Source organism: Paenibacillus sp. NPDC057967, assembly GCF_042887015.1.
Taxonomy (GTDB): domain Bacteria; phylum Bacillota; class Bacilli; order Paenibacillales; family Paenibacillaceae; genus Pristimantibacillus.
The window spans coordinates 1-57671 of the sequence record NZ_JBHVQB010000006.1; the positions used below are offsets into that span (position 1 = coordinate 1).

Annotated in this window: 51 protein-coding genes, 7 tRNA genes and 1 riboswitch (1 of these 59 running past the window's edge); of the genes, 47 read left to right on the top strand and 11 right to left on the bottom strand. The window is 52.3% G+C overall.

The window, feature by feature from the left end; genetic code table 11:
* Window positions 1-203: 203 nt before the first annotated feature.
* The 7 genes from ACFVSO_RS16250 to ACFVSO_RS16280 all read left to right on the top strand — a co-directional run bounded on the left by ACFVSO_RS16250 (window position 204) and on the right by ACFVSO_RS16280 (window position 838).
* Window positions 204-279 (top strand) — tRNA-Asn (locus ACFVSO_RS16250).
* A 6-nt stretch (window positions 280-285) separates the two neighbouring features.
* Window positions 286-373 (top strand) — tRNA-Ser (locus ACFVSO_RS16255).
* A 24-nt stretch (window positions 374-397) separates the two neighbouring features.
* Window positions 398-472 (top strand) — tRNA-Glu (locus ACFVSO_RS16260).
* A gap of 14 nt (window positions 473-486) precedes the next feature.
* Window positions 487-563, top strand: a tRNA-Met gene (locus tag ACFVSO_RS16265).
* Between the two features lie 34 nt (window positions 564-597).
* A tRNA-Thr gene (locus tag ACFVSO_RS16270) sits at window positions 598-673 on the top strand.
* Between the two features lie 7 nt (window positions 674-680).
* Window positions 681-755 (top strand) — tRNA-Gly (locus ACFVSO_RS16275).
* Between the two features lie 6 nt (window positions 756-761).
* A tRNA-Pro gene (locus ACFVSO_RS16280) sits at window positions 762-838 on the top strand.
* Between the two features lie 255 nt (window positions 839-1093).
* Here the strand turns inward: ACFVSO_RS16280 and ACFVSO_RS16285 are convergent.
* Window positions 1094-1555, bottom strand: coding sequence for a GreA/GreB family elongation factor (locus ACFVSO_RS16285; protein WP_387475366.1), 462 nt, complete (start codon window positions 1553-1555; stop codon window positions 1094-1096).
* A 272-nt stretch (window positions 1556-1827) separates the two neighbouring features.
* Between ACFVSO_RS16285 and pdaA the strand changes: the two genes are divergently transcribed.
* Window positions 1828-2646 (top strand): delta-lactam-biosynthetic de-N-acetylase, encoded by an 819-nt coding sequence (gene pdaA / locus ACFVSO_RS16290; protein ID WP_387475368.1) that lies wholly within the window; start codon window positions 1828-1830, stop codon window positions 2644-2646.
* Window positions 2647-2723: 77 nt separating this feature from the next.
* Here the strand turns inward: pdaA and yhbH are convergent, their stop codons facing one another.
* Window positions 2724-3887, bottom strand: a complete 1164-nt coding sequence (yhbH, locus tag ACFVSO_RS16295; RefSeq protein ID WP_387475370.1) for a sporulation protein YhbH — start codon at window positions 3885-3887, stop codon at window positions 2724-2726.
* Between the two features lie 206 nt (window positions 3888-4093).
* On the opposite strand from yhbH, the gene ACFVSO_RS16300 reads away from it, so the two are divergent.
* Window positions 4094-5269, top strand: a complete 1176-nt coding sequence (locus ACFVSO_RS16300; RefSeq protein ID WP_387475372.1) for an exonuclease SbcCD subunit D — start codon at window positions 4094-4096, stop codon at window positions 5267-5269.
* Complete coding sequence (locus ACFVSO_RS16305; protein WP_387475373.1) at window positions 5266-8394, top strand: AAA family ATPase; 3129 nt, start codon at window positions 5266-5268, stop codon at window positions 8392-8394. The genes ACFVSO_RS16300 and ACFVSO_RS16305 overlap by 4 nt, the downstream gene beginning before the upstream one ends.
* Window positions 8395-8465: 71 nt before the next feature.
* Here the strand turns inward: ACFVSO_RS16305 and ACFVSO_RS16310 are convergent, their stop codons facing one another.
* Window positions 8466-8945, bottom strand: a complete 480-nt coding sequence (locus ACFVSO_RS16310) for a hypothetical protein (protein ID WP_387475375.1) — start codon at window positions 8943-8945, stop codon at window positions 8466-8468.
* Window positions 8946-9010: 65 nt separating this feature from the next.
* Here ACFVSO_RS16310 and ACFVSO_RS16315 point away from each other — a divergent pair, with 65 nt between their 5' ends.
* Both ACFVSO_RS16315 and ACFVSO_RS16320 read left to right on the top strand, forming a co-directional pair.
* A complete protein-coding gene (locus tag ACFVSO_RS16315) occupies window positions 9011-9391 on the top strand; it encodes a DUF423 domain-containing protein (RefSeq protein WP_387475377.1) in 381 nt (126 codons plus the stop codon).
* Window positions 9392-9549: 158 nt separating this feature from the next.
* Window positions 9550-11448 (top strand): putative bifunctional diguanylate cyclase/phosphodiesterase, encoded by a 1899-nt coding sequence (locus tag ACFVSO_RS16320; RefSeq protein ID WP_387475379.1) that lies wholly within the window; start codon window positions 9550-9552, stop codon window positions 11446-11448.
* 151 nt (window positions 11449-11599) lie between these two features.
* On the opposite strand, the gene ACFVSO_RS16325 is transcribed toward ACFVSO_RS16320, so the two are convergent.
* Window positions 11600-12073: a hypothetical protein gene (locus tag ACFVSO_RS16325; protein WP_387475381.1), complete on the bottom strand. Its 474-nt coding sequence runs from the start codon at window positions 12071-12073 to the stop codon at window positions 11600-11602.
* Between the two features lie 165 nt (window positions 12074-12238).
* On the opposite strand from ACFVSO_RS16325, the gene ACFVSO_RS16330 reads away from it, so the two are divergent.
* On the top strand, window positions 12239-12544 hold the full coding sequence (locus tag ACFVSO_RS16330; protein WP_387475383.1) for a YunC family protein: 306 nt from the start codon (window positions 12239-12241) through the stop codon (window positions 12542-12544).
* A 51-nt stretch (window positions 12545-12595) separates the two neighbouring features.
* Here ACFVSO_RS16330 and mtnA read toward each other — a convergent pair whose 3' ends face one another.
* A complete protein-coding gene (mtnA, locus tag ACFVSO_RS16335) occupies window positions 12596-13651 on the bottom strand; it encodes an S-methyl-5-thioribose-1-phosphate isomerase (RefSeq protein ID WP_387475385.1) in 1056 nt (351 codons plus the stop codon).
* Window positions 13652-13692: 41 nt separating this feature from the next.
* On the bottom strand, window positions 13693-14904 hold the full coding sequence (gene mtnK / locus ACFVSO_RS16340; RefSeq protein WP_387476205.1) for an S-methyl-5-thioribose kinase: 1212 nt from the start codon (window positions 14902-14904) through the stop codon (window positions 13693-13695).
* Window positions 14905-15084: 180 nt separating this feature from the next.
* On the opposite strand from mtnK, the gene ACFVSO_RS16345 reads away from it, so the two are divergent.
* From ACFVSO_RS16345 to sufB, 6 genes are all read left to right on the top strand, one after another.
* A complete protein-coding gene (locus ACFVSO_RS16345; RefSeq protein WP_387475387.1) occupies window positions 15085-15669 on the top strand; it encodes a DUF1802 family protein in 585 nt (194 codons plus the stop codon).
* A gap of 144 nt (window positions 15670-15813) precedes the next feature.
* On the top strand, window positions 15814-16593 hold the full coding sequence (sufC, locus tag ACFVSO_RS16350; RefSeq protein ID WP_387475389.1) for a Fe-S cluster assembly ATPase SufC: 780 nt from the start codon (window positions 15814-15816) through the stop codon (window positions 16591-16593).
* A gap of 27 nt (window positions 16594-16620) precedes the next feature.
* Complete coding sequence (gene sufD / locus ACFVSO_RS16355; protein ID WP_387475391.1) at window positions 16621-17928, top strand: Fe-S cluster assembly protein SufD; 1308 nt, start codon at window positions 16621-16623, stop codon at window positions 17926-17928.
* Window positions 17925-19151 (top strand): cysteine desulfurase, encoded by a 1227-nt coding sequence (locus ACFVSO_RS16360; RefSeq protein WP_387475393.1) that lies wholly within the window; start codon window positions 17925-17927, stop codon window positions 19149-19151. Before sufD ends, ACFVSO_RS16360 begins: the two co-directional genes overlap by 4 nt.
* Window positions 19138-19566, top strand: coding sequence for a Fe-S cluster assembly sulfur transfer protein SufU (gene sufU / locus ACFVSO_RS16365; protein ID WP_387475395.1), 429 nt, complete (start codon window positions 19138-19140; stop codon window positions 19564-19566). Before ACFVSO_RS16360 ends, sufU begins: the two co-directional genes overlap by 14 nt.
* 5 nt (window positions 19567-19571) lie before the next feature.
* Window positions 19572-20969 carry a Fe-S cluster assembly protein SufB gene (sufB, locus tag ACFVSO_RS16370; RefSeq protein ID WP_387475397.1) on the top strand — a complete coding sequence of 466 codons (1398 nt, stop codon included), beginning with the start codon at window positions 19572-19574 and terminating at the stop codon, window positions 20967-20969.
* Window positions 20970-21079: 110 nt separating this feature from the next.
* On the opposite strand, the gene ACFVSO_RS16375 is transcribed toward sufB, so the two are convergent.
* The 3 genes from ACFVSO_RS16375 to ACFVSO_RS16385 all read right to left on the bottom strand — a co-directional run bounded on the left by ACFVSO_RS16375 (window position 21080) and on the right by ACFVSO_RS16385 (window position 24125).
* Window positions 21080-22162 (bottom strand): HD-GYP domain-containing protein, encoded by a 1083-nt coding sequence (locus ACFVSO_RS16375; protein ID WP_387475399.1) that lies wholly within the window; start codon window positions 22160-22162, stop codon window positions 21080-21082.
* 121 nt (window positions 22163-22283) lie between these two features.
* Complete coding sequence (locus tag ACFVSO_RS16380) at window positions 22284-23375, bottom strand: ThiF family adenylyltransferase (RefSeq protein WP_387475401.1); 1092 nt, start codon at window positions 23373-23375, stop codon at window positions 22284-22286.
* A 12-nt stretch (window positions 23376-23387) separates the two neighbouring features.
* On the bottom strand, window positions 23388-24125 hold the full coding sequence (locus ACFVSO_RS16385) for a molybdenum cofactor biosynthesis protein (RefSeq protein WP_387475403.1): 738 nt from the start codon (window positions 24123-24125) through the stop codon (window positions 23388-23390).
* A gap of 102 nt (window positions 24126-24227) precedes the next feature.
* Between ACFVSO_RS16385 and moaA the strand changes: the two genes are divergently transcribed.
* The 11 genes from moaA to ACFVSO_RS16440 all read left to right on the top strand — a co-directional run bounded on the left by moaA (window position 24228) and on the right by ACFVSO_RS16440 (window position 37342).
* A complete protein-coding gene (gene moaA / locus ACFVSO_RS16390; protein ID WP_387475405.1) occupies window positions 24228-25226 on the top strand; it encodes a GTP 3',8-cyclase MoaA in 999 nt (332 codons plus the stop codon).
* 95 nt (window positions 25227-25321) lie between these two features.
* Entirely contained in the window at window positions 25322-26761 is a 1440-nt protein-coding gene (locus ACFVSO_RS16395) for a bifunctional metallophosphatase/5'-nucleotidase (protein WP_387475407.1), read from the top strand.
* 152 nt (window positions 26762-26913) lie between these two features.
* Window positions 26914-28032, top strand: a complete 1119-nt coding sequence (locus tag ACFVSO_RS16400; protein ID WP_387475409.1) for an HD-GYP domain-containing protein — start codon at window positions 26914-26916, stop codon at window positions 28030-28032.
* 203 nt (window positions 28033-28235) lie between these two features.
* On the top strand, window positions 28236-29393 hold the full coding sequence (gene yfkAB, locus ACFVSO_RS16405) for a radical SAM/CxCxxxxC motif protein YfkAB (protein ID WP_387475411.1): 1158 nt from the start codon (window positions 28236-28238) through the stop codon (window positions 29391-29393).
* A 25-nt stretch (window positions 29394-29418) separates the two neighbouring features.
* Entirely contained in the window at window positions 29419-30450 is a 1032-nt protein-coding gene (gene ytvI, locus ACFVSO_RS16410) for a sporulation integral membrane protein YtvI (protein ID WP_387475413.1), read from the top strand.
* Window positions 30451-30495: 45 nt separating this feature from the next.
* Window positions 30496-30598, top strand: a riboswitch (TPP riboswitch).
* A gap of 191 nt (window positions 30599-30789) precedes the next feature.
* Window positions 30790-32547: a phosphomethylpyrimidine synthase ThiC gene (gene thiC, locus ACFVSO_RS16415; RefSeq protein WP_387475415.1), complete on the top strand. Its 1758-nt coding sequence runs from the start codon at window positions 30790-30792 to the stop codon at window positions 32545-32547.
* Window positions 32540-33694: a ThiF family adenylyltransferase gene (locus tag ACFVSO_RS16420; RefSeq protein WP_387475417.1), complete on the top strand. Its 1155-nt coding sequence runs from the start codon at window positions 32540-32542 to the stop codon at window positions 33692-33694. Before thiC ends, ACFVSO_RS16420 begins: the two co-directional genes overlap by 8 nt.
* On the top strand, window positions 33691-34542 hold the full coding sequence (gene thiE, locus ACFVSO_RS16425) for a thiamine phosphate synthase (protein WP_387475419.1): 852 nt from the start codon (window positions 33691-33693) through the stop codon (window positions 34540-34542). The genes ACFVSO_RS16420 and thiE overlap by 4 nt, the downstream gene beginning before the upstream one ends.
* A gap of 4 nt (window positions 34543-34546) precedes the next feature.
* Window positions 34547-35371 carry a thiazole synthase gene (locus tag ACFVSO_RS16430; RefSeq protein ID WP_387475421.1) on the top strand — a complete coding sequence of 275 codons (825 nt, stop codon included), beginning with the start codon at window positions 34547-34549 and terminating at the stop codon, window positions 35369-35371.
* Window positions 35371-36498: a glycine oxidase ThiO gene (gene thiO / locus ACFVSO_RS16435; protein WP_387475423.1), complete on the top strand. Its 1128-nt coding sequence runs from the start codon at window positions 35371-35373 to the stop codon at window positions 36496-36498. Before ACFVSO_RS16430 ends, thiO begins: the two co-directional genes overlap by 1 nt.
* 115 nt (window positions 36499-36613) lie before the next feature.
* A complete protein-coding gene (locus tag ACFVSO_RS16440) occupies window positions 36614-37342 on the top strand; it encodes a GT-D fold domain-containing glycosyltransferase (RefSeq protein WP_387475425.1) in 729 nt (242 codons plus the stop codon).
* A gap of 48 nt (window positions 37343-37390) precedes the next feature.
* On the opposite strand, the gene ACFVSO_RS16445 is transcribed toward ACFVSO_RS16440, so the two are convergent.
* On the bottom strand, window positions 37391-38410 hold the full coding sequence (locus ACFVSO_RS16445) for a ketoacyl-ACP synthase III (RefSeq protein ID WP_387475427.1): 1020 nt from the start codon (window positions 38408-38410) through the stop codon (window positions 37391-37393).
* Window positions 38411-38577: 167 nt separating this feature from the next.
* Here ACFVSO_RS16445 and ACFVSO_RS16450 point away from each other — a divergent pair, with 167 nt between their 5' ends.
* From ACFVSO_RS16450 to ACFVSO_RS16490, 9 genes are all read left to right on the top strand, one after another.
* Window positions 38578-39324, top strand: a complete 747-nt coding sequence (locus ACFVSO_RS16450) for a YhcN/YlaJ family sporulation lipoprotein (protein WP_387475429.1) — start codon at window positions 38578-38580, stop codon at window positions 39322-39324.
* Between the two features lie 149 nt (window positions 39325-39473).
* Window positions 39474-40784 (top strand): nucleotide sugar dehydrogenase, encoded by a 1311-nt coding sequence (locus ACFVSO_RS16455; protein WP_387475431.1) that lies wholly within the window; start codon window positions 39474-39476, stop codon window positions 40782-40784.
* 54 nt (window positions 40785-40838) lie between these two features.
* Entirely contained in the window at window positions 40839-41822 is a 984-nt protein-coding gene (locus tag ACFVSO_RS16460) for a polysaccharide biosynthesis protein (RefSeq protein WP_387475433.1), read from the top strand.
* A 2-nt stretch (window positions 41823-41824) separates the two neighbouring features.
* Complete coding sequence (locus tag ACFVSO_RS16465; RefSeq protein WP_387475435.1) at window positions 41825-42511, top strand: glycosyltransferase; 687 nt, start codon at window positions 41825-41827, stop codon at window positions 42509-42511.
* A gap of 26 nt (window positions 42512-42537) precedes the next feature.
* Window positions 42538-43407 carry a sugar nucleotide-binding protein gene (locus ACFVSO_RS16470; protein WP_387475437.1) on the top strand — a complete coding sequence of 290 codons (870 nt, stop codon included), beginning with the start codon at window positions 42538-42540 and terminating at the stop codon, window positions 43405-43407.
* A gap of 105 nt (window positions 43408-43512) precedes the next feature.
* Entirely contained in the window at window positions 43513-44589 is a 1077-nt protein-coding gene (locus tag ACFVSO_RS16475; RefSeq protein WP_387475439.1) for a Gfo/Idh/MocA family protein, read from the top strand.
* On the top strand, window positions 44586-45689 hold the full coding sequence (locus tag ACFVSO_RS16480; RefSeq protein ID WP_387475441.1) for a DegT/DnrJ/EryC1/StrS family aminotransferase: 1104 nt from the start codon (window positions 44586-44588) through the stop codon (window positions 45687-45689). Before ACFVSO_RS16475 ends, ACFVSO_RS16480 begins: the two co-directional genes overlap by 4 nt.
* 7 nt (window positions 45690-45696) lie before the next feature.
* Window positions 45697-46410 carry a DapH/DapD/GlmU-related protein gene (locus tag ACFVSO_RS16485; RefSeq protein WP_387475443.1) on the top strand — a complete coding sequence of 238 codons (714 nt, stop codon included), beginning with the start codon at window positions 45697-45699 and terminating at the stop codon, window positions 46408-46410.
* A 19-nt stretch (window positions 46411-46429) separates the two neighbouring features.
* Window positions 46430-47359, top strand: coding sequence for a glycosyltransferase family protein (locus ACFVSO_RS16490; protein ID WP_387475445.1), 930 nt, complete (start codon window positions 46430-46432; stop codon window positions 47357-47359).
* A gap of 70 nt (window positions 47360-47429) precedes the next feature.
* On the opposite strand, the gene ACFVSO_RS16495 is transcribed toward ACFVSO_RS16490, so the two are convergent.
* The gene (locus ACFVSO_RS16495) at window positions 47430-48230 is read right to left on the bottom strand and encodes an FkbM family methyltransferase (RefSeq protein WP_387475447.1); all 801 of its coding nucleotides are present in this window, start codon (window positions 48228-48230) and stop codon (window positions 47430-47432) included.
* Window positions 48231-48447: 217 nt separating this feature from the next.
* Between ACFVSO_RS16495 and ACFVSO_RS16500 the strand changes: the two genes are divergently transcribed.
* From ACFVSO_RS16500 to ACFVSO_RS16535, 8 genes are all read left to right on the top strand, one after another.
* Window positions 48448-52254, top strand: a complete 3807-nt coding sequence (locus ACFVSO_RS16500) for a phospholipid carrier-dependent glycosyltransferase (protein ID WP_387475449.1) — start codon at window positions 48448-48450, stop codon at window positions 52252-52254.
* A 27-nt stretch (window positions 52255-52281) separates the two neighbouring features.
* Entirely contained in the window at window positions 52282-53280 is a 999-nt protein-coding gene (locus ACFVSO_RS16505) for a glycosyltransferase family 2 protein (protein ID WP_387475451.1), read from the top strand.
* On the top strand, window positions 53261-53713 hold the full coding sequence (locus tag ACFVSO_RS16510; RefSeq protein ID WP_387475453.1) for a GtrA family protein: 453 nt from the start codon (window positions 53261-53263) through the stop codon (window positions 53711-53713). Before ACFVSO_RS16505 ends, ACFVSO_RS16510 begins: the two co-directional genes overlap by 20 nt.
* Window positions 53710-54384, top strand: coding sequence for a class D sortase (locus ACFVSO_RS16515; protein WP_387475455.1), 675 nt, complete (start codon window positions 53710-53712; stop codon window positions 54382-54384). The genes ACFVSO_RS16510 and ACFVSO_RS16515 overlap by 4 nt, the downstream gene beginning before the upstream one ends.
* Window positions 54385-54514: 130 nt before the next feature.
* Entirely contained in the window at window positions 54515-54739 is a 225-nt protein-coding gene (locus ACFVSO_RS16520; RefSeq protein ID WP_006040330.1) for a helix-turn-helix domain-containing protein, read from the top strand.
* Window positions 54740-55165: 426 nt separating this feature from the next.
* Complete coding sequence (locus tag ACFVSO_RS16525; protein ID WP_387476207.1) at window positions 55166-56080, top strand: ABC transporter permease; 915 nt, start codon at window positions 55166-55168, stop codon at window positions 56078-56080.
* Window positions 56081-56126: 46 nt separating this feature from the next.
* Window positions 56127-57017: a carbohydrate ABC transporter permease gene (locus ACFVSO_RS16530; RefSeq protein WP_387476209.1), complete on the top strand. Its 891-nt coding sequence runs from the start codon at window positions 56127-56129 to the stop codon at window positions 57015-57017.
* 71 nt (window positions 57018-57088) lie between these two features.
* Window positions 57089-57671: the beginning of an extracellular solute-binding protein gene (locus ACFVSO_RS16535; protein WP_387475458.1), read on the top strand. 1109 nt of this gene lie beyond the right edge of the window; the window shows 583 of its 1692 coding nt (coding positions 1-583); the start codon lies at window positions 57089-57091; its stop codon lies beyond the right edge, outside the window.

The window sequence follows — 57671 nt, forward strand, 5'->3', positions numbered from 1 at the left end:
CGACGAGGTTGATAGGTTCGGGGTGGAAGCACAGCAATGTGTGGAGCTGACGAATACTAATCGGTCGAGGGCTTATCCTACGGCTAAGGATGATTGAACAGTTACTTTCGTATCCAGTTTTCAAGGTGCAAAACGTCTTGAAATGCATGGTTGCGTCTTTACTGAAGCGATTCAGGAAGCGTATCCAGCGAAGAACGCTATATTCCCTGATAGCTCAGTTGGTAGAGCACTCGACTGTTAATCGAGTTGTCACAGGTTCGAGTCCTGTTCGGGGAGCCATTTCTTGGAGAAGTACCCAAGTGGCTCAAGGGGACCCTCTGCTAAGGGGTTAGACTGCGTAAGTGGTGCGAGGGTTCGAATCCCTCCTTCTCCGTACGAACTTTTTCTACATAACTAAGGCCCGTTGGTCAAGGGGTTAAGACACCTCCCTTTCACGGAGGTAACAGGGGTTCGAATCCCCTACGGGTCACCATTTTCTTTTAACGACGCGGGGTGGAGCAGCCCGGTAGCTCGTCGGGCTCATAACCCGAAGGCCGCAGGTTCAAATCCTGCCCCCGCAACCAATCCATATTTGATGGATATTATGTAAACCTACGTGCCGTTGTAGCTCAACTGGTAGAGCAACTGACTTGTAATCAGTAGGTTGGGGGTTCAAGTCCTCTCGACGGCACCATTTTTTTGCGGAAGTGGCTCAGCGGTAGAGCATCGCCTTGCCAAGGCGAGGGTCGCGGGTTCGATTCCCGTCTTCCGCTCCATTATCACGGGATGTAGCTCAGCTTGGTAGAGCACCTGGTTTGGGACCAGGGGGTCGCATGTTCAAATCGTGTCATCCCGACCATCTTATTAATAAAGTAAACCGAACTCCATATGAGTGTCGGTTTTTTTTGTTGTCTCATGAAATCTATAAAAGGAAACACGCAGAATAGTGGCGGTTAGCCAATTTCCTGCGTGTTTTTTCACTTGTGGATAATTGGATTGATAATGGTCAACTGGCTCGAGACTGAATGCATTTGTCTATTTGCCTTCGGAACAAGCTGCTGCCGTGCCTAACATATATTTGACGCCAATGCCGGGCAATTCGCTTTTCTAAGATTCAAGGAGCAGCTCGCCTTTCTTCCTCTATGTTATCTACGCCGGACCATATACGGTCGATTCGTACCTGGTACGTGTCCATGCTCGTATTCATCGATACGAGATCGCCGCATGAGCGCATGAGCAGCTGTTCCGCAATTGGCGAATAGAAAGAAATGCGATTACTGTCGGGCTGTGCTTCTTCAGGAAATACGATCGTAAAGGATTCGGTCATGCCGTCATCCATATACGTGACTGTCACCCCGCATCCGATCAGCACAATATCGCGCCATTCGTCAGTCGGGCGCTCCAGCAGCTTCTCCAGCATGCTGGTATAGGAAGAGAGCAGCTTCTCCACTTGGGTTCTTCTGCTTCCAAATTCGGGGAAATACGCGCCAAGAAAAAGATCCTTCTCATCGCGCAGCGAAATAAGCTGTTGAAGGTACGTCTCCTTCAGCGCTATATATTCAGGCCTATGGTTCATAGTAGATATCACCTCCTATATGTTTGGCACGTGCATGGAAGGTCAAGCGATTTATCTTTCTCATGTCCAATTCCTCCTTGGATAGTAATAAAGGCCACCTGCGAGGGCAGAGGCCTTGTAACCAGTGTAGCAAATTAGCACAGGAATACAACCCTTCCGGCCGAATCCTTCGGAATAGCGCAGGGCAATAAAGGAAATAGTAAACGCATGTCGATTGAACCGCAAAAACCGATTGTCTAACGTGAAAATAGGATATGAGAGGAGAGTACATTTTGTACAGAAAGATTAAGAAACTTATCGCAGCAACTCTGCTGATCGCAGCTGTTGTTGGAGGCCCTATCGCTGTACAGGCACAACCTGGAGTCTTCCATTTCGGATTCAAAAAGAGCGTAGACGGTAGGCTGCCTTCCATTGACGAGGAAGGATTCAAGCCCATTATTACGAAGCATGGAGCGTTATTTTTAGGCGATACAACGCGCAAAGAACTGTTCCTGACGTTCGATAACGGCTACGAAAACGGACTAACCGCCAAAATCCTGGATGTTCTGAAGGACAAACAGGTACCGGCTACGTTTTTTGTCACTGGACATTACATTAAGGACCAGCCGGAACTTCTGAAACGTATGGCGGCAGAGGGGCATATTATCGGCAACCATTCTTGGAGCCATCCCGATATGTCCCAGCTGTCAGAAGAAGCGATTCGTACCGAGCTGGAGAAGGTGAAGGAACAGGTTCACGCAGTGACCGGACAGCAGGGAATGGCTTATTTGAGACCGCCGAGAGGCATTTTTAACGAAAGAGTGCTGTCTGCGAGCAAAAGCTCAGGCTATACCAGCGTCTTCTGGTCGATCGCCTACAAGGACTGGGATGTCAGAGCGCAGAAGGGCGCGTCATACGCCTTCCAGCAAGTGACGAAGCAGTTGCACCCGGGCGCAATCCTGCTGCTGCATTCCGTATCGCAGGATAATGCGGATGCGCTTGGGAGTATCATAGACGAAGCGAGACGGCAAGGCTATGAGTTTAAAAGCTTGCCCGAGCTGACGCAGGCTGCCGAGCCGGCACCTGCACCAGCTCCTCAGACTGCACCATAGCTCGATAGAAAGCCTCAAGCCCCCGGACCTAACGGTACCGGGGGCTTGGTTGTATATGGACGCCGCACGTTCGCTTATTAGCCCGGAATGCCTTCGCGCTTACGGAAAAATGATTTCAGCGCGTTGTACACCTCGCCTTTTTCTTTAATGACATAATACATAAAATGCTGAAGATTAATATGTTTGTACGCGGACATGAGCGTACTGGAGCGATTATACTGATTGACCTCGCCATAGCCGAACAAATTCGATCGCTTGAGCAGCTCACCGATCAGCTTGACGCAGCGTTCGTTGTCACTGGTCAGATTGTCGCCGTCGGAGAAGTGGAAGGGGTAAATATTGTATAGGCTCGGACTGAATCGGCTGTCGATGATCTCCAACGCTTTCATATACGCCGAGGAGCAGATCGTGCCGCCGCTCTCACCTCGTGTGAAAAATTCTTCCTCGCTCACTTCCTTCGCCTCTGTGTGGTGGGCAATGAACACAATATCCACTTTCTCGTATTGATGGCGCAGAAAGCGCGTCATCCAGAAGAAGAAGCTGCGGGCTACATACTTCTCGAACGAACCCATCGAGCCCGATGTGTCCATCATGGCCAGAATGACCGCATTGGATTGCGGCTTGACGATTTCCTCCCATGTCTTGTAGCGCAGATCATCCGGGCTAATGCCATGGATGCCGGGCTGTCCTGATGTGGCATTGCGCCGCAGGTTTTCGATTATTGTGCGCTTCTTGTCGATATTGGACATGATGCCTTTCTTGCGGATATCGTTGAACCGGATTTCTTTCGTTTCGAGCTGATCCTTGTCCTTCTGCTTCAGGAATGGAAGCTCCAATTCCTCGAAGAGCATCGTCTCCAGCTCCGCCAAGGAAATCTCCGCCTCAATGACATCTTCGCCAGGCTGGTCCCCGGCGCCTTCCCCTTTGCCGCCCTTTTTGGCCGCCTGCGGATCTACTCCGAGTACATCGCCAACCTGGCTGTCTCCGTCGCCTTGGCCGACATGCTTGTTTTTATTGTAATTATAAACAAAGCGGTATTCATCCAGGCTCCGAATCGGCACCTTAATTACTTGCTTGCCGTCAGACATGACAATGCTTTCTTCAGATACGAGATCGGGCAAGTTTTGCTTGATAGCCTCGCGTACTTTTTGCTGATGGCGGGCTTGGTCCTGATACCCCTTGCGGTGCAGCGACCAATCCTCGTGCGAAACAATGAACATGCCGTTGTCAGCTGGACTCATTTTCGGAGCACCTCCCTCGCTTATTTGTTTGTTGTTAATCAATATATTCAAGTGGCGAGCGGTTATGTGAACGAATTGAGTCCAATTCTATTAATCTGTTAGACAAGCCGGGACTGCCGCCGCGAAAACCTAGCTACGCAGCGCGTCGTGGTGATAGAATAATAGGAAGGACTGCGGCGGCATGCCGCGGGAGGGGAAGTGAAGGAATGAAGCTGTTACATACGGCGGATTGGCATCTGGGCAAGCTGATCCACGGTGTTTATATGACGGAGGACCAGAGGCATGTGCTGGAGCAAATGATGGACGCGATTCGGATCGAGAAGCCGGATGCGGTGATCATCGCTGGCGATCTGTACGATAGAGCTGTGCCGCCTACGGAGGCGGTCGAACTGCTGGATGACGCGCTTCGGCGGATTGTGATTGATCTGGAGACACCAGTGCTAGCTATCTCGGGCAATCACGACAGCCCTGACCGGATCAGCTTCGGCACAAGCATGATGGAAAGCCGCGGGTTGTACTTGGCGGGCCAGCTGCGGGAAGACGGGCAGCCTGTCGTGCTTCGCGATGAGTATGGCGAGGTTCACTTCCATCTGGTCCCCTATGCGGACCCTGCGCAGATCAGGCATCGCCTTGGCGATGAAGCGATTCGGTCGCATGATGACGCTATGCACGCGATTGTAAGCCGACTGGAGCAGACGATGGACCCTTCAGCCAGACATGTGCTGATCGGACATGCGTTCATTACGCCTACCGGCGAATCCGCCGATAATACGAGCGAATCGGAACGACCGCTCGCGATTGGCGGCGCGGAGCATGTGAGCGCAGCTCATTTTCGTCCGTTTCACTATGTGGCGTTAGGCCATCTGCATCAGGCGCACTATGTAAGGTATGAACATATACGTTACGCGGGTTCCCCGCTGAAATATTCGATTTCGGAAGAGAAGCATAACAAGGGTTATCTCATGGTGGATCTGGACAAGGACGGACAAGCGACGGTGGAGAAAAGAGAGCTGCGCCCCCTGCGCGATATGAGACGGGTGGAGGCGACCTTGGAGGAGTTGGAGCAGCATGAGGTATGCGACGATTACGTCTTTGTCACGCTGCTAAGCGATCATCCTGTCCTGTTCCCGATGGAGAAGGTGAGGGCCGTCTATCCGAATGCAATGCATGTGGAGAGAAGAACAAGGACGGCGGCTGTGGAGCACGCCGCATCGGGGTCGGCCGGTTCGGATGCTGCGCCGAGGCGCAGCGAGAGCGACCCGGCAGAGCTGTTTGCCGCTTTTTATGAAGAAGTGAAGGGCATTCCGCTGACAAAAGAGAAACGGATGCTGTTTGAGCGGGAATTCGGCGCGCTTCAGCAAGCGAGCGGAGGTGAAGCATGAGACCGCTGCGCTTAATGATGAGAGCTTTTGGCCCTTATCGGGACGAGGAAATAATCGACTTTACGAAGCTTGGCGATCGCAGGCTGTTTGTCATCTCGGGTAATACAGGAGCGGGGAAAACCTCAATCTTTGATGCGATATGCTATGCCCTGTACGGGACGGCCAGCGGCGAGGACAGATCTGATCCCCGTATGTTGCGCAGCCACTTTGCCGATGATGAGACGCACACGGCTGTTGAGCTGGACTTTTCAGCAGGCGCCAAACAATATCGCGTTCATCGTCAAATGAAGCATCGTAAAGGCGGCAACCGGAGCGAAACAGGCGAGAAGACCGAGCTCTACGAGCTGAAGGATGGCACTGCCATTCCGGCGGTCGACCGGTTCATTACAACGGAAGTGAACGCGAGGCTGCTTGCTATCGTCGGCTTGACCAAGGATCAGTTCAGCCAGATCGTCATGCTGCCGCAAGGCGAATTCCGCAAGCTGCTTACGTCCGATACGGACAATAAGGAAGAGATATTGCGCCGAATATTTCGAACGGAATTGTACGAGAAGCTGGAGGCCAGATTCCAACAGCGCAACCGCGAGCTGCAGGATCGGTTGAAGGAGGCGCGGTCCGCATCTTCCGCGATGATGCGGCAAGCGCAGGAGACGTTCCCAGTCCGGGCGGACAGCAAGCTTGCAGATACATTCTCTCAGGAGGTATATAGCACAGCGCAAGTATGGGAAGGTTTGACTGGCGAGGCCGGCTATTACCGGGACCAGGCCGAGCAAGCCCGCGAGAGCAAGCTGAAGCTGTCGGCAGAGATGGACGCGAAGCAAGAGGAGCTGAGGAGAGCTCAAGACATCAACGCCAAGCATGACGAGCTGGGGGCGAAGCGTTCGCAATTGGCCGGGCTTGTGGAGCAGGAGCCGGCGTTCAAGCAGCAAGAGCAAAGACTGGAGCTTGCAAAGAAAGCGGCGTCGCTGCTTCCTTACCAGGAGCAAGCCGATCAGGCGTTGCAGGCTAAGCGGAGCAAGCAAGAGGCATTAGAGAGCCGAGAAGCTGCGCTGCGCACCGCCGAAGCCGAGTGGGCGGGTTCGCAAGCGGCTCATCGCGAGGAAGCGGACAGAGAGCCTCTGCGCAGAAGCACCGAACGCGAGCTTGTACAATTGCAGGAGCTTAAGCCTATTGTAGCTTCTTTAAGCGAGCAACAGAAACAAGTCGGCGAATTGACCCGGCTGGAGACGCAAGCGAGAGAGAAGTTAACCCTTAACGAACAATCCATGGTGAAGCTGCGTGAACAGAGAGCACACATGCAGTCGGAGCTTAAGGCGATGGATGTATCTGCCGTCAAGCTTCCGGGCGAGCTGGAGAAGCTGAGAACGGTGGAACAGCAGGGGAAAGCGGTCAAACGCCTGATGGATGTGACTGAAGAGCGCGTGCGCTGGGTTCAGCTAGAGCAAGAAGGCATGCGTGCGCTGGAGCTTGCGGCAGCCGAGCATGAACGGGCGGAGCAGCTGTGGCTGGAGGGGCAAGCAAGCTTGTTGGCCATACATTTAACGACAGGTGCGCCATGTCCGGTATGCGGAAGCACGGAGCATCCTTCCAAAGCCCATGCAGAAGGCGGCGAGCTTCCTTCGAAGGAAAAGCTGAAGCATACCAAAGATACATTAAACGCGATTCAGAATGAGCTGATCTCAGCGAAAGCTCAGGCTGCCTCAGCAGCTGCATCCCATTTGGCCTTGCTTGAGGAGCTGGAAGAGCTGGGCATCGATCTGGAAAAAGAGAGCTCCGCCGAGCGGTTGCTGGACGTCTTGCGTGAACGCCAAGGGGAACTGCGGGTTTTGTGGCGCCAGTATAAGGATGCAGCGGATCAGCTTCAAGCAGACGCTAAGCGGGCCGAGGAATGGCGAGCTTCACTGGGGAAAGCAGAAGAGGAGCTGGCCCGCCTTGAGCCGGAGCGGGAGGGATTGCAAACGGAGCTGCAGCGGCTTGCTGTGGAGCGGTCTGCAGGGCAGGCTTCCCTAGCGAAGGAACTGGAGCGAATTCCGGACAGTCTGAGAAGCCCGGAAGCGCTGGAAGTCCGGACAATGGAACAGAATGCTCTGTTCCGCGGGATGGAGCAAGCCTGGGCGACTGTCCAGACTCGGCTTCAGCGGGCTGCCTCCAGCGTATCGGAGTGCAAGGCACATGCCGAACAGGCTGCAAGCGCGCTGGCGGAAGCGTTGGAGCGGGGGGCCAGCGCCGCCAAGCGGCTAGAGCAGGAATGGCAGGAAGCGGGCTTCTCCTCGCACGATGCGTATCGCTCGGCGCTCATGAACGATGCAGAGAGCAGACGCGTCCGGGAAGCAATCGAAGCCTATCGTTCTGCAATTGCAGCGGTGAGAGAGCGGCTGCTGACGCTGGAGCAAGAGCTTGTGAGCCAGCCAAGATACGATACAAATGAGCTCTTGTCCGCCATTGCAGCCACTAAGGAAAGTTACGAAGCCTCCGTTGGACAAGAGAGCCGCTCCCGTCGGTATGAAGAAGAGGCGACCCGGCTTGCCGAGTCGATCCGGCGTGCAGGCGAGCAGATGGCAGGGCTTGAGCAGGAGATGGAAGGCGTTCTGGACCTCTATTCCATGCTGAAGGGGGACAATGCGCTGAAAATGTCCTTTGAGCGCTACATTCTGATCGAATATCTGGATCAGATTCTGAATATGGCGAATGTGCGGTTGAAGGAGCTGTCAGGTGGACAGTATGAGCTTCAGCGCAGCGACAGGCTGGAGACAAGGGGCAAGCAGAGCGGACTGGGCCTGGATGTCTACGATGCGTATACGGGCCAGCTCCGCGATGTGAAGTCATTGTCGGGCGGCGAGAAGTTCAATGCGTCCTTATGCCTTGCGCTTGGCATGACGGATGTCATTCAGGCGCATCAGGGAGGCATCTCTATCGAGATGATGCTGATTGACGAGGGCTTTGGTTCACTTGACGAAGAGTCGCTGCACAAGGCGGTGGCGGCGCTAGTCGATCTGCAGAAGGCAGGCCGGATGATCGGTGTGATCTCCCACGTCGCGGAATTAAAAGAAGCGTTCCCCGCATGTCTGGAAGTAAGCAAGTCCAGGGAAGGCTACAGCCGCACTTCGATTTTGCTGAAGCATTAAGCGAGAATAGAAAAGACCCGCCTTACCTGCCCTCTGGCAAGGTAAAGCGGGTCTATCATGCGGGATCGTGATTAAACGGCATTCGCTACGCCGAGAATGAGCATAAAGCCAGAGCCGAAAGTGATCAGGCCGTTCAGCACGATACCGATGATGCTGAATACCTTCTTGCGGTTTCTCATGCAAGCGCCGATAATGCCAAGCACTAATCCGATAAAGGCAATGCCGATAGCGAGAAATATGACAAGGCTGCCGAAAACCAAACCTTCGAAGCCTTCTCCGTTGCTGTCCATAATCCGTTGTTGAAGCTCTTCTTGCGAAGTCATGTTCATAAATTCAGGCAAGCTGGATGCGATCAGGATAATAGCTAATATAAAAGTAAGCAGCGCAACCAAAGCTAATACAAAGGACGAGATGCCGAGTCCTGAATGCTTCTTGACGATAGGCCCTTGTCCGTAAGGAGGTCCGCCTGCCGGCGAAAACCCGGTGAAAGGCTGCCCCTGATCTGATTGCTGCCCCTGCTGCTGATTGTGCTGGTTTGGATTGTCGTTCATGCTTATGTAGTCCCCTTCCAGTAGTTTGGTAAAATTATACACAATAAAGAGAGGATTGAAAACCGATGTTCCAAAAATATTTTATAATCGGCGCTGTGAATGCGGCGCTTGCTATTGCGCTTGGCGCTTTTGGCGCACATGGATTGGAAGGCAAGGTAACCGATCATTATTTGGATGTATTCGAAACTGGCGTGAGATACCATATGTACAGCGCGCTTGGCCTTATGCAGATCGCTCTGCTTGACAAGGCGCTTGGCGGCAGCCGCAAAGTGCTGATAGGAGGAAGGCTGATCTTTGCAGGCACGGTTATTTTTAGCGGCAGCCTTTATATTTTGACATTGACGGGCTTCTCGAAGCTGGGCATGATTACGCCTATTGGCGGAGTTGCCATGATTGCGGGATGGGTCTTTGTAATCGCAGGAGCAGCCAAACAAGCTTCGAAGTGAGGATTATTGTCTTATAATCGAACAGTTTTCGACAGAAACCGATCATTTTTGGATATTTTTTATAAAATGTTAGCAAATATTTCTATGCCAATTCGTCCATTTCGTTTATAATGTACCTAGCTATCACTTGACCGACTTAAGAGGAAGGAAGTTTGTGTGTGGCGAAACAAATGGAAGATTGGGCTGAAACGAAGAAGCAGCCGCGCACGCTGCTGATGCTGAGCGAATCATGGGCGATAAGCTCATGGATAGCGGCCATCGCAGCGATATGGATTATAGTATCCTTTCTGGTTATTTCCAATGCAATGTACAGATGGGCTTCACTTGCTGTAGCGGTCTCACTGCTGGCCACAGCTGTTATCGTCTTCTTCAAACGCAATTCCATGGGCAACTTCCATAAATACCATACCGCCATCGTTGAGACGCTTCTTCGTTCCGAGGCCGTTCCTCTCGCTGTTTTGAATCGCGCGGGCGAGCTGGTGGAGATGAATGAAGCTTCAAGCCGCATGCTGGGCTACCAACGGTCCGAGATGATCGGGGAGCCCATGATACGTATGGTCGATCCAGCCAGCAGAGTATTGCTTCAAGAATCGATTGACAGGGCGCTTAACGGAGAGACGAACCAAAACAATATCCACATTACGCATCGTTCGGGTTTTCCGCTTGAACTGCAGGTGGTCTACGCACCAATGCTGCAGGAGGGTGAAGTAATCGGGACCGTAATGATCAGCCAGGATTTAAGTGACCGGAAGCGCAACGTCGAGCGTATTCGTTACATGGCGTATTATGACGATATGACGGGTTTGCCTAATCGTACGCTGTTCCAGATGAAGCTGACAGAGAGCTTGTCCAGAGCCAAGGAAGACGAACGGATTGTTGGAATCTGCTATTTGGATCTTGACCGCTTTAAGCTTGTGAATGCGTCTTTCGGTCGGGAATTCGGAGATATGCTGCTAATGCAAGTCGCCGAGCGGCTGAACAGAGGATTGTCGGAGCAAGACTTCGTAGCCAGAATGGAAGGCGACGAATTCGCCTTGCTTATTACTTCCATTCAGTCCGAGGATGAGCTGTTGGAGTATTCCAAACACATATTGAAATCGATTGAGGAGCCTTATGAGCTAAAGGGCTTCCCCCTACATATTACGGCCAGCATCGGCCTGGTTACAAGCCTGAACAATCAGGATGACGGGTATACGCTGTTCAAGAAAGCGGATATGGCGCTCGTCAAAGCGAAGGAGAGCGGCAAAAACGATTGCCTGCTCTATTCCGACAGCTGGAGCAATTCCTCCTTCGAGCGTCTCAAGCTGCAGCATGAGATGTATCGTGCCATTCAGCGAAGTGAATTCGTGCTTCATTATCAGCCGCAATATGATTTGACCAGCGGGCGCATGGTTGGCGTCGAGGCGCTGGTTCGTTGGAAGCATCCCGTCCGAGGACTGCTTTCGCCCGGGACCTTCATTCCGCTTGCGGAAGAAAGCGGTATGATCGTCCAGATCGGCGATTGGGTGCTGGAGGAAGCTTGCCGCCAGAACAAAGCGTGGCAGGATGCGGGATTGCAGCCAATGCCGGTTGCGGTCAATCTGTCCATTCGTCAATTCCTGCAGCATGATCTGGCAAGCCGCATTGCGGAAGTGCTGGAGAAGACAGGACTTGAACCGAAGTATCTGGACCTGGAAATTACAGAGTCGATGACGATCGATGTTGGACTGGTGTCACGCTGCTTGCTCGCCATTACGGACCTCGGCGTAGGCATTAGCGTAGACGACTTCGGGACGGGCTACAGCTCGTTCCACTACTTGAAGAACTTCCCGATTGACCGTCTGAAGATCGACCGCTCCTTCGTCAGAGACATTCAGCAAGATCCTAGCGATGCGGAGATTGTGGCCGCTATCATCGCGATGGCGCATAACTTGAACATTCAAGTTATAGCGGAAGGCGTGGAGACAGAGGAGCAGATGGAATTTCTGAAGAGGCATCAATGTGATGAAATGCAGGGATTCTATTGGAGCCCTCCGGTCTCCAGTGATAATATCGAAGAAATGCTTAAAGCAGGGTAATCGAGAACTGTTTCGCTGGCAGAGCGCTGCCGGCGGGCAGTTTTTTTATTGTCGGACAGTTGCCACGCTAATTGGCTATAAAAAGCAGCAAACCCGCTAACCGGGGAGATGACGGGTCATCCTCCCAAGGCAGCGGGTTTTTTTTTGATAATCAGGCTATGAAATCTTCAATTTCATTCATTCTGAACGTATAGACTTGCTTCTCGTCGACATGGTACACCGTGATCAAATTTTCCCGCTCATCGATATTAATGATTCGGCATGGAATGTTCAGCTTGATTCCAAGACCTCTATTGACAATTAAGCGGATCAGAGTGTTCGATTTCATAAACGTGCGAATGGGTCCAAAACCGTCAGATTCAGCCGAAATAGGGACTGTTGATTCCTTAGTATCAGGCTCTTGGGGGGGAAGGGGAACCGGGGTTGATCCGGATGCTTCCGCAAGCCTTTGGTCGATCAGGCTTCCTAATTGAATGCCGGAGGTGATACGGTAATCCGCCCATTCGGATCGATTCAAGCCTTGAATCAGCTTCTCCAGTGCGTCGGCGTGGTGTCCATCCTCCACCATAATTTCAACATTGAAGATGAAGGTTTGTTGCTGCTTGTTTAATTGCTTTTTTGTCATTTGCTTGCCTCCGCACTTGTGGTGATAGTCTAACTATACCATTATTTTGAGTAGTGATATAGACCTATATCTGACGTTTGACCACACTGGGTAAGATTCCCTGCATATACTGGTTATGCGGCAGAAAAGTCGCATAATTTGGGGGATAAAGGAGGTGGATGCGAGTTGATCAGAATGGTTCCATTCGTGCTCGAAAGCGGAGAGACCGTTCTTGGAGTGGAGGTGAAACTGCCGAAAACAACTCTCCTCTCCCTATCGACAGACCGGGGTTATATTATGTGCGGAGCATTGGACGTGTCGCTGCTGAATGATAAGCTGCGAGACCGCGAGATTATAGCAGGCCGCGCCGTCGGTGTAAGAACGTTGGAGGAATTGATCGGAGCGCCTTTGGAATCGGTTACGCATAAAGCGGAATCGCTTGGCATCGTTGCCGGTATGAAGGGTGCGGACGCTCTTCGTCTGATGCTATAGACGTTAAGAATGAATAAAGCCCCAAGCTGCGGCAGCTTGGGGCTTCGAATATTAATTGTGGAACAGCTTGCGCAGGTTCTCTTCGAAAGGCGCTGTTACGATGCCCTTCTCCGTAATGATAGCTGTCACGTATTCATGTGGCGTCACGTCGAAGGCAGGGTTATATACCTTAACTCCTTGCGGAGCGGTACGCTTCCCGAAGCCTTCCGTAATCTCTTCAGCATTCCGTTCTTCAATCGGAATCTCCGCTCCCGTAGGCGTAGAGAGATCGATTGTGGAGAGCGGACAAGCCACATAGAATGGAATGCCGTGCGCTTTGGCAAGAACGGCTACGCTGTAGGTGCCGATTTTGTTCGCCACATCGCCGTTAGCCGCTACGCGGTCTGTTCCGACGATAACCGCGTCTATCCAGCCCTTGAACATCACCATACCGGCCATGTTGTCACAGATGAGCGTGACATCGACTCCGGCTTGCTGAAGCTCGAACGCTGTGAGGCGGGCGCCTTGCAGTACAGGGCGAGTCTCATCCGCGAATACGCGAATATTCATGCCTTGCTCCTTTGCGAGATAGAAGGGAGCAAGCGCGGTGCCGTATTTCGCAGTGGCAAGTCCACCGGCGTTGCAGTGTGTCAAGACGCCCATGTCATCCTTGAACAATCCGAGCGCATGCTCGCCGATCAAGCGATTGGTTTCTTCGTCCTCGCTCTGAATGGCGATCGCCTCGTTCGTCAATGCTGCCTTAAGCTGGTCAAGGGATAGACCCTCGCCTGCGAACCGGTCTGCCGCAGCCTTCATCCGATCCAGTGCCCAGAAGAGATTGACGGCTGTCGGTCTGGAGGTAGCCAAATATTCGGCGTGCGTCTTCACACCAGCGATCCATTCTTCGGCGGTTGCCGCATCGCGGCTGCCTAGAACGACGCCATAAGCGGCTGCAATGCCGATAGCCGGAGCGCCTCGTACTTTAAGATGTCTAATCGCTTCCCAGACATCCTCGGATGTGGTAAGCGGCAAATAAACGATTTCTTCCGGCAGCAGCCGTTGGTCGAGCAAATCAAGTTGGTCGCCTGTCCAGATAACGGACTGCAAGCCTGCGTAATTTTCAGTCATGATGTTAGTTCCTCCCTGCGTCAATTGCAAGAGCCAATAGGCTAACCTTGCATTGCTGTTTCTGTTATATCAATCAGTTCTTGTATGGATTGTGCACTGCGATGGCGGCGGATCAGCTCCGTACCGATCGCAAGGGCGCCTCTCTGTGCCTGCTCACGAATCTCATCGCTTGGAATCTTGTCGATATCTGCGACGTGGGCAAGTCCGACAATCCGGCGCACGATCTTGCATCCGGCGAATCCGATGGTATCCTGAAGCAATCGGTGCATGTAGTAGTCTTGATAGCCCGCTGTGGAATTAGCCAGGCGATCGATGCCATGCTCATTCCAGAGGGCGCGGAATTTCCGGTCGAATTGAGTCCATACATCTTCAATCGTATCCAGCAGGTAACGACGGAAGTCCTTGCGGGCTTCATCGTCGCTTGTCCAATATTGTTGTCCGGCATAATTCAGTATCAGATTCGCGAAGATTGCTCCGACATCGAAGCCCATCGGTCCGAAATAAGCGAACTCGGGGTCGATTACCTTCGTGGAGGCTGGCGTAGCGAAGATGCTGCCCGTATGCAAGTCGCCATGCAGCAGCGCTTGAGCGTTCGTCAAGAACTTGTCCCGCAATATGGCTATTTCGAGATGCAGCGCGCTGTCATTGCGAAGCGCTTCCGCAGCATCTTCAATCGCTGACGGTATATTATTATTGGCCGACACGGTATAAGGATCGTCGAAGATCAGATCCTCTGTAATTTTGCACAGATCGGGATTAATGAAGTCCTTGACGCGCAGCTTCTTGTCTTGCTGGTTCATGCCGAGATCGGATGTATAGAACAGGGTGTTGGCCATGAACGTCGAGATATGATCCGCGAAGAGCGGATACTTCGTGCCGTTAATCAGGCCTTGCCTCATAATGATATGATCGCTTAGATCCTCCATGACGGTGAGTGACAGCTCCGGATCGTATTTGTACACGACCGGTACCAGCCCTGGAGCCAGCTTTCCTTCCAGAATCAGCTTCTCGCTCTCTATGCGCGCGCGGTCGAGCGTCAGAGGCCAGGACTCGCCTACAACCTTGGCGTATGGCAGCGCCTGCTTCATAATCAGGCTCTTGCCGCTCGCGCTATCCGTTATATGAAAGACGAGATTCAGATTGCCGTCCCCGATTTCCCGGCAAGCCAAATGAGCGCCCTCAGGGAAAAACCCGTCGATTCCGCTCGCGATTTCAATTGCTTCTTGTTCATTTAAGGCATGATACGTGGTCAGCTCGTCCACCTCCAATTTCTCTATTCGTTCCAATACCATGCCTAATAGTATAATGGATATTATTTCGCCATGGAATACCTTTAGGCGCCAATGATTGACTTCGCGGGCTGTTTTTTTCAAAATAGAGAGAGAGGAAGGCGGGCTTCAGGAAAGAACCGCCAAATGGATGGGGGAGCTGGGATGACAGAAGGTTTGACGCGCCAGACAATCGCACTTAAGGAATGGGCCGTTTCCGTAAAGGCGCTTCATGACGGAGAACAAATTATCGTGATGCGCAAGGGAGGCATCATCGAAGAAACACGGGATTTTCAACTTCTGAGTCAAAGCTTCTACTTAATGCCTGCTTATGAGCATCAGCGGAAGGAGCTGCTGAAGGAGGATTACCAAGGCGGGATGGACGAGACGCTGCGGGAATGGTCGCCGGAAGCCGACACCATCAAGCTGACCGCTTACGCGGTCGTGGAGCGGGACATTGAGATAACCGATCAGGAAACACTGGATAAGCTGCGCGAGATGCATATTTGGACCGATACATTCGCCGAGGAGCGCCTCAAGTGGAAAAAGAAAAATCCGCTTCACCTGCTGCTGCTGCGAGTGTACAAGCTCGAAGAACCGGTCTATGCGCCAATGCGGCCTGCTTATTCAGGATGTAAATCTTGGGTAAGAATAGAAGATGAGATGAAGCAGCCGGAGATGAATCCTGTGCTGACGCAAGCGCAGTTCGACAAGGAAACCGATCGAATCTTGTCCGCACTCGGAATTTAAGGGCGAATTTCTAGGGCTGAAGAGGGGAGCCTGTCAACTCGTACGTTGATTTATAACTAAAGTTATATTAAAATGATTATTGAGAATCAGTGAGAATCAAAACACCTAATCTACGATAACTAACCTTGGAGGGATCAGTATAATATGGCAACACAATTTGTCATCGACGGCCTCAAAGCCGAGATCGAAGGAAAAGAGATTTTGAAGGGCATCAACCTTGAGATCAAAGGCGGAGAAATTCATGCCATCATGGGACCGAACGGTACGGGTAAAAGTACGCTGGCATCGGCTCTGATGGGTCATCCGAAATATGAAGTGACGGCAGGCAGCGCATCCATTGACGGCGAAGACCTGCTGGAGATGGAAGTAGACGAGAGAGCACGCGCAGGCCTGTTCCTGGCTATGCAGTATCCAAGTGAAATTCCTGGCGTAACGAACTCCGACTTCCTGCGCAGCGCAATTAATGCCCGCCGCGAGGAAGGCAATGAAATCTCCCTAATCAAATTCATTCGCCAAATGGAAGGCAAAATGAAAGAGTTGGAGATGAATCCTGAGTTCGCGCACCGTTACTTGAACGAAGGTTTCTCCGGCGGCGAGAAGAAGCGTAACGAAATTCTTCAAATGATGCTGCTTGATCCGAAAATCGTCGTGCTTGACGAGATCGACTCCGGTCTTGACATCGATGCGCTCCGCATCGTTGCGAACGGCGTGAACGCGATGCGTTCCGAAGAGCGCGGCTTCCTGATCATTACGCACTACCAGCGTTTGCTTAACTATATTACACCGGACTTCGTTCACGTGATGATGCAAGGGCGCATCGTGAAATCCGGCGGTCCTGAGCTTGCTCAGCGCCTGGAGAACGAAGGTTATGATTGGGTGAAGGAAGAACTAGGCATTACAGACGAAACCGTAGGCCAGGCTTAATTTAATCGGAGAAGGGGGATATACAATATGAGTACACAACTAACCACTCCGACTGATCGCGGTTCTGCTGAGATGCTTGCTCGCGGCAAGGGCGAGCCGGAATGGCTGGTGGCGCTTCGTGGCGAAGCAGCCGAGCTTGCCGGCACGCTTCCTTGGCCGAAGCCTGAGAAGGTCCGCATTGAGCGCTGGAACCTGACAGCTGTCGGCGCGTACGAGGCGTCTGCACCGGCTTCATCGCTAGCTGATCTGCCTGCCAATGTGCAGGAGCTGATCTCGGAAGGTACGGAGAATCTGATCGTGCAGCACAATTCCAGTGCTGTATGGAAGCAATTGTCGGCTGAACTGGCTGCCAAAGGCGTTATTTTCACAGATTTGGAGACGGCATGCAAGGAGCATGGCGATCTCGTTCAACAATATTTGTTCCAGGCTGTGAAGAAGGATGAAGATAAGCTGACTGCTCTTCACGCAGCGCTATGGAACGGCGGCGTATTCGTATACGTGCCGAAGAACGTAGAAGTGGAACTTCCGCTTCAAGCGATCTTGTTCAATGACAAGGCGGAAGCGACATTCGCTCCGCATGTTCTGATCGTAGCTGACGCGAACAGCCGTGTGTCCTATGTAGACACGGTCGTATCCGATAAGGGCTCGATCAAAGGCGAGTTCGTGCATCCGTCGATCGTTGAAGTGTTCGTTAAGCCGGGCGCACTGGTGCGCTTTGGTTCGGTTCATTCCCTTGGCGAAGGCGGCGTAGACATGACATTGCGCCGTGCTGTGGTGGAGAACGACGGACGCGTGGAATGGGTAATCGGCGACCTTAACGACGGCCACACGCTGTCCGACACGAAGTCGATTATGCAGGGCCAAGGCTCCACTTCCGATGTGAAGGTCATCAGCGTGGGCAAGAACGCCCAGCAAATGAGCTTGACTACGCAAGCGGTACACTTCGGCAAGAGCTCCGACAGCAACATGATTACACGTGCGGTTATGAAGGATTCCGCGTCGGCAATCATCAACGGCATTACGAAAATCGAGCATGGCGCAACCAAAGCGAACGGCGTACAGACTGAAAAGGTTCTGATGCTTAGCCCTAAAGCGCGCGGTGACGCGAATCCGATTCTGTTGATCGACGAGGACGACGTAACAGCGGGCCACGCGGCAAGCGTAGGCCAAGTCAACCCTGAGCAAGTCTACTACCTGATGTCCAGAGGAATAAGCAGGCAAGACGCTGAGCGGTTAATTATTTACGGATTCCTGGCTCCGGTCGTATCCGAGATTTCGGTCGAAGCGGTACGGACGCAGCTCCAGCGCTTGCTCGAAAGGAAGCTAGAGGGATGAATATACATGCGATACGGGAACAATTCCCGATATTGCATCAAGAAATAAACGGGCATCCGCTCGTTTATCTGGATAGCGCGGCGTCTTCTCAGAAGCCGCGTTCCGTCATTGATGCGGTCAAACGTTACTACGAGCTGGATAATGCGAACGTCCATCGCGGCGTTCATACGCTTGGCTCCAGGGCGACGGACGCTTATGAAGGCGCCCGTGCGAAGGTTGCCGCATTTTTGAACGCGGAGACTCCGGAGCAAATCATATTCACCAGAGGTACGACAACTGCACTTAATCTCGTCGCTTCGGGTTATGCTAGGACAGTCTGCGGAGAAGGCGACGAAATCGTCATTACTCCGATGGAACATCACAGCAACCTGATTCCATGGCAGCAGGCTGCCAAAGCGACAGGTGCAACGCTTAAATATATTCCGCTTCAGCCGGACGGCACGATCTCGCTTGCGGATGTGGAGAACACGATTACGCCGAATACGAAGGTCGTATCGGTCACTTACGTATCGAACGTGCTAGGTGTCGTGAACCCGATCAAGGAAATTGCAGCCATTGCCCATCGTAACGGCGCGATTATGGTCGTAGACGGCGCGCAAAGCACGCCGCATAAGCGGGTGGACGTGCAGGAGCTGGGCGTAGACTTCTATGCATTCTCAGGCCACAAGATGTGCGGTCCGACCGGTATTGGCGCTCTATACGGCAAGAAGGACCTTCTGAACGGGATGGAGCCCATTGAGTTCGGCGGAGAAATGATTGATTTCGTAGAGCTGTACGAATCCACGTGGAAGGAAATCCCTTATCGCTTCGAAGGCGGAACGCCGATGATTGCCGGCGCGGTAGGGCTGGGGGCCGCGATCGACTTCCTGGAGAGCATCGGGATGGATGAGATTGACCGTCATGAGAAGCAGCTTGCGGCATATGCTTACGATAAGCTGTCGACGATTGACGGGTTGACCATCTACGGGCCGAAGGAGAATCGTGTCGGGCTTGTCACATTCAATCTGGATGATGTACATCCGCATGATGTCGCAACCGTGCTGGATTCGAAGGGTATTGCCGTCAGAGCGGGCCATCATTGCTGCCAGCCGCTGATGCGCTGGCTGAATGTATCGGCTACGGCTAGAGCAAGCTTTTATCTATACAATACCGAAGAGGACATTGATCGGTTAACCGACGGCCTAATTCAAACAAAGGAGTTCTTCGGTCATGCAATTGGATGATTTGTATCGCAGAGTGATTATGGACCATTACAAAAATCCTCGCAATCGCGGAACGCTTGCGGATGAGGCGGTTACGATTAACCTGAACAACCCGACCTGCGGAGATCGCATCTCCCTGCAGCTTCAGGTTGTGGACGGCAAGGTCGTGGACGCCAAGTTCACGGGCGAAGGCTGCTCCATCAGCATGAGCTCCGCATCGATGATGACGGAAGCCGTGAAGGGACAGTCATTCGAGTCAGCTATTCAGATGGCGGAGAAATTCTCCGCGCTTATGAAGGGCGAGCCGGTCGAATTCGAAGAGAACGAGGATATTGAGGCGCTGTCTGGCGTTAATAAATTTCCTGCGCGTATCAAATGTGCGACGCTTGCGTGGAACGCATTGCGCAAAGGAATCGAAAATCAAAACAAGGAGTGATATGAATGGCTAAATCGATGCCGGAAATGGAAGAATATAAATACGGTTTTCGCGACGAGCATAAGGCGATTTTCCAATCGGGTAAAGGTCTGACTCCGGAAATCGTCCGTACGATCTCCGAGATGAAGAACGAGCCGGAATGGATGCTTGAATTCCGTCTGAAGTCGCTTGAGCAATTCTACAAAATGGCTATGCCGCGTTGGGGCGGGGATTTGGATGATCTGGATTTTAACGATATCCAGTATTATGTCAAACCGTCCGAGAAACAAGGCAAGACATGGGAAGAGGTTCCACAAGAAATTAAGGAGACCTTCGACAAGTTGGGTATTCCTGAAGCGGAGCAAAAGTTCCTGGCCGGCGTATCGGCTCAATACGAGTCCGAGGTTGTCTATCATAGCATGCAGGAGGACCTGGAGAAGCAAGGTGTTATCTTTACGGATACAGACACGGCGCTTCGCGAATATCCTGAACTGATGAAAGAATATTTCGGTACCATCATTCCTCCGAATGACAACAAGTTCGCTGCATTGAACAGTGCCGTATGGTCGGGAGGAAGCTTCATCTACGTGCCGAAGGGCGTACAGTGTGATATCCCGCTGCAAGCTTACTTCCGTATCAACTCCGAGAACATGGGTCAGTTCGAGCGTACGCTGATCATCGCGGACGAAGGCAGCTCCGTTCACTACGTAGAGGGCTGTACAGCTCCAATCTACAGCACGAACTCGCTGCATAGCGCAGTCGTAGAGATTCTTTGCAAAAAGGATTCCCGCGTGCGCTATACGACAATTCAGAACTGGGCGCCAAACATCTACAACCTCGTTACCAAACGTGCAGTTGCGGATGAGAATGCGCAAATGGAATGGATCGACGGCAACATCGGCTCCAAGCTGACGATGAAATACCCGGCTGTTGTACTGCGTGGACGCGGCGCAAAAGGCATGGTTCTGTCGATCGCCGTTGCGGGCAAAGGCCAGCATCAGGACGCAGGCGCGAAAATGACGCATCTGGCGCCTGACACAAGCTCCACGATCGTGTCCAAGTCGATCAGTAAGCATGGCGGCAAAGTAACGTATCGCGGCCTTGCATCGTTCGGACGCAACTCTGATGGCGCGAAAGCGAACATCAAGTGCGATACGCTTATTCTGGATAATGAATCCACTTCGGATACTATTCCGTACAACGAGATTCTGAACGACAACATTACGCTGGAGCATGAAGCTACTGTATCGAAAGTGTCCGAGGACCAATTGTTCTACCTGATGAGCCGCGGCTTATCGGAGGACGAAGCGACTCAAATGATCGTTATGGGCTTTATCGAGCCATTCACAAAAGAATTGCCAATGGAATATGCCGTAGAGATGAACCGTCTCATTAAATTCGAGATGGAAGGCTCCATCGGCTAATCGATATAATCGAAAAATACGTGTCCGGGATACCGGGCACGTATTTTTGCGTCTACTCAAAAAGCCCTGCTCCCTTGTAAGGGTAGCAGGGCTTCATAAATGTAGCGGTATTAAATATAAACGTGCTTGATCTCGTAGTCGCGCTCGATCGTGAGATCCAGAAATTGATCACCGATCTGTACCAGCGGACGGAAGAATTCCGTGGGGTGCGTCATGACGATAATGCCCAGTTCGTCATAGCCCGTCTTTTCGTTGCTTAGCTGAACATGCTTGCCGATGAAATTCGGAATCATATGCTTGATAAAGGTGTGTGTCGTCACGGGATCGAGCTGCGAGAAGCTCAGTCTATGAAGTTCTCTCAGCACATAGAGAAGATCGCGCTCCTTCTGGTAGACTCTTGCGGAAATCATGGCGCTGTAAATATCGACAACCGCGATAATCTTCGATACCGGATGGATCTCTTCTCCCTTAAGCCCGTTCGGGTAACCGCTTCCGTCCATCCGCTCATGATGCTGCAGAGCGCCGATAGCCAGCATGGAGTCTCCGAAGGATTGAAGGATAATGTCATGACCGTATACGGTATGACGCTTTACTTCATCGAATTCTTCGGCGGATAGCTTGCCTGGTTTGTTCAGGATTTCATCATCAATCTTGCACTTGCCAATGTCATGCAGGAATCCAGCCTTGCCGATTATTGCGGCTTCGACTGCCGAATATCCGAGCCAGGAGGACAGATAATAAGAGAGCATGCCGACTTGTACGGAATGCTGATACGTATAATTATCCGACGTATTGAGCAGCAGCAGCATAGACACGACATCCCGTTCCAATTGCAGGTTATTCAGGAGGGGCTGCAGGACGGCGGATACATCTTCGTCATCTACCTTGCCGGATTCCACGGCGGAGGAGAAAAACCTCTCGAAGCTTTTGACTGCGTTTTCATAGATGGGCTGCACTTTAGGAAGCCACTTGGGATTAACCGTTGACTCAATTGTTCGTCCGGATCGCTTATTGGCCTGGACCGGTGTGGTGCGCTCTTCTACATCGACATAATCGATTTGGTGCTGCAGCAGGCGTGAAATTTCCGCTTTTGTCACTAATGTTCCCTTGGAGAGCACATGCAGCCCGTAATTATTAAAGATATCGCGGCTAAGTTGGTCTCCGTCTACCAAATCTGTTACATGAATCCTCATAGAGACACCTCTAATAATTATTATCAATTAAACAATAGTATGTAAGCCCTATGCATCATAATTCACCTTAATAGTAGCAATCTATTCACGCAATGGCAATATGAGGGACTGACAAATGCAACTAAATACCTAATAATTCGGCGTAAATCGACCTTGCTCTTGCCAAATCTTCGGTCCCTTGGACGATAACGCGTCCGTCGGGGAATAAAACAAAGGTCATGCCGCCAGATAATTGCAGCCTTAGAAGATAGGGGTTTTGATAGACTTGCCCAATCGCAGATAGTTGCCGAGCCATAGCATCAAGGTCTAGACGAGCGGATTGGCCAGGCAATAGCTGCACAGATTGACGGCCGCACAGAGCGGTGGCGACCGTCTCGCGGCGCTGCTCCTCCAGAAACTCATACCGCTGATTACGGCATGCTGGACAGTCATCCTTCCGCGCGTGACTAATATTGACCGGAAGCCAAGCATGATTCCAAAGATCTACTTGAAAAAGCGTGCCATGGAGAGCTTCACGATTGCCTGACAATAGCTTGATCGCTTCTGTTGCCTGAATCGAGGCGATAATGTCCACAATCGGCGATATAACGCCTGCTGTCTCACAGGTATCTGTCGTACCCGGGGCGGGCGGCTCGGGAAATAAGCAGCGGTAGCAGGGCGTCTCTTGCGGAATAATCGACAGGGTCATGCCCGTTGCGCCTACTGCTCCGCCGTATATCCAGGGGGTGTTCGACTTCAGGCTGTAATCGTTAATTAAGTAGCGGACGGAGAAGTTGTCCGAGCCGTCCAGAATCAGATCGACATCTCCAAGCCATTGGGACGCGTTGGCCGAATTCAAATCAGCCATGACCGGCTCTACGATGACAGCGCTGTTAATAGCTCTCAGATGAGCAGCAGCTGCGGCTGCCTTCGGAAGCAGTCCCTCTGCATCCTGCTCGGTATAGAGCATCTGCCGCTGCAGATTGCTCCACTCCACGATATCGCGATCAATAAGGCGGGTATAGCCGACGCCTGACCGCACCAGGTGCTGGGCCAGCACGGAGCCAAGCGCTCCCATGCCAACGATGGCGATTCGAGCGCTTTGAAGACGGTTCTGTCCCTCCGGTCCGATTCGGCCGTATCGAATCTGTCTCGAGTATCGATCCTGAATCGAGGAACGTGCGTCAGCTGGTTGCCGGCCGATGGTATTCGAGTGCTGTGAATGGTCTGTCATGATTTCCTCCTGCTATTCCGGCAAAGGAACGGTCGGATTCCAAGGCCCTTGCTGATGACCCTTCCATTCGGAGCCATCCGCCCAAATTTCTTTTTTCCAAATGGGAACAATCTGTTTCAGACGTTCGATCGCATAGCGGCTAGCTTCATAGCAGCTCTCTCTGTGAGGCGCTGAGACTGCGATAATGACGCTAATCTCGGCCAGTTCAACAACGCCAGTTCGATGGCTGATGGCGCATAGGGCTCCGGGCCAGCGAGCGCTAATCTCATCGCCGATCTGGCGCATCATAGTGACAGCCATAGGCTCATAGGCTTCGTATTCCAGACGGACGGTCTGCTGGTCTTGCGTCCACTCTCTGGTCGTACCAACGAATACGATGGAAGCGCCATGGTCCTTCGTAATGACTTTGCGCAGCACCTCTTCCGAATGAAGCGGCTCTGCTGTCACAACATACAGCTCCATGTCTCCAATTTGAGTGCGATTCTGCACCGACTCTTCGCCTCCAGAGACAGGCGGAAGGAGAGCAAGCTCGTCATCTGCACGCACAATGGTCTCATCCGCTGCGTAGGCATGGTTGCGGGCGACGAATGAGATGGAGAGGATGGCGGCGTGGTCGGGATGAACGCTTGCCAGACGGTCTTTCAGCTCTCTGACTGTCAGCTGTTCCTCTGGTAAAACCAGCGTCAGCCGGGGGGCTGCCAGACGCTCCTGCAAACCGGCAAAAAGCTTGATATTCCAATGAAATTCCATGTATGTAAACCTCTCGAATGTATGACGTTCAGTTGTCTCTAGAATACCATAGAACGAAAAAAAATGTTATGCTTATAGGTACGATAGAAGGGAGCGAGCAGCATGGAAGCACTTAAGGACCGCTTTGGTCGAACGCACAATTATTTGCGGATCTCGGTAACGGATCGCTGCAATCTTCGCTGCGTCTACTGCATGCCGGAGGAAGGCGTGGCATTCACGGAAGCGTCCCATCTGCTTACGTACGATCAGATCGCTGAAGTCGTGGAAGTTGGAGCATCGCTTGGTATTACGAAGCTTCGGATTACAGGGGGCGAGCCGCTTGTCAGGCCTGACTTGCATAAGCTGATAGCCAGACTGTCGGGTATTCCAGGCATTGAAGATATTGCGCTCACGACCAATGGAGTATTCTTGGCAAAGCAAGCGCAGGCGTTGAAGGAAGCGGGGCTGACCCGTGTCAATATTAGTCTCGACACTCTCGACCCAACCAGATTCGCCTTCATCGCGAGACGCGGCGAGCTGCGGAGGGTATTGGAAGGCATAGAAGCAGCGGCAGAGGCAGGCTTTCATCCCATCAAGCTGAACTGTGTGCTGCTGAAAAATGTGAATGAGGACGAAATTGCGGAATTTTTGAGGATGGCGTATGAAAAGCCGCTTCATGTCCGGTTTATTGAATATATGCCGATAGGCCATGCGGATGATAACTGGAGAGCCCACTACTTGCCGTTGTCCCGTGTACTGGAAATCGCGAATGAACGGTATACCATCGCAAGGCGCGAAGATGTGAGAGGGAACGGGCCGTCGGAGGATTGGGAAATCGAAGGCGGCGTCGGCTCCTTCGGACTGATTCATCCCATCTCCGATCATTTCTGCAAGAGCTGCAATCGGCTGCGATTGACGGCTGACGGCAGCTTGAAGCCCTGCTTGTATTGGATGGATGAGCTTAATGTGAAGGGCGCTTTGGGCGACTCTGCGGCAATGAGGGAGATATTCGCCAAGGCCATGGATATTAAGCCGGAAAATCATGAGATGGCGGCCAAGCTGGCGGATACGGCGCTGTCGCATGTTCCGACGGAGCGGCGCATGTCGCAAATCGGGGGCTGACGGCTACTGCTCCAAGCGGGTATATGGCGGAATCGCGGAAATTAAAGAATGTAGAAGCGGGATCATTAGGGTTGCGATAGGGAGGCTGGTTGAAGTTGACGGAAGCCATGCAAGCACAAGTGGTGCTTCTGCACAGCAATGATATTCATAGCCGGTTGGAGAACGCCGCCCGCATCGCCGCCATTATTGCCGACGAGCGCAGAGTAATGGGGGCTGACCGCGTACTCGCCGTCGATATTGGCGATCATATGGATCGTATGAGGATGGAGACGGAGGGCAGCGGAGGCAGAGTGAATCTGGCGCTGCTTCAGGAGGCCGGCTATGAAGCGATTACGCTGGGCAATAACGAAGGGCTGACCTATACAAGCGCAGCCCTTCATGAATTGTACAGCTCTCCGTCACGATTTGCGGTCGTGTGCGCCAATATGATGCTGGAGGACACGGGAGAGCGGCCAGAGTGGATGCAGCCCGGCATCATTCTGGAGAAGAACGGCCTGAGTATCGGCCTGGTCGGAGCTACGGCGAATTTTTATCCGTTCTACAAGCTGCTTGGTTGGACGACGACTGCACCGCTTGAAGCGATTCGGGAGCAGGTAAGCCTGCTGCGAAGCCGCTGCGACGTCATGGTCGTGATGTCTCATCTTGGCTTGCCGCTTGACCGGCAGATGGCGGAAGAGGTTCCGGGCATCGACCTGATTCTGGGAGCGCATACCCATCATCTGCTTGAGGAGCCGATTGTCATGGGCGAGACGACCATATGTGCTGCTGGCAAGTTCGGGGATTATGTCGGGCGGGTGGAGATACGGATAGACTCCGCAACGGGCAAGCCGGTCTTTAGCGCCTGCTGCCTTCCAACGGGAGCCTATGCGGAGCGACCGGAAGCGGAAGCGATTATTCGCGCGTATGGGGAAGAAGCCAAGCTTCGGCTTGGCAAGGTGCTCGCCACGCTACACCATCCGCTCCCTGCGCGTGTGGACCGGGAATCGGCGCTTCCCAATCTGCTTGCGGCAGGTTTGCGCCGATTGGCTAAGGCGGAGATTGGCATAGTGAATGCCGGGCAGTTGCTTGGCGGGCTGGCTATTGGCGATGTATCGGCCGGTGAGCTTCACGCGCTATGCCCGTCTCCCATTAATCCGTGCCGGATGATGATTGCAGGGATGCATCTCCGCGAAGCGCTAGAGCAGTCGCTCCTGGACGAGTTCGTATTCAAGCCGATCCGAGGTTTCGGATTCAGGGGCGAGGTGCTGGGCATGCTTGCCATAGACGGGCTGTCGGTCACTTACGATTCGAATCTTCCGCCTATGCATCGAATTCTGCATATGGAAGTGGGCGGTGAGCCGTTCCAGGATGAGCGGGTCTATTCGGTTGGTTCCATCGACATGTTCAGCTTCCGGGCGGGTTATGAATCGCTGGCTAACGGAGAGAGCTACAGCTTCTTTTTGCCCGAGTTTATCCGGGATGTGATAGCTGGCGAGCTATTATCCGAGAGCGCCCTGGCTTGCTGCAATCAGCTTAGATGGCGGTCAATCGGGTGAAAATGTTGCAACAAAACGATATATTGGCGTTTTCTGTCGAAAAATTAGGATAAAATGGTTGAAAAATTGCGCATTTTCACGTAAATTAACATTAAAAGCGGTTTACTCCGATAAATATTGTATTGACGACATAAAGGGGAAGGACCGAGAAAATGCGTTTGCTACCGATTTCGCAATGTGCGCCTGGGATGAAACTGGCCAAGAAGATTTTTTCCGAAGACGGTATCGTCCTTCTTAGCAATCATATGGAGTTAACGACACGTCTTATTGCCCGGCTCGAGCAATGTGGCGTTCAATATGTATACATTGAAGATCCAAGGACAGCAGATGTTATGGTGGCGCCTATTATTAGCGAGGATACGTTCCGGATGGCCATTAAGGAAATCCGCACGAATTTCCGCGAGATGATGGATCGTCCCAAACGCCGGAAAGGCGTAACTTATCCCTACATCGCCCAGCCGTTCAAGAACTTGATGAATTCCATTATGGACGATTTGTCCAATCATAAAGACGCCATGATCATGTTGATGAATATGGGGACAGTGGACCACTATTTGTTCCAGCATTCGCTGAATGTATGCGTCTATACAACGCTGCTTGGCCTGTCGAACGGGTATTCACGGGACGAAGTAATGACGCTCGGCATGGGAGCGTTGCTCCATGATATCGGCAAGACTCAAATTTCGACGAATGTGCTCACAAAGCCGGGTACCCTCAGCGGAGATGAGTTCGAGATGATGAAGCGGCACGCGCAGCTCGGCTATGAGCTGCTTAAGGATGAACCGAATCTTCCGCTGCTGGTTGCGCACTGCGCATTCCAGCATCATGAACGGCTTGATGGAAGCGGGTATCCGAGAGGCATCAAGGGCAATGAAATTCATGATTATGCGAAGTGGATCGGCCTTGTCGACTCCTATGACGCGATGACGACCAATCGAGTCTACCGTGCGCCGATGCTCCCTCACGACGCGATGGAGAGGCTGTATGCCGGCACAGGAACGCTGTACGAGCAGCGAATGCTTCAGCTGTTCCGCGATAAGGTAGCGATCTATCCCATTGGGATTTCCGTTAAGCTGCATACGGGCGAGAGAGGCGTAGTGGTGGACTTGAACAATAGCTATCCGCACCGGCCGATCGTTCGCATCTTGTATAATGAAGGCGGCGAGGAGCTGAAGATCCCTTACGAGGTGGATCTCTCGAAACAGCTGACCGTTATGATAACCGGTGTGAATGATGAGGATCAGACCGTGCCGCTTGTATCCGGCATTTGACACATTTGGATAGGACTTGGAAGGGGCCGCGAGGCTCCTTTTTCTTTATCACAATGAGTTATAAGTTTTCGGAGGGAATTGGAGATATAAATTCGATTTGAAAGGCTTCGGGCATAGGTATTCTTATTTGCTTCCTTTACCGTCTGACATTACAATGGTAGAGATGCGTTATTACGAGATTAAGAAGTCAGGTGTTGAACAAGATGAACATGCTACATACAGAAAACGACCAATACCGAGGCCCTGCTGTCCGTCAGCTTGCCCCGTTAACCCCCAAGAACGATCCGTGGGACCCGATCCGCTCTCTCCATCAGTACGGAAGCCATCGGCTGACCAGCGTGGAGATGACCGTTACGAATCTGTGCAATATGAGATGCGAGCACTGCGCTGTGGGCGATACGCTTGTTATGGCGGAGCCGGATAAAATCCCGATTCAAGATATGATTCGTCGGCTGGAGGAAGTGGAGCATCTGGAGACGATCAGTATTACAGGCGGCGAGCCGACATTCTTGAACCGCACTGTGCAAGACTATATGGTTCCGCTCTTGAAATACGCCAGGAGCCGAGGCGTTCGCTCTCAAATCAACTCCAATGTGACACTGCCGTACAGCCGTTATGAGCAGCTTGCTCCCTATCTCGACGTGATGCACATCTCGTTCAATTACACGAATGCGGATGACTTCCATCAGATCGGCTTCGCCAAGGCGGGACATAGCGTGTCGCGCGATGCAGCAGCAAAGCTATATGACAGAATGATTGACAATGCGCGTCGATTGAGCGAAGCAGGCGTTCTTGTATCAGCCGAATCGATGATCAATTACCGCACGCATGACAAAATAGATCAAATTCATCAATTGATCGTGGAGATGGGCTGTCAGCGTCATGAAGTCCATCCGATGTATCCCAGCTCCTTCGCCAAGGATCTGCCCGTCATCACGAGAGAGCAGATGCGCCGTTCGATTGAGCGTCTTCTCGAAAACCGGGACCCCAATGTGTGGATGCTGTTCGGGACGCTGCCCTTCTATCATTGCAGCGACGATAAGGGAGAGCGTGAGCTGCTGACCCGTCTGGCTAATGAGCCGAACGTAACGGTTCGCAACGATCCTGACGGGCGCAACCGTCTGAACGTCAATTTGTTCACCGGTGATGTCTTCGTAACTGATTTCTCTGACGTGCCTTCCTTCGGCAATATTGCCGATTCAAGACTTGACGATTTGTTCGGCAGATGGCTGCAGCATCCGCTGGCACAAGGGGTTAATTGCCATTGTCCGGCTGCATCATGCTGCGGACCCAATCTGCTTGTCAAAGATATGTATTACAAGGATGTTAATTTTCACATGAGAAGTGCCATACTTGAATAGAACTTAAAGAAAGGAGGCATACGGTATGTCCATTCGATCGATAGTACTGATTGCGGTTGGTCTGTTCCTGATCTATTTGATGTTTACCGTAGGGGCTCCGTTCCTGCTGGCGCTCGTCGTGGCGATCTTCCTTGAGCCGTTGAACGGATTCTTCATGAAGCGGCTAAAAGTGAACCGGCTTGTCGCAGCTATTATATCCTGCACGTTGTTCACGGTCATCTTGATCGGACTCATCGTCCTGCTAGGTATCAAGATTATTGCAGAGCTGATCGCTTTCCTTGAGAAAGTGCCGCATTACTTCGAGAATGCGAATGAATTTGTTGACCAGCTTCTGGTCGATGCAAGAGGCTTGTATCAGAACCTGCCTCCGGATGCGGTAGCTACACTGGAGAATTACTTGCTGAAGCTGACGGACACCATTACATCTATGGTTGGCAAGCTGTCGACAACGGTTGTTGCGTTTGCGTCCACGCTTCCTGGCATGTTTATTTTCTTCATCGTCTTTTTCGTGGCGGTCTACATGTTCAGCTTCAGCCTGAATACATTGAAGGCATCGGTGCTGTCGATCTTCGACGAGTCTTCACGTTCGCAAGTAGATCAGGTGCTGAACAATCTGAGAAAATCGATCTTCGGTTTTCTTCGCTCGCAAATTATTTTGAGCGGCTTGACGTACATCATCTCACTTGCAGGACTGCTGATCCTGGATATTAAATATCCGATGGCGATCGCGCTGCTTATCATTGTCGTCGATATTTTGCCAATCTTGGGAACGGGCTCCGTCCTTGTTCCATGGGCATCGTATCTCATTTTGACGGGCGATCTGTACACAGGTATCGGTCTAATCGTGCTGTTCCTGTTCATTACCGTGTTCCGCCGCATTATTGAGCCCAAAATATTGGGCGATTCCATCGGAATCGGGGCTTTGTCTGCGTTGATTAGCCTGTATGTCGGCTTCAAGCTAGTGGGTGTAATCGGCGTCTTCATCGGTCCTTTGGTCGTCATTATCTATATGGCGGCAAGGCAGGCTGGCCTGTTCCAGCAAAAAATCAAACTGTAACCAAAGGTTGACACCCGTTGTCATTCAGCGTTATAGTCTAACAAGGAAATCCACTAGGGGCGCCGTAAGGCTGAGATAAAGCATTTGCTTTGGTCCCTTTGAACCTGATCTGGGTCATGCCAGCGTAGGAAAGTGGGACAATCGGCAATGCTTACTTCTGCCGAATTTAACGCGAGCAGTATCATGTATGGATAAGCCTTGAACTGCGCTTCACGCCTTTATCGGCTGAGCCAGTGATCATTCATAGGCCGTGTCCGCTGCAGCGTCCACTAACTTTCTTATATGTCTGCGTATGCCTCCAGGTGGAATTCCATTATTCCATTTAGGAGGTTTTTTGTTATGTTGACTACACCACTGCCGGGAAGCCGGAAAGTCTATGTGCAAGGTTCCAATCCGACGATTCATGTGCCGATGCGGGAGATTGCGCTGACGCCAAGCCAAGGGCGGAATGGAGATGAACTGCCGAACGAGCCTGTCCGCGTCTATGATGCAAGCGGCCCTTATACCGATACTTCTTACGAGGCGGATGTGCGGGCAGGCTTGCCGAAGCTGCGCGAGTCATGGATTACGGGGCGCCTGGATGTTGAGCGTTACGATGGACGGGAAGTCCGGCCTGAGGATAACGGGTTTGCGTCGGAGGAGAGGGTACGCGAGAAGGGGGCGGAGCTGTTCCCGAATTTGTCACACCGGCCTCTGCGAGCCAAAGAAGGACGCAACGTTACGCAGCTGCATTATGCTCGTCAGGGAATCATAACGCCGGAAATGGAATACATCGCGATCCGGGAGGGAATGTCCCCGGCTTTCGTCAGAGATGAGGTAGCGGCAGGCCGCGCCATCATTCCGGCCAATATCAATCATCCGGAGAGCGAGCCGATGATTATCGGCAGAGGCTTCCATGTCAAGATTAACGCGAATATCGGCAATTCCGCTGTCGCCTCCTCGATTGAGGAAGAAGTAGAGAAGATGACCTGGGCAACCCGCTGGGGCGCCGATACCATCATGGATCTGTCCACCGGCAAAAACATACATACAACGAGAGAATGGATCGTCCGCAACTCTCCTGTACCGGTCGGAACGGTGCCGATCTATCAGGCTCTGGAGAAAGTAAACGGCAATGCGGAGGAGCTTAGCTGGGAAGTATTCCGCGATACGCTGATTGAGCAGGCGGAGCAAGGCGTGGACTACTTTACGATTCATGCGGGCGTGCTGCTGCGTTATATCCCGCTGACAGCGAAGCGGGTAACCGGCATTGTATCGCGCGGCGGCTCGATTATGGCCGCTTGGTGCCTGGCGCATCACAAGGAAAACTTCCTGTACACGCACTTCGAGGAAATTTGCCAGATCATGAAGCAATACGATGTGTCCTTCTCTCTGGGCGACGGTCTGCGTCCCGGCTCAATTGCGGATGCCAACGATGAGGCGCAATTCGCAGAGCTGGATACGCTTGGTGAGCTGACGAAGATCGCTTGGAAGCATGATGTGCAGGTCATGATTGAGGGCCCTGGCCATGTGCCGATGCATCTCATCAAGGAGAATATGACCAGGCAGCTTGAGGTTTGCGACGAAGCGCCTTTCTATACGCTAGGCCCGCTGACGACGGATATCGCTCCTGGCTATGACCACATCACATCCGCCATCGGCGCGGCAATGATTGGTTGGTTCGGAACCGCGATGCTCTGTTATGTCACGCCGAAGGAGCATTTGGGACTGCCGAACAAGGAGGATGTCAAGGAAGGGGTTATCACGTACAAAATCGCGGCGCATGCGGCTGATCTGGCCAAAGGCCATCCGCGCGCGAAGCTGCGGGATGATGCCTTGTCCAAAGCTCGCTTCGAATTCCGCTGGCGTGACCAGTTCCACCTGTCGCTCGATCCGGAGCGAGCAATGGCCTACCATGATGAGACGCTGCCAGCGGAAGCGGCCAAGTCGGCACACTTCTGCTCCATGTGCGGACCGAAGTTTTGCAGCATGCGCATTACGCAGGATATCCGAGAGTATGCCGCTCAGAACGGAATGGAGACGACCGAGGCGATTGAAGCCGGGATGAAGGAGAAGTCGGAGGCGTTCAAGGCGGCAGGAAGCTCGATTTATGCATAAGCAAGCCAATGAGATATGGGCGGACCGGTATGACAGGCAAATTCGGTTCGCTCCGATCGGCACGAAGGGCCAGGCGTGTCTGGCGAAGGCACAGGCGCTTGTCATAGGCTGCGGAGCGCTTGGCGCTTCGCTGGCCCAGCATCTGACCAGAGCTGGTGTCGGCAAGGTGCGAATCGCCGATCGCGACTATGTGGAGCCCAGCAATCTGCAACGGCAGGTGCTCTTCCATGAAGCGGATGCGCTGGCGGCGCTCCCCAAAGCGGTGGCTGCGGCGGAGAAGCTGCGTGCCATTAACGGAAGCATCGAGATCGAAGCGCTTGTGATGGATGTGAACAGCAGCAATATAGCGATCGCTATGGATGGTGTGGATATTGTGCTGGACGGTACGGACAACACTGCAACGAGGCTCCTGCTGAGTGATGCGTGTTATGCGCGCAACATTCCGTTCGTCTATGGAGGCATAGCTGGAGCTGAGGGGATGAGCGCCGTGTTTGTTCCGGGAGAGACGTCATGCTTGCGCTGCTTAATCGGAGATGATGCGGATGCGGATGAAGGCCAGAACTGTGATACCGCGGGAGTCTTGTCCGCCGCTGTTGAATTTGTTGCCTCGCTGCAAGCGGTCGAAGCGATCAAGTGGCTAAGCGGCAATCGAGCCGCTGTTCGCAAAAGCTGGATCACAGCAGATCTATGGAGCTTTTCCGTTCGTGAATTCGCATTGCCCGGTTGCTCGCCGGTATGCCGTATTTGCGGCGGGGCTGCTGTCGGAGCGGCTGCGCATTGGACAGACACACGCTCTCGAGATGAGGCTTATGGGGAGACGGAAAGGGAAAGCGATACCGCCACTTATTCATCCTCTTGGGGATATTCTGCAGCTGTATCGCTTTGCGGCAGAGATTCTGTACAAGTAACGCTTCAGGCGTCGTTGCAATTGGATCAGTGGAGAGATGTATTCGATCGAATGGGATATGCCTACAAAGCCAATCGTTATTTGCTTAAGGTCCTGTTGCCGGAGGGTGAGAGATTGGTGCTGTTCCCGGATGGGCGAATACTGGTGCAGGGCGTTACCGATCCGGCTAGAGCGCTTCAGCTATGCGCATCTTACTTGGCCAATCCCGAAGCGAGGGCGGAAGAGGAGGCAAAAGCGTGATAAAGAGAAATTGGAGCGATTTTGAGCTGTACGTTATTACGGCCACAGCCAATCATCCCGGAAGGGACTTGATAGAGGTGATGGAGCAGACTCTGATTGGTGGAGCAGGCATGCTGCAGCTCCGCAACAAGACGGGCTCGCGTGAGGAAGTGCTTCGTGAAGCCTTGGCGCTCCGGCAACTGACAAGAACATACAACGTACCGTTCATCGTGAATGATTACGTCGATATAGCTAGTCAGGTCGATGCGGATGGCGTTCATATCGGACAAGAGGATATGCCGATTCAGGAGGCTCGCCAGTTGCTGGGCCCTGGCAAGCTGATCGGCGTATCGACGCATAGCCTGGAGCAAGCGCTGAAGGCGGAGAGGGACGGAGCGGATTATATCGGCGTCGGCCCTGTGTATCGGACGAATACGAAGCCTGGGCGAGCTGCGGTATCGACCTCTTATGTAGCGGAGGCAGCCGCACATATCAGCATTCCGTTCGTAGCGATTGGCGGCATTACGCTGGATAACGCAGATCTGGTATTGGAAGCGGGGGCGCGCCGCCTATGCGCCGTATCCGCCATTGTCGGCAGTGAGGATCCGGCTGCGACCTGCCGCTCCTTCCTGGAGAAGATTGGCCGTTACAAGACACTAGAGAGACAACAGGTAACGATCAGACTGAACGGAGAGACGCGTCGTACTTCGGCAAGGGATCTGGAAGAGCTGGTGAGGGAGCTTGGTCAGAGCCATAAACGGATTGTTGCTGAGCTGAACGGCATTATCGTCTCCAAGAGCATGTGGGGAGCTACTGCGCTTGAAGCGGGAGCGGACATAGAATTGATACAGTTTGTTGGAGGGGGCTAACGTTATGTTGGCAGGTTACGATACGGCTGTCTTCCGTCTTGGAGGAAAGGAGCTACGTTCACGATTTTTCCTCGGTACAGGCCGATTCCCGAGCCCGGCTGTCATGCAGCAGGCATTGGAAGCATCAGGAGCGGAAGTGATCACGTTTGCGGTGCGGCGGGTAGATCTGGACAGCTATGAGGATGACTCGATCCTTCAGCATCTGGGGGAGAGAAGGCTTCACTACTTGCCTAATACATCCGGCGCGAGCACGGCGGAGGAAGCGGTACGAATAGCGAGGCTGGCACGCGCTGCAGGTCTTGGCAATTGGATCAAAATCGAGATTAGCGGCAGTCCGGTGACCCTTCTGCCTGATCCGATTGAGACGCTGAAAGCCACGGATATATTAGCTAATGAAGGATTTGTTGCCCTGCCCTATACGTCGGATGATCCCATCCTATGCAAGCGGCTTGAAGAGGCGGGGGCTGCGGCGGTGATGCCGGGTGCTTCGCCTATTGGCACAGGACTTGGCTTGCTTAATCCGTATAACCTGGAATTGATTATTGAAAATGCAAAGGTGCCGATTATAGTAGACGCAGGCATCGGATCGCCCAAGGATGCGGCGGAAGCGATGGAGCTGGGCGCTTCGGCTATACTGGCGAACACGCCTGTTGCCAAAGCGAAGGACCCGGTCAAGATGGCGCAGGCCTTCGCTATGGCGATTGAGGCGGGGAGGCTGGCCAACGAAGCGGGCAGAATACCGAAGAAGAAATATGCATCGGCAAGCAGTGATCCTGCCGGTACGCTATTTCAGCATTCTCCATGGAGTCATAAGGGGGAGGGCTATTAATGCCGCAATCAGTTATGATGCTTGGCGGCGGAATAATCGGCTTGTCTTGCGCAATGGAGGCGGCACTTAGAGGCTACGAGGTCAGTGTGGTGGAAAGCGGGACATTCGGAGGCCAAGCGTCAGGAGCAGCGGCTGGCATGCTGGCTCCCTATTCGGAGAATACGGACCAGCCGGATGCCTTCTTCCGGTTATGCCTGCAGAGCTTGAACCTATATGAGCCTTGGATTAAGAAGGTAGAAGAACTCTCCGGCATGACAACCGATTGGATCAGAAGCGGCAGCTTGAACGTCTACCGCCATGAAGCGGATCTGCTTCCTCTGCAATCCCGAATACGCTGGCATAATGCATGGGGAGCAAAGGCGGAGCTGGTCGAGGGAGAGGCGCTGCGGAATCTGGAACCGGGGCTGTCGCATGATATTGCGGCTGCCCTCTATTGTCCGGAAGAGAGCCACATCTACGCGCCCAGTCTCGTAGCGGCGCTGGAGACGGCATGCCGCAAGCTTGGCGTGAAGCTGTGGGATCAAGCGGGAGAGCTGACCGAATTAGCGTTCCATGAATCCGGCGTAACGGTGGGGCTGACCGGATTACCCCAGATAAGCGCCGATCGGATCGTCATCTGCACCGGAGCCTGGTCAGGCGCGCTTGCGCGCTGGCTGGACATCTCTATTCCGATTCATCCCATTCGCGGGCAAATCTGCTCCTATGAGAGTGTGCCCGATGATTTGCGCCATATGATCTTCTCCAGCCAAGCTTATTGGGTGAACAAGCCGGTGGGCCGGATCGTTTGCGGCGCTTCTGAGGATGTAGCCGGATTCAATTCGTCAGTTACGGATAGAGGCATCCAGAGACTGATTAGGGCAAGCGAGCGCTGGCTGCCTAGACTGGCAGACAAAGAAACGGCGCATCGTTGGGCTGGTCTCCGGCCTGCAACGATGGATGGAATGCCGCTGATCGGTAGCGTCGAGGGCAAACCCTCCGCCATTATGGCAGCAGGGCACTATCGCAATGGCATTCTGCTTAGCCCCGTGACAGCTATGCTTGCTTGCGATCTGCTGGACGGAAGGGGAGATACATCGCTGATCGCGCCGTTTTCGCCGAATCGATTCACAGCCCTGCGAGCCGTATAACGCTTGCCAGGATGTTTTATCTTTGCAGGTACAGGACGGATGTCCAAACCTCCGCGAGGAAGAACCATATACTAGGGGATGAGAGTCTTTAACTTATGGATCGTGGAGGTATGATATGATTTCCGATATTCCAGATGAGGATCTTCTGAGCAAAGATGAAATCGTGGAGCGCCTGAAGACGGCATTGATAGATAAAACCCCGTATTGTCTCGTTCGCATTGGGGATGGAGAAAACTTTGTGTTGTCGCAGGACTCTGTGTATACGATGGAGCAGACCCTTGGCCAGCTTTGGGTGAAAGAGGCGAATAAAGGAAGGAAGGGTGTGCGCTTCCCCAATATTCCGGTTCGGGACCAGCTGGTGGAAGCGATACGGGAAGCGGATATCGTCGGCATTCTGGCCAAAAACGACAAGGTGATCCGTGCCCATCCCAATCATAAGCGAGTACTCACGAACCGGATTTTCGACCACTTTGAGCTTATGCCGCAGGCGGTCTGCAATGCAATCGTGAACAGAGAGCTGATCTACCATAAGCCGTTCTGGGAAATGCTGCATGAGCAGAACAGCCGGGTTGCGCTCGTGTCCAGATGGGCCGGCGGGACGAAGCAGCGGCTTATACGCCCGCCCTATCATTTGCAAGTGCCCTTCACGCTACCGTTTGAGCGCAATGAAATGATGGCAGACACGCTAGACATCTTGGAGCAGCGTAAGGATGAATACGATATCGTATTATGCTCTTGCGGCATTAATGCCGTCATACTGGCCCATCAGATCAAGAAACGGATCGGCAAGATTGGTGTGGACTTCGGTATCGGCTCGCAAATCATTTCATCTGTCAAAATATAGCGAAGAGGATGGCCCGCGCTTCAAGCATGCGAGCCATCCTCTATTTGATTACGGCAACTGCCAGCGAAGCACGACGCCGGCCTGCGTGAGACCGCCACCGAAGCCGTGAAGCAGGAGCGTGTGTCCGGCTTTCACTCTGCCGTCCCGCACCGCATCATCAAGAGCGAGCGGGATAGATGCCGCCGATGTATTGCCATACTTGGCGATGCTGGACAAAGCCTGTTCTTCGCGAAATCCGACTCTCTCGCATAAAGCATCAATGATCCGCTGATTGGCATTATGCGGCACGAACCAGTCGATGTCTCCCGGCTGCAGGCCGCATTGCTGCAGCAATGCGCGGATCCCTTCGGATACGCGGCTTACTGCCCAGCGATAGACTTCCCTGCCGTTCTGAACAAGCTTCCCCTGAGTCTGAATGGGAAAGTCGCCGATGGAAGGAGACAGGTTGCTCAAATATACATGCTTACCGCCTTCTCCCTCCGTGTCAGAGTATGCACCCAGCAAAGCCCCGTTGCCGTCCTTCGCGCGCTCCATCAGGACTGCGCCTGCGCCGTCGCCGAACAAGATGCATGTGGTACGGTCGGTGTAGTCCGTAATTTTGGTCAAAGCATCCGCGGCAAGGACAAGCACCTTCCGGTACAGGCCTGACAGCAGCAGTCCGTTCGCGAGCTGCAAGGCAGCCGTGAAGCCTGCGCAAGCGGCTTGAATATCGATGGAGCCGCTTTGCCGGATATGATATTTGGCTTGGATCGATGCCGCCATGCTCGGGAAGATCGTGTCAGGCGTGGAAGTCGCCGCAATAATATAATCAACGTCACTCAGATCAGAGCCGTATCGATCCAACATATTGTCAATAGCTCTGGCAATGAGGTCAGAAGTAAACTCGTTCTCCTCAGCAATGCGCCGTTCCTTAATGCCGGTCCGCTGCACGATCCATTCGTCGTTGGTGTCGACCATAGCGGCAAGATCGTCATTCGTCAGCTTGCGCTCGGGTACATAAGTGCCAATCGCGGTAATAACGCTGTTGGACACAAAGGGTTGATCGTTATGGTGTGAAAAGGAAGACATATGAACACCTCTTTCGCCAAAATTAGTACCAGATACTAATACTTGATACTAACAATATAGTCGCTCTGTTGCCAATTGTCAACGGGCGTATAGCCGCAGGCGGATTGACAAACGCTATAGCCAAGTCTGAATAAGGCTAATGGATTTAAGGAACGGGAGGTTGGCCAATGCGAAAAAAAATGATGACGCTGACGGCTGGCGTTGTGCTTAGCGCTATGCTTGGCGGCTGCGGAATGGAGTTTCAAGGCGACTTGGGCAACAAAAATATCCGGCAGAATTCTATCCGATACGATTCAAGCGGTTCTTTGCTCAAAGACAAGCGCTTTGCCGATGATGGCATGAATGAGCGCAACCGGGTGAACGGAAGACAGTTAAGAAGCAATAATCTCGTCGGTTCTCATAAAAATTACCGCATCGAAATGAGCCGGGCCATCGCTGATAAGTTAACCGAAATCGACGCGGTCCAATCATCCTCCGTCATGCTGGCCGATGATAATGCGTATGTTGCTGTATCGCTGGATGGCGGCGGCTTGACCATGCAATCGCAAAGCCAAGACCTCGGCCGGACGCACATCGGTTTGTTCAGCAAGGACGGTGCGCAAGCAGGCAAGCGTATGAGCAGCCTGTCTACAGGGGAAGATAAGCTTACAGAAGAGCTGAAGGCTCAAATCGCCAGTATCGTAAAGGAACTGAGACCAACCATCGTACACGTCTATGTATCCGCCAACCCTGAATTTGTAGGTAGAATGGCTGCTTATCGGAAAGACGATGAGATGGGCTATCCGGTACAAAACTATATTATGGAGTTCAATGGACTTGTGGAGCGTGTATTCCCGGTCGTCAAGCCGCTAACGACAGATCGCGGCATCTTGAAAACAACAAGCGTATCAAGAAAATACAGACTCCTTGATTAAGAAAGACAGCAGGGAGAAAAGGCTGACCCGCCGAATAGGCAGGTCGGCCTTTTTGCACGTGGGGAAACAATCGTCCATTCCAGCGTGTGCATCTCGTCATATAGTAATCTAGCGATTTTACAACGGCTGGAAAGAAGGCGAGAGAAGGAATGATGGAACAGCAATGGGCAGAAGGTAACGACCAAAAAACGGTGGCGATTATCGGACTTGGCTACGTGGGGCTTCCGTTGGCGCTGCTCTTTGTAAAGAAGGGATTCCGTGTGCTGGGCATCGACCTGGATGCCAATAAAATTGAGTTGCTGCACAAAGGCAAAAGCTATATTCATGAAATTCCTGACGAGAGCATTCAGTCTGCGGTGAAAACCCAGCGATTCCTGGCAACGAGCCAGCATAGCGCGATACAAGCGGCCGAGGCGATTATTGTCTGTGTGCCGACGCCGCTTACCGAATACGGAACACCGGATTTGAGCTATCTGACGGAAGCGGCGACCCAGATTGGCCTCCGGCTGAAGAAGGGGCAGCTTGTTGTACTGGAAAGCTCTACGTACCCCGGCACGACAAGGGAAGTATTGCTTCCGCTGCTCGGCAAGTCGGGCCTCAAGGCGGGGGAGGATTTTTTCGTCGCCTATTCGCCTGAGCGCGTCGATCCGGGCAATAAGCAATTCCCGCTGGAACGTATCCCGAAGATCGTCAGCGGTACGACACCTCTTTGCCTGGCGAAGGTCAAAGAATTGTACAGCGGAATATTTCCGAAGGTTCACCCGGTCTCCACGACGGATGCAGCGGAAATGGCCAAGATTTTGGAGAATGCGTACCGGCTTGTCAATATCTCCTTCATGAATGAAATGGCTATGATATGCGACAGATTGAATCTGGACATCTGGGAGGTGATTGACGCGGCGGGAACGAAGCCCTTCGGCTTTACGCCATTCTATCCGGGGCCGGGCATCGGCGGACATTGTATCCCGGTTGACCCATCCTACTTGTTGTGGAAAGTGAAGCAATATGATATGAACTCCGAGTTCATCAGCATGTCCAACGCAATCAATCATAAAATGCCTCTCTACGTGACGCAGCAGCTTAAGAGCGTCTTGTCGCCGAAGTCGCTGCCTAGCTCCAGCATCCTCGTCTATGGCGCGGCATACAAACCGGATATCGCGGATTACCGCGAATCGGCTTCCATCGATTTGATGAAGCTGCTTCGTCTGGAAGGCGCTAAGGTCTATTACCATGATCCATATATTTCCAAGCTATCTCTGGGAGATGGCGTGCTGACAAGCGTCAAGCTGGATCAGCAACTGCTTGCGAATATGGATGCCGTCGTCATTGCGACTAACCATAGCGGCATGCCGATTGATCTTATGCTGGAGCATGCCAACTTGATTTACGATACACGCAATTCAACCCAAGGGAAAAGCGGCAAAGCTAAAGTACTGCGGTTAGGGGTCGGAACAGGCTAAGCTGCTTGCTTTCTGGGTGATGCGTACATCGATGTGAATAAGGAGGGCGGCGATATGTTCAATAATTCGATCATTTTGATAACAGGGGGAACGGGCTCGTGGGGCAGGGAGCTGACGAAGCGGCTGCTTGCTCTGCAACCCAAGGAAATCCGCATATTCTCCAGAGGTGAATTCAATCAGGTGCTAATGGCGAGAGAGTATGAGCATGCGCCGGAGGTTACCTACCGAATTGGCGATGTGAGAGATTATGAGGCGGTGCGCAGCGCATGTGCCAATGTGGATTACATCTTCCATCTCGCTGCCTTGAAGCATGTGACGATCTGCGAGAATCAGCCGGAGGAAGCGCTGAACACGAATGTCAAAGGTACGGAGAATGTCATACGCGCCAGTCAAGAGACGGGCGTGAAGAAGGTCATCGATGTATCAACGGATAAGGCGGTCAATCCCGTCAACTTCTACGGCATGACGAAGCTGCTGGGCGAGCGGCTGATCTTGAATGCGGACACCCGCAGTGAAACGACGAGGTATGCGTGCGTCAGAGGGGGGAATGTGCTTGGGACGCGCGGCAGCGTCGTGCCCTTCTTCCTCGATATGATCAAGCAGCAGCGAACGTTTCCGATCACCTCCGTCTTGATGACCCGCTTCCTGCTCACGGTGTCCGATGCGATCGAGCTGCTGATCAAGGCGGCGACGGAAGCGGTTGGCGGCGAAATCTATGTCATGAAGATGAATGCCTGCCGGATCACTGATTTGGCGAGTGCCTTGCAGGAGAAGCATGGCGTGCCGCATCTGGGCATGAAGGAGGTTGGCATCCGCCCGGGTGAGAAGCTGCATGAGGAGCTGGTATCTCCTTACGAATCCGAAAGCGCGTATCGCTTTGACCGGCAATATTATGTCATCCTGCCTCCCCATCCTTCCCGCCGTCTAATGGACAAGTACCGTGCTCTGCCGAAGGTCGGATTCCGCGGTTACAGCTCTAATGACTCTTTAATGTCCAAGCAGGAAATCATTCAATTGCTGCAAAAGGGAGGATATTAGCCTTGAATCATCCAGCTATTGTTATCGAAGTACACTTCAACAGCATATATTTTAGCGACAACATCTACAAGCAGGATTGGATTGATTATCGGATGAAGCTTACGATGGACTACACCGTCAGAAGCTTTATCGGCCAATCGGATACCAGCTTTCATGCCTTTATTTATTTTATGGACGGGACGGAGGCTCTGATCCACAAAGCGCTGCAGCCTTATCCGCCGCTGCCTTCCCACATTCAATTTGTGCCTATCTCCGAGCGGGGTGCCCGTGTAGGCGAAGCCATCCAGGGTTCGGAGCGTGCTTACGTCGCCCGCACTGACTCCGACAATATGTTCAGCCTGGATTATGTAGAGCGACTGAGGGCTTATGCAGCCAAGAGCACGACAGAAGTCATTATTACTCAGCACGGCTACTTGTATGACTGCACATCGCACCGCATGGCTACGGTAACGTATCGATCTCCTTCTTTCTTTGCCTTCCTTTACAACACACAGGATTATTTGGCAGGAAAACGATATGCCGTAAAGACGCATAACGACGCCATCAACTATAAGTATGAGCTGCTGGGCGGCCGTAACTACGTGGTGGTCATTCATCAGTCCAATGAGCTGCTCCGCTTCAAGGTCAAGTCATCGGAGCTGATCGAGCCTTCGCAGGTCGACGCATTGCTCAGTCTGTTCAAGGTATGATTCCAATAAGCGAGGGGGAGCGAAACGTGAAAAAAGTCGTAGTACTCGGTGGCAAAGGCATGGCGGGGCATCTGCTGACGCTATGGTTGTCCCGCAACGGCTGCGAGGTCATCGCAACCCAGCGGACAGGAGCTGCGCCCGCGCCTTATACGCGCCTCGATCTCAGGGATGAGAAGCGTCTGGGACTTATGCTGAAGCAGCATAAGCCGGATGCGGTCATTAATGCGGCCGGCTTGCTAAATGAAGATGCGAAGCTTCGGCTACGGGAAGCGGTTGAAATCAACAGCCTGCTCCCGCACAGGCTTGCCGATTATGGGGACGAGTTAGGTTTTCGGCTGTTCCATATTAGTACGGATTGCGTATTTTCCGGCATATCGGGGCCTTATGAGGAATCAAGGACAGCAGATGGAGCGACAGCTTATGCCAAGAGCAAAAGCTTGGGGGAAGTCATCCGGCCGAATCATTTGACGATTCGAACATCCATTATCGGGCCGGAATTGAAGGCAGATGGAATCGGGCTGATGCATTGGTTTCTTCGGGAGAACGGTCCGGTGCAAGGGTATAGCCGTGTATTCTGGAACGGCGTGACCACGCTGGAATTGGCGAAGTTTATTGGCTGGACCTTGAATCAGCCGCTAGACGGACTTGTGCATTTGACCGGTCATAAAAAGCTGTCGAAGCACAGGCTGCTGCAGATCATGAACGCCGTGTTCCGCAGAGGAATATCGATTACTCCTTGCAGCAAGCTGCATTATGACAAAAGCTTGTTGAACACAAGAGAGGACATTGTCTATGCGGCTGCGGATTATCCCGCAATGCTGGAGGAGCTTGCGCACTGGATGGGGGAGCATCGTCATCTGTATCCTCACTATGATCTGCCGAACCGCAAGTCTTGAGAAATAACGATCGCAAGCGTCCATATCATTCTCGCAAGGCAATCATATACTGCTAAGTAAAGATGAGAGAGAACTGGCAGCAAGGAAAGCGGAAGGAGAATCCGTATGGAAGTATGGCGAATCGCGATCATAGGCTGCGGGGGCATTGCGGAGAAGCATGTCGCGTCGATCGCCGAGCTGGGCGGCGAAGCGGAGCTTGTCGTCGTATGCGATCTGCAGCAAGAGAGAGTGGAGCGTTTCGCAAATGATATAGTCCGGCCCCTATTTCCGGCAGTCGCAGCATATACTTCGGTAAGCGAAGTGCTGGAGCTTGAAACTATCGATCTTGTCGTCATTGCCACAAGCAGTGATTCCCACGGAAGGCTGGCCATGGCGGCCCTGAAAGCCGGCAAGCATGTATTGGTCGAAAAGCCGCTGGCTCTGTCGCTAGAGGAAGCTTCGGCGATTGCCGATGCGGCGAGAGAACGGAAGCTTGTGGCGGCTGTCTGCTTCCAGGCAAGGTATTTGCCCCTGATGGAAGAGATGAAGCACGCCGAACGCATGGGGAAATTCGGCAAGCTGAGTCACGGTGTTGTCTCCATGCGTTGGAAGCGGGATCTAGGCTATTACCGCAGCAGCCCTTGGCGCGAATCGCGAGAGCTTGGCGGGGGATTGTTCATGAATCAATGCATTCACTATATTGATCTTCTTCTCTGGCTGATGGGTCCGGTGAAGTCCGTATACGCGCAAGCTGGCACCTATGGCGATCCTATTGGGGTGGAAAATGCGGGAGCCGTCGTGCTGAGGTTCCGAAGCGGGGCAATCGGCTTGATTGAAGCTTCGACGATTATTGCTCCGCGAACGCTGGGCACTTCGATCAGCCTATTCGGCGATAAGGGGAGTGCGGTGATCGAAGGCGCGAATTTGAATCAGCGGAAAGTATGGTCTTTTTATGGAGATGAAGCGCTAACGGAGGCTACGATCATGACGGATCATGGCATATCCCACACCCCGCTATATCGGGAAATACTCGAAAGCATGAGGGAGAAGAGACAGCCGTCCGTCTCGGCGGAGCAGACGATGCATGCGCTGGAAGTGGTGCTGGCGATTTATAGCTCTTTAACTGCAAGCGAAGTTGTGCAACTGCCGACGGAGACAAGCGGCGGCCAGTCTCAGCGGCAGGATCAGGAGAGTGGCCTATGATTATTCCGTTAATCGACTTGCGGGCGCAATATATAGAAGTGAAGGATGAACTCGAAGCGGCTATGCGAAGGGTGCTCGACAGCGGCATTTACATCGGAGGCCCTGAGGTAGAAGCGCTGGAGCGTGAGATTGCTGCGTTTACGGGAGTGCGATTTGCGATCTCTGTGGCGAACGGTACGGATGCGCTGACGCTTGCCTTGGAAGCGGCGGGAATCGGTCCGGGTGACGAAGTCATTACGACTTCATTTACGTTTTTTGCGACGGCGGAGGCGATTGTTCGCCAAGGGGCGTTACCGGTATTCGCAGACATCGACCCGCGTACATTCAATATTAGTCCGGAAGCGGTGGAGGCCAAGGTGACGCCGAGGACCAAGGCGATCATGCCGGTCCATATTTTTGGCCAGCCAGCCGATATGGACGCCTTGCAGGATATTGCAGAGAGGCATAATCTGCTTATCATTGAAGACGCTTGCCAGGCGATAGGGTCCACTTACAAGGGAAGGGCAATCGGTTCCATTGGAGATATCGGCTGCATTTCTTTTTTTCCCACCAAAAACCTGGGGGGCTACGGCGACGGCGGCATTGTCGTGACCAATAATGAGGGTGTAGCGGACCATATCCGGCTGTTATGCCATCATGGCAGCCGTCGCAAGTATTTTCATGAAATTGCCGGCTACAACAGCCGCCTCGATCCGCTGCAAGCGGCGTCGATACGCGTGAAGCTGGCAAAGCTGAAGGAATGGAACGATAGAAGGAGAGCCGCAGCGGATTACTACAACGAGCATTTGCAAGGACTTCCGCTCTTGCTTCCTTACGCTTCCGGTGACAGCAGCCATGTCTTTCATTTGTACGTGACGCTATACAAGGATCGGGAGCGGCTCACGATGGAATTGAAACGACACGGCATCTCGACGGGCCATTATTATCCGTGTCCGCAGCATCTGCAGCAGGCGCTGAGGCATCTGGGGTATAAGCGCGGTGACTTGCCGGTGACAGAGGCTGTCTGCGAGCAGTCCTTTGCACTGCCGATCTCGCCTCATCTGACGAGAGAGCAGCAGCGCTATATAATCGACAAATTGAAGCGCTACGCAAAGGGGTGAGGACGGAATGGACGCTGTTACGCTAGGCATGCATGTGGTTATCGGCGAAGGAGTGACGTTCGGGAAGAACGTGGTCATCGGCCATCATGCTGTTGTTCATGACGAAAGCGTGATCGGTTCGAATGTCCGGATTCATGATCATGCTGTTATCGGCAAGCTGCCCATGAAAGCCAAAAACTCTGCGACCACATCAACCGCTGTAACGCTTGCGCCAGCTGTCATCGAAGAGGGCTGTACGATCGGCACAGGAGCGGTTATATACCGAGGAGCGCGGCTAGGGAGTGATGTGTTCGTTGCGGATTACGCGACTGTCCGGGAGCGCGTGGCGGTCGGGGCAGCTACAATCATCGGCCGTGGTGCCGCGATTGAGAATGACTGCAGCATCGGCGCCAATTGCAAGCTGGAGACGAACAGCTATTTATGCGCATTTTCCTTGCTGGAGGATGATGTCTTTATTGCTCCGTTCGTGACGACGACGAATGATAATTATCTCGCCCGTTCGCAGCAGCGCTTCGGTCAATTTCGGGGCGTCATCATCAAGCGAGGAGGCCGGGTCGGGGCGAATGCCACCATACTGCCGGGCAGGACGATCCATGAAGAGGGCGTCGCGGCAGCGGGAAGCGTCGTGACTCGGGATGTTCCGCCGCGGACCATCGTGGCGGGAGTGCCGGCACGCAGATTGCGGGATGTGCCTCCAGAGCAATGGCTTGAGAATCAATAGTCGACAAGGAGGCTGATCCGTGGAGAGGCCGTTGAAAATATTAATGCTGGTCAAGCGGTTTGCGGAAGCGATGCCCAAGCATCAGCATAAATTTGATATGTTATCGGCAATCGAAAGGGTCGCCGAGGTTCGGTATTGGACGAAGGACGGGAATATTCTCGACATTCTCGCCAAAATCGATTTTGAGCCGGATTTTATTTTTCACTATGATTTTGAATGGCGCAACGCGTTTGCGCCTCATATTACGAATCTGGATAAAGTCAACATCTTGAAGGGCTGCTATGTGCTCGACGTTCACTTCGAGCCAGAAAAACGGAATAACTATTTCCACGAAACCGCTCGTCCCGACCTGATTTTCTCCGCTAGCAAATCTCCCTTCCTGAAGGTATTCCCGGAATGCGCTCCACGGTTCCGCTGGCTTCCGTTCGGCGTCAACCCTGAGCTGATCCGGGATTACGGGCTGGAGAAGGATATCAAATATTCCTTGATGGGACTGATGGACAACAAGTATCCGTTCCGTCATGCCGTCTTGAAGAAGATGAACGGAATAGAAGGGTTTACGCATTTCAAGCATCCCGGGCATCGGACCCCAGACCGGCCAGGCTTGTTCGTGAAGGAGGCGTATGCCGCCGCGCTGAACCGCTCTCTCATGTCCTTCACATGCGGCAGCGTGCTGCAAATTCCGGTCGCCAAGTTTTTTGAAATTCCGGGCTGCCGTTCGCTTATGCTGGCGGAGCCTAATCCTGATATTGAAGAGCTCGGCTTCCGGGACGGAGCCAATTACATCGCCTGTGACAGAGGCAATTTGCTGGGCAAGGCGCTCCATTATGCGAGTGAGACGGAGGAGAGGCAGCGTCTGACGGATGCGGGTTATTCTTTTATTCATGAGAACCATACGAATGATAGGCGCGCGGAGGAGTTCATCAGCATGATCAAAGCGATGTTGTAACGGGAAGAGGGCCGCTTCTCCGGCAGAAATCTGCCAGGGAGGAGCGGCCCTTTGCCTATACGTCAACTTGTCAGCTCTTCAGCTTGGCAAGCTGGTCTAGGTTGGTCAGGAGGATCAAGTCATTGCAGTCTTTGTCTCGCGCGAAGTATTGAAGCGCTGATTCATAATAGGGCGCTTTAATTTCCGTTAGCGCGCCCTTGTTGCCAGGCGCGAAGAGCAGGAAGTTCTCGGATAGAAACGATACGAACGAGCGCAGGTCGACGCCTTTTTTCTCCATATAACTCATATTGAATTCAATGATGCCCGCAACTTCTTTGGTTTCCTTGAGGATACGGCTCATGCCGCGCAGGACGTTCCATTCGTAGCCTTCTACATCAAGCTTGAACAGGAGCGTGTCGTCCTTTATGGTCCGATCATCGAACAGGCTGTCGACGGTTACGCTCGGAATGGTAATTTCGCGGAAAGCCCGCTCGCCCAGATGGAAAGCCGATGAATTGCCGGAGCGCACCTTATCAACGTAGAACGTGACGGAGGACTGAAGCTGGTCGGATGCAATGGCGTTGACGATGCGGAACTGGCTCCCGTTCGGATGCTCCTCAATGGATCTCGTAAGGTAAGGGCGAAGCACTTCGTTGGCATCAATGACGGTAACGGATGCTTGGCTGTCGTAAGCGGTCGAGAGGACAATCTCTCCGTAATTGACACCAGCGTCAATGACGAGACTAGGACCAAACTTCTGCGTCATCGTTCTCCACCAATGGACAATGCGCGGCTGCGTCATACCCTTGTAGCGCATAAGGCTTGCACCCTTCAAGTCTCTCGGATTGACATAAATGGGATGATTGGTTCCCGGTATAATGAGTTTATGCACAAACATTCTCCTCCTGTACGACAAATTCTGCATCTATTTCATGCAGCGCTTCTATTACCATATTCAACTTTCTCGCAACCTGTACTAGATTGGCATCCAGTCGCAACCAAAACCACGTATTTTTTGCTATTTTCATTGACCTCGCAAGATGCATTCGATAAAGTGGTTATGTGTTTGTATAATTATAGGTAACGTATGGTTGAGGAAAGGAATCGTGATGAAGATGAGCAATGGCTTTTCCCGAATAATCGCTATTATGCTCCTGCTCTTCATGCTGATACCCGGCATTGCGGCGAACGCAGAAGGCAATTTGCTAATGAATGGCGATTTTGAAGCGGCAGCCAGCGACATGCCGGATGGATGGATGACTGAAGCATGGATCGACGACAGTGGAGTTACGCAGTACGGGGTCGATCGGAATATGTCATATTCAGGGAAACAGTCTGCCTATATACATAGCAGCGGGGATAATCATGCGCGTCTGCTGCAGCGGGTAAAGGTTAAGTCCAATGCCACATACCGGATTTCCGGTTATGTGAGGACGGAAGGAATCGGCAGCCAAGGTGCGGGAGCCCATCTGTATGTCGAGGGCGTTGCGGTGCATTATCCCGAATTCCGCGACACGAACGGGACATGGGCTTACTTGGAGTTTTACGGCAAGACGGCCAAGAACCAAAAGGAGATACTTGTCGGAGGAAGCCTCGGGGGATATGGGAGCATTAATTCAGGCAAAGTCTGGTTCGACCAGCTCAAGGTCGAGAAGGTATCGGGAGCGCCGGATGGCGCGGAGGTCTTCTCGCTGGAGCAGACTTCTTCGGTAGCCGGGGAGACGGAGGCGCCGCAGAAAGTATCTATTCTGGGCACGATGATCTATTCGGCATTATTTGCTCTGCTGCTTGCTTTCGTGACCGTGAAGCTGTTCCGCGACAGGCAGTGGCTGGAGCAGCGCCGGAGCAGCGTGTCTGTTCTGCTGGCGGTATCCTTCGCCGCGGCATTGGCACTGCGTATCGTACTGGCTGTAAGCCACGAAGGATACGCCAACGATATCGCCCTGTTCATGTTCTGGTCTGATCAGGCGGTTCGCGAAGGGCTGGCGGGCTTCTATCATACGGAGATGTTCGTCGATTATCCGCCAGGCTACATCTATGTGTTGTTTGCACTGGGTCATATCAAGAGCTGGCTTGGCATTACGGGCGAGTCAGCGGCGATGCTGCTGTACAAGCTTCCCGCCATTGCAGCGGATCTGGGCGCGGCGGCTGTTATCTTCCGGTTAGCAGCGAAGAAGCTGGGCGCGCCAGTCGCACTGGGTCTATCCATGCTGTGGCTGTTCAATCCGGCGGTCATTCTGGATTCAGCCGCATGGGGGCAAGTGGATTCGGTATTTGCGCTGGTGCTTTCTCTATCGCTGCTAGGCATCTCGGAGAACCGGTTCGGCAAAGCTGCTGTCTGGTATGCAATCGCTGCGCTGATCAAGCCGCAGGCCTTCATCTTTATGCCGGTGCTGCTGCTCGCCTTGCTGTTGAGGAAGAAGTGGAAGAACGTTGCGGTCACCGCTTATTACGGGTTTGGCACATTTATTCTGCTTGCTTTGCCTTTCTTCTGGTCGAGCGGCGGGCTTAAAGCTTTGTATGAGTTGTACAGGGGCACGTTGTCCTCCTATCCGTACGCGACGTTGAATGCCTTTAATCTATATGCATTGTTCGGAGCGAACTGGAAGCCGCTTACGGAGAACTGGCTGTTCCTAAGCTATCAGCATTGGGGCAATTTCTTTATTCTCGTTGCGGTGGGGCTGGCCGTCTGGTTCAGTCTGGCAGGCAAGCGGCGAGAGGGAGAGGATCGCAGCTTCTTTATCGCGATGGCATTGATCGCCGTTGTGTTCATTCTTGTAACGAAGATGCATGAGCGTTATATGTTCCCGATTCTGCTGCTGAGCTTGTTTGCCTTTATTCAAATGCGGGACCGGCGAATGCTGCATGTATTCTACGGATTTACGATTACGAATTTCTTCAATATGAGCTATGTGCTGGAATACAGCAAGACGACCACCAATGTCGTCATGGATGGCGTTGTCCTGCTGGTTGCGATCAGCAATATCGGCTTGCTGCTTTATATGCTGTATGCGGGCTATGATCATTACAAGCGCGGACGCACGCTTGGGATCGTGCCGGTGACGTTGGACGACAAGAAGGAAGCGGATCGGCATCTACTGTCGAGTGTGACACAAGATACGATGCCGGGTGACAGGACTAAGCGGCTCCTGACGCGCAAGGACTGGATCTGGATGGTTGGTCTGACGGCCGTGTACGCGCTAGTCGCGCTCATCGGACTTGGCTCTATGAAGGGACCGGAGACGCCTTGGCAGCCGTCAAGCACGACGCAAAGCTTCTATATTGATTTGGGTGAAGAGAAGCATCTGGAGCGCGTTACAACGTTCGGCGGGGTAGGCACAGGCAAGTTCCGTCTGGAGTTCGGCCTCCAGCCGGAGGAGTGGACGAATCCGGTTGAGGTGGACAACAACCACGTAGCGGTATTCGCATGGCGCAGCCAGACGGTGGATCTGAACGCCCGTTATGTGAAGCTGACCGTTACAACGCCTGGCTTCTCCTTGCATGAGATGGGAATCTATGAATCGGGAAGCAAAGAACCGCTTCCGATTGCCGCCATTCATGATGAGAAGGCAGGGGAGCCAAGGCGCGGCAGCGTAGCCCAGCTATTCGACGAGCAAGACTTGATGATATATGGGCATAATTATATGAAGGGCAGCTACTTCGACGAGATCTACCATGCCAGAACGGCGTATGAGAATCTCGAAGGCATCGTCGCTTACGAGAATACCCATCCGCCGCTGGGCAAAATCATCATTGCGCTTGGCATCAAGCTGTTCGGCCTTAATCCGTTCGGATGGCGGATCGCAGGAACGCTAATCGGGATTGCGATGGTTCCTATTATCTATATGACAGCCAAGCGCTTGTTCGGCCGAACGGCTTATGCTGCGCTTGCGGCTGGCCTGCTGGCTGCGGACTTCATGCATTTCACGCAGACGAGAATTGCGACGATCGATGTATACGGTGTGTTCTTCATTATGTTGATGTTCCACTTTATGAACAAATATTTGGCGCTCAGCTTCTATCGTACGAAGCTGCTTGCGACGCTGGTGCCGCTGGGTCTAGCCGGATTGTTCTTCGGGCTCGGCGTTGCATCGAAGTGGATCGTTCTATACGGCGGTGCAGGCCTGGCTGTTATGCTCGGCATATCACTATGGGAACGGTATAAGGAATATGCGGCGGCGAAGCGTATGCTTCGGCGGCAGGATGATGCTGCGGCAGCGTTTGATTCGGATGCGCTACGGCGAATAGTATCGGTATTTCCGTCCTATACCGTGCTGACGCTGGCTGCTTGCCTGGTTTTCTATATCGCGATTCCAGCTGGTATCTATGCGCTCTCTTACATTCCGATACTAACCGTGATGAGCGAAGGCTATACGCTGAAGTCGCTCATTGATTACCAAGTGCATATGTACAGCTACCATAGCCATCTCGTGTCGTCTCATCCCTTCTCCTCCTCCTGGTGGGAGTGGCCGTTCATGAAGCGTCCGGTCTGGTATTATTCCGGGGGCGAGCTGGCAGCGGGGATGAAGTCGACGATTGTCGCAATGGGCAATCCGCTCATCTGGTGGACAGGCATTGCGGCGATGCTGGCGACGATGTGGATCAGCATCAAACGGCGCGACAAGCATGTCTATATGCTGTGGATCGCCTTCTTGGCGCAATATGTGCCGTGGATGCTCGTACCGCGCGAGACGTTCCTGTATCATTACTTCGCGATGGTGCCGTTCGTGATCTTGAGCATTGTTTACTTGTTTCAATTGGCGGAGGAGCGGAATCCGAAGGTCAGGAAGATTCGCAACGGATTTGCGATTGCCGCGGCAATCTTGTTTGTAATATATTACCCCGCGTTGTCCGGCTTGACTGTGCCGAAATGGTACATTGATCTGCTGCGCTGGTTCCCTAGCTGGGTATTTTAATATGGAGAATAGATGAGGAGCATCGTCATGGAAAACAAGGTCAGGTATAGCGTTATTGTGCCAATGTACAACGAGGAAGAAGTAATCGAGCATACGTATGGCAGGTTGAAGGAAGTAATGGACCGGGCGGACGGCAGATACGAGCTGATCTTCGTCAATGACGGCAGCAAGGATCGTTCTGTCGAGCTGGTGAAATCGTTCAGTGTGAACGACCAGAACGTAAGGCTGATTGACTTCTCTCGAAACTTCGGGCATCAAATCGCGATTACGGCTGGCATGGATTATGCGAAGGGCGATGCGATTGTCGTTATCGATGCGGACTTGCAGGACCCGCCTGAAGTGATCCTGGACATGATCGTGAAGTGGAAGGAAGGCTACGAGGTGGTGTACGGCCGCAGGCTGAAGCGCAAGGGGGAGACGCTGTTCAAGAAGCTGACCGCGCTTGGCTTCTACAGGCTCCTGCGCAGCATGACGAATGTCGACATTCCGCTTGATACAGGCGACTTCAGACTCATCGATCGCAAAGTATGCGATGTGCTGCGCGGCTTGAAGGAGAAAAATCGCTTTGTCCGGGGTTTGATCAGCTGGATTGGCTTCAAGCAGACGAGCGTCGAGTATGTGCGCGAGGAGCGGTTCGCGGGAGAAACGAAGTATCCGCTGAAAAAAATGATCAGCTTTGCGCTCGACGGTATTACGAGCTTCTCTTATAAGCCGCTTAAGATTGCTACTTATCTAGGATTTTTCCTGTCGATTGGCAGCTTCTTCTATTTGCTAGTTGTCTTATATCAGCGTCTGTTCACGGAAACGACAGAGACGGGATGGACGACGATCGTAGCGCTGAATCTGCTCTTCAATGGCATCATTCTGCTCCTGCTGGGTGTAATCGGGGAGTATATCGGCCGTATCTATGACGAGTCCAAAAACCGCCCGCTTTATATTGTAAGGGAAGTGCAGGGCTACCCGGAGCAAACGGCGGAAGAAACGAGCGTCAAAGGCGATTCGGAGCGTGCCAAGCAATATGTCTGATCAGGCCAGAAAGCGTTCCATCAAGCAATTTCTTACGTTCAGCGTAATCGGCGGTCTGAATACGCTTATTGATATGGGTGTGTTCACACTGCTGATTGTTGTACAGACTCATTATTCAATCGCACAGATTGCGGCTTATGCAGCAGGTATGCTGAATAGTTATGTAATGAACAGCGTTTTTACATTCCGGGACGAGGCAGCGGCTAACGGAAAGCAAGGCGGGGCGAGACGGATCATGCGGTTCCTTCTATGGAATCTCTGTATGCTGGGAGCTTCCCTGCTGCTGCTTGTGATCGCGACGGAATGGATCGGCCTGCATGAGCTGATTAGCAAAGCAATGGTAACGGTGCTGGTTGTAGCGCTGAACTTCTACGGAAGCAAGAGGTGGGTATTCGCCGGGCATAAGCCGGTGGAGACGGGAGGCATGTCATGAAGCGACTGCTATCATACGGACTTATTATCATCGGTCTGCTTATTATTGTATATCCCCGGGCCAGCGCATGGCTCGATGACAGGCAGCAGGAGAAGCTGATGGCGCAGTGGAAAGTAAGCGTGGATGACGAGCAGGCGCAGCAGGAAGCGCTGAATCAGTATGACCGGCTTTCGACCTTGTTCGCCGAGGCGGAGTCTGAGTCGGCTGGTGCAACCTCCGATGCTGATGAAACGGCGGAACCGTCGGATACGCCAGCCCCTTCCCAGGAGCCTCTGAAGCTTAATGCCATCGCCACTATACGGATACCTAGCATTAAGGTGAACCTTCCGGTGCTGGAGGGTGCCACGCAAAAAAATATGAAATACGCCGCCGCGCATCTGAAGGAGACAGCCCCGATCGGCGAAGTCGGCAATGCAGCAATTGCCGCGCATCGCATGAGAGCGAAGGGCAAGCTGTTCAACCGTCTTAACGAGGTGAAGAAAGGCGACAAGATTGTTGTAGAGACCAAAGGCGAGACCTATACGTATGTGGTGACCGGTACCTCGATCGTGGAGCCGACGGATGTATCCGTCCTCAATTATAATAAGAAGGACCGCAGATTGACGCTGATTACATGTGATCCTGTCGTTGATCCGACGCACCGGCTGATCGTTCACGCCGAGATGGCGTAATCCGGAGTTCTATTGCGCCCATTTTGCTCATATACAGCACCATCGCTACACCCCCTTCATATGATAAGTTGACTGTATCCCTTGCCCTTGTTATACCCATAAAAACCCGAGCAAGGAGGGGTGACAAATCTTGAAGGGAAGCGACCATAAGAGCAAGTTTTTACTGACACATCGTGAACGAGAGGTATTCGAGCTGTTGGTGCAGGACAAAACGACAAGAGATATCGCGCAGCAATTATTCATCAGCGAGAAAACCGTTCGCAACCATATTTCGAATGTTATGCAAAAATTGAATGTCAAAGGTCGTTCGCAAGCGGTTGTCGAGCTGATTAAGCTTGGGGAGTTACAAATTTAACATATTAAGGTCTCTCCATTCTCGTTTGTCAGGGCATATGCCCTTTCTACATGCTAACTATAGGATTGTATTGGAGACAGCATAGCGATATGCTGTCTTTTTTTATGCATTTTAGCTCGAATTTAATCGAATTCACGACTTTGATAACAAGCCATCCCACCTGAACTCGCCTTTTTAACAATTTCCACTACTTACACTAGCCGACCTTGTTTTTCTATCATTTTTCGAAAAAAAAGTAACTTCTGTAGTGCAAAAAATCGCGCTCCTCTTATATCGTTTCTCTCTCAGGCCGGCGGTAGAATGTACATAAGCCGGAAGGAAGCAATCGCCTTCCACCACTACATTCCAGAGGAGGATATTATGTCGGAGACAACGACGAACAAGCCACACCTTTCGTCTTCGCCACAGCTGAGACCGGTGAAAAAGATGAATCCTTTCCGCCGCTTTTGGAAGCAGATCGACGTGCAGCTGATGGTTCTGCCTGGGATATTGCTTGTGTTTGTTTTTTCTTACATCCCAATGTACGGCATTCTCACAGCGTTTATGGACTACGACATTTTTACCGCACATCGAATATTTGAGAATCCATGGGTAGGTTTCAAGCATTTCGAGGCTTTCTTTAACGCTCCGAACTTCGGGACGCTCATGCGGAATACGATTGTAATCAGTTTGCTAAAGTTTTTTATCGGTTTCCCGGCACCCATTATTCTGGCTTTAATGCTGAATGAAGTACGACATATGGTATTCAAGCGGATTGTTCAAACGATCACGTATTTGCCGCACTTTATGTCATGGGTAATTGTAGGCGGCTTGGTCATGTCGCTGTTATCCACAGATAATGGCAGCGTGAATATTTTCCTGAAAGGAGTAGGGGCGATTGACGAGCCCATTAATTTCCTTTCGATTAAAGAGTATTTCTGGACGATTCTGATCTCAACAAATGTTTGGAAAGAGATTGGTTTTGCGTCCATTGTATATCTGGCTGCAATCGCCGGAGTCGATCCGCATTTATATGAAGCAGCGGATATTGATGGCGCAAGTAAATTCAAGCAAATTTATCTCATTACCATTCCAACCATTATGCCGGTCATCCTGATCTTTATGATTCTGGCGGTAGGCAACCTGCTCAATGCAGGATTTGAGGATATCCTTATCCTGGCGGAGAATCCGCTGCTAAGGCCCGTATCGGATGTTATTGACGTGTATGTCTATCGAATTGGTCTGCAGAACTTCAAATATTCCTTTGCAGTAGCGATCGGGTTGTTTAAAGCAGTCATCAGTATCGGACTACTGACCATCGCCAACTACCTGGCTCGCAAAGCGGGGAGCAGCTTATGGTAATTTCGGAGCATACTGGACCAATACGGGAGGTTGAAATGCATTGAGAATGAAACGAATTGCCTTTAGCGATCAAATGATGCTGGTTATGATATATGTCTTTCTGGTGCTGCTTACTCTATCGACATTATATCCATTCTGGAATGCGCTGGTTGTTTCGTTTAATGCAGGCTTGGATACTGCAAAAGGCGGCGTTACGGTCTGGCCAAGAGTATTTACCTTGGAAAACTACAAGACCGTTATGAATGACAGCAAGTTGCTGAATGCCTTTATGATTTCAATTTATAGAACAGTTATAGGAACGATATCGGCCATATTCTGTACGGCTTTGCTTGCTTATGGTATGACCCGATCTTATTTGATGGGCAGAAAATTTTATATGTTAGTTTTTGTCTTCACCATGTACTTTGGCGGCGGATTGATTCCGACCTATCTGGTAATTCGCTCCCTCGGGCTCATGGACAACTTCCTGGTCTTCATAATCCCGGCATTGATTAGCGTGTGGAACATGATCATATTCCGTACCTTCTTTAAAGGACTGCCCGCAGGCCTTGAGGAATCGGCGCAAATTGACGGCTGTAGTACGTGGGGAATCTTTTTCAGAATCATATTACCGCTGTCTGGACCCGTCATTGCTACGCTTGGACTGTTTACGGCTATTGCGCATTGGAACGATTGGTTTGTGCCAAGCATCTATATCTCCAATGTAGATTTGCTTCCTGTACAAACGATTCTGCGCCGGCTGTTGAATGCCAACATTGTGGATTTGGCCGGATTGGATTCTGGGGTGGTCAACAAAATTCAGGGCATGCAGCAAATTACGAGCAAGTCGCTTACAACGGCGACTATGATGGTTGTTACACTTCCAATTATTGCTGTCTATCCGTTCGTACAGAAGTATTTTGTTAAAGGGGTATTGATTGGTTCCCTGAAAGAGTAGCAAGCTGTTGAACCTGGTTTCTGGCGATTTCGCTTTGAACATATATAACTTAAATGAGAGGGGCAAATGCAATGAAGAAAAGAAAGTCGCTGCTAATGATCATTTCAGCGGTCTTGTTACTAAGCACGGTTTTGGCGGCTTGTAGCAACTCCGGTTCCAACACGAAGCCGTCACCTACGGCACCAGCTTCCAGCAATTCAGGCAATGGTAATGATGAAGGTGTAACAGAGGGACAGAAAGGCGATGCATGGGAATTTGGCTCCGAGCCATTGGCATTCTCGATGTACTACCATTATGATTGGGCCGACTTCCTTGGCATGGATGAATATCCAGCTACCAAATGGCTGAAAGAAAACAAGCAGCTTGATATTAAAGCGATTCAAGCTAATGGCAGCGCTAATGAAGTCATGTCGACAATGATTGTTGGCAACAAGCTTCCGGATGTAATCTGGATGGATCGTTTCCACCAAGACTTTGACCGTTTGTATAAAGCCGGACAACTCGTTCCGCTTGACGATTATTTGGAGAAATATCCAAATCTTCTGAAGTGGGCCGGCAAAGAGAAGCTGGATCTGCTTCGTTCTGACGACGGCAAGTTGTATAAATTCCCGAACTGGTATACAGAAAAATCGACGAATACAGCAGGTTATGCCA

Excerpts from the sequence above, each read along its gene's own strand:
- ACFVSO_RS16515 (WP_387475455.1), top strand. The coding sequence starts at position 53,710 with ATGAAGCGACTGCTATCATACGGACTTATTATCATCGGTCTGCTTATT.
- ACFVSO_RS16440 (WP_387475425.1), top strand. The coding sequence starts at position 36,614 with ATGATTTCCGATATTCCAGATGAGGATCTTCTGAGCAAAGATGAAATC.
- ACFVSO_RS16480 (WP_387475441.1), top strand. The coding sequence starts at position 44,586 with ATGATTATTCCGTTAATCGACTTGCGGGCGCAATATATAGAAGTGAAG.
- ACFVSO_RS16325 (WP_387475381.1), bottom strand. The coding sequence starts at position 12,073 with ATGACAAAAAAGCAATTAAACAAGCAGCAACAAACCTTCATCTTCAAT.
- ACFVSO_RS16505 (WP_387475451.1), top strand. The coding sequence starts at position 52,282 with ATGGAAAACAAGGTCAGGTATAGCGTTATTGTGCCAATGTACAACGAG.
- ACFVSO_RS16455 (WP_387475431.1), top strand. The coding sequence starts at position 39,474 with ATGATGGAACAGCAATGGGCAGAAGGTAACGACCAAAAAACGGTGGCG.
- ACFVSO_RS16385 (WP_387475403.1), bottom strand. The coding sequence starts at position 24,125 with ATGGAATTTCATTGGAATATCAAGCTTTTTGCCGGTTTGCAGGAGCGT.
- ACFVSO_RS16430 (WP_387475421.1), top strand. The coding sequence starts at position 34,547 with ATGTTGGCAGGTTACGATACGGCTGTCTTCCGTCTTGGAGGAAAGGAG.
- moaA (WP_387475405.1), top strand. The coding sequence starts at position 24,228 with ATGGAAGCACTTAAGGACCGCTTTGGTCGAACGCACAATTATTTGCGG.
- ACFVSO_RS16315 (WP_387475377.1), top strand. The coding sequence starts at position 9,011 with ATGTTCCAAAAATATTTTATAATCGGCGCTGTGAATGCGGCGCTTGCT.
- yhbH (WP_387475370.1), bottom strand. The coding sequence starts at position 3,887 with ATGAGTCCAGCTGACAACGGCATGTTCATTGTTTCGCACGAGGATTGG.
- ACFVSO_RS16475 (WP_387475439.1), top strand. The coding sequence starts at position 43,513 with ATGGAAGTATGGCGAATCGCGATCATAGGCTGCGGGGGCATTGCGGAG.
- mtnA (WP_387475385.1), bottom strand. The coding sequence starts at position 13,651 with ATGACTGAAAATTACGCAGGCTTGCAGTCCGTTATCTGGACAGGCGAC.
- ACFVSO_RS16530 (WP_387476209.1), top strand. The coding sequence starts at position 56,127 with ATGAAACGAATTGCCTTTAGCGATCAAATGATGCTGGTTATGATATAT.
- sufD (WP_387475391.1), top strand. The coding sequence starts at position 16,621 with ATGAGTACACAACTAACCACTCCGACTGATCGCGGTTCTGCTGAGATG.
- sufU (WP_387475395.1), top strand. The coding sequence starts at position 19,138 with ATGCAATTGGATGATTTGTATCGCAGAGTGATTATGGACCATTACAAA.
- yfkAB (WP_387475411.1), top strand. The coding sequence starts at position 28,236 with ATGAACATGCTACATACAGAAAACGACCAATACCGAGGCCCTGCTGTC.
- sufB (WP_387475397.1), top strand. The coding sequence starts at position 19,572 with ATGGCTAAATCGATGCCGGAAATGGAAGAATATAAATACGGTTTTCGC.
- ACFVSO_RS16460 (WP_387475433.1), top strand. The coding sequence starts at position 40,839 with ATGTTCAATAATTCGATCATTTTGATAACAGGGGGAACGGGCTCGTGG.
- ACFVSO_RS16285 (WP_387475366.1), bottom strand. The coding sequence starts at position 1,555 with ATGAACCATAGGCCTGAATATATAGCGCTGAAGGAGACGTACCTTCAA.
- ACFVSO_RS16400 (WP_387475409.1), top strand. The coding sequence starts at position 26,914 with ATGCGTTTGCTACCGATTTCGCAATGTGCGCCTGGGATGAAACTGGCC.
- ACFVSO_RS16380 (WP_387475401.1), bottom strand. The coding sequence starts at position 23,375 with ATGACAGACCATTCACAGCACTCGAATACCATCGGCCGGCAACCAGCT.
- ACFVSO_RS16500 (WP_387475449.1), top strand. The coding sequence starts at position 48,448 with ATGAAGATGAGCAATGGCTTTTCCCGAATAATCGCTATTATGCTCCTG.
- ytvI (WP_387475413.1), top strand. The coding sequence starts at position 29,419 with ATGTCCATTCGATCGATAGTACTGATTGCGGTTGGTCTGTTCCTGATC.
- ACFVSO_RS16305 (WP_387475373.1), top strand. The coding sequence starts at position 5,266 with ATGAGACCGCTGCGCTTAATGATGAGAGCTTTTGGCCCTTATCGGGAC.
- ACFVSO_RS16450 (WP_387475429.1), top strand. The coding sequence starts at position 38,578 with ATGCGAAAAAAAATGATGACGCTGACGGCTGGCGTTGTGCTTAGCGCT.
- ACFVSO_RS16420 (WP_387475417.1), top strand. The coding sequence starts at position 32,540 with ATGCATAAGCAAGCCAATGAGATATGGGCGGACCGGTATGACAGGCAA.
- ACFVSO_RS16445 (WP_387475427.1), bottom strand. The coding sequence starts at position 38,410 with ATGTCTTCCTTTTCACACCATAACGATCAACCCTTTGTGTCCAACAGC.
- thiO (WP_387475423.1), top strand. The coding sequence starts at position 35,371 with ATGCCGCAATCAGTTATGATGCTTGGCGGCGGAATAATCGGCTTGTCT.
- ACFVSO_RS16525 (WP_387476207.1), top strand. The coding sequence starts at position 55,166 with ATGAATCCTTTCCGCCGCTTTTGGAAGCAGATCGACGTGCAGCTGATG.
- ACFVSO_RS16345 (WP_387475387.1), top strand. The coding sequence starts at position 15,085 with ATGACAGAAGGTTTGACGCGCCAGACAATCGCACTTAAGGAATGGGCC.
- ACFVSO_RS16485 (WP_387475443.1), top strand. The coding sequence starts at position 45,697 with ATGGACGCTGTTACGCTAGGCATGCATGTGGTTATCGGCGAAGGAGTG.
- ACFVSO_RS16310 (WP_387475375.1), bottom strand. The coding sequence starts at position 8,945 with ATGAACGACAATCCAAACCAGCACAATCAGCAGCAGGGGCAGCAATCA.
- ACFVSO_RS16375 (WP_387475399.1), bottom strand. The coding sequence starts at position 22,162 with ATGAGGATTCATGTAACAGATTTGGTAGACGGAGACCAACTTAGCCGC.
- ACFVSO_RS16360 (WP_387475393.1), top strand. The coding sequence starts at position 17,925 with ATGAATATACATGCGATACGGGAACAATTCCCGATATTGCATCAAGAA.
- sufC (WP_387475389.1), top strand. The coding sequence starts at position 15,814 with ATGGCAACACAATTTGTCATCGACGGCCTCAAAGCCGAGATCGAAGGA.
- ACFVSO_RS16300 (WP_387475372.1), top strand. The coding sequence starts at position 4,094 with ATGAAGCTGTTACATACGGCGGATTGGCATCTGGGCAAGCTGATCCAC.
- thiC (WP_387475415.1), top strand. The coding sequence starts at position 30,790 with ATGTTGACTACACCACTGCCGGGAAGCCGGAAAGTCTATGTGCAAGGT.